Source organism: Klebsiella sp. V115_8 (genome assembly GCF_029967715.1).
GTDB classification, from domain to species: domain Bacteria; phylum Pseudomonadota; class Gammaproteobacteria; order Enterobacterales; family Enterobacteriaceae; genus Klebsiella; species Klebsiella quasipneumoniae.
The window spans coordinates 1-56563 of record NZ_JASCAR010000027.1 but is presented as its reverse complement, the minus strand read 5'-3'; the positions used below and the strand labels follow the sequence as shown (position 1 = coordinate 56563).

Annotated in this window: 57 protein-coding genes (1 of these 57 cut by a window edge); 31 read left to right on the top strand and 26 right to left on the bottom strand. The window is 58.5% G+C overall.

Annotated features, from left to right (window positions below; translation table 11 throughout):
• From QLG03_RS11285 to QLG03_RS11270, 4 genes are all read right to left on the bottom strand, one after another.
• A protein-coding gene (locus QLG03_RS11285) for a GNAT family N-acetyltransferase (protein WP_023290906.1) crosses the window boundary here: on the bottom strand, window positions 1-12 show its beginning. Its footprint begins 468 nt before the window's first position; only the first 12 of its 480 coding nucleotides appear in the window; the start codon lies at window positions 10-12; its stop codon lies off the left edge, out of view.
• The gene (locus QLG03_RS11280) at window positions 9-782 is read right to left on the bottom strand and encodes a GntR family transcriptional regulator (RefSeq protein ID WP_004205433.1); all 774 of its coding nucleotides are present in this window, start codon (window positions 780-782) and stop codon (window positions 9-11) included. Before QLG03_RS11280 ends, QLG03_RS11285 begins: the two co-directional genes overlap by 4 nt.
• A 67-nt stretch (window positions 783-849) precedes the next feature.
• Window positions 850-2277: a glycoside hydrolase family 1 protein gene (locus QLG03_RS11275; protein ID WP_023290907.1), complete on the bottom strand. Its 1428-nt coding sequence runs from the start codon at window positions 2275-2277 to the stop codon at window positions 850-852.
• A gap of 7 nt (window positions 2278-2284) precedes the next feature.
• Complete coding sequence (locus tag QLG03_RS11270; RefSeq protein WP_023290908.1) at window positions 2285-3622, bottom strand: PTS transporter subunit EIIC; 1338 nt, start codon at window positions 3620-3622, stop codon at window positions 2285-2287.
• Window positions 3623-3921: 299 nt separating this feature from the next.
• Between QLG03_RS11270 and QLG03_RS11265 the strand changes: the two genes are divergently transcribed.
• Window positions 3922-4923, top strand: a complete 1002-nt coding sequence (locus QLG03_RS11265) for a LacI family DNA-binding transcriptional regulator (protein ID WP_004229436.1) — start codon at window positions 3922-3924, stop codon at window positions 4921-4923.
• Here the strand turns inward: QLG03_RS11265 and lysA are convergent.
• Window positions 4916-6178 (bottom strand): diaminopimelate decarboxylase, encoded by a 1263-nt coding sequence (gene lysA / locus QLG03_RS11260; protein WP_023290909.1) that lies wholly within the window; start codon window positions 6176-6178, stop codon window positions 4916-4918. The genes QLG03_RS11265 and lysA overlap by 8 nt on opposite strands.
• 136 nt (window positions 6179-6314) lie before the next feature.
• Here lysA and QLG03_RS11255 point away from each other — a divergent pair, with 136 nt between their 5' ends.
• The gene (locus tag QLG03_RS11255) at window positions 6315-7241 is read left to right on the top strand and encodes a LysR family transcriptional regulator (RefSeq protein WP_023290910.1); all 927 of its coding nucleotides are present in this window, start codon (window positions 6315-6317) and stop codon (window positions 7239-7241) included.
• On the opposite strand, the gene QLG03_RS11250 is transcribed toward QLG03_RS11255, so the two are convergent.
• A complete protein-coding gene (locus tag QLG03_RS11250) occupies window positions 7207-7920 on the bottom strand; it encodes an aspartate/glutamate racemase (protein WP_023290911.1) in 714 nt (237 codons plus the stop codon). The two genes, QLG03_RS11255 and QLG03_RS11250, sit on opposite strands and share 35 nt — an antisense overlap.
• A 139-nt stretch (window positions 7921-8059) precedes the next feature.
• Here QLG03_RS11250 and QLG03_RS11245 point away from each other — a divergent pair, with 139 nt between their 5' ends.
• Window positions 8060-8386, top strand: a complete 327-nt coding sequence (locus QLG03_RS11245; protein WP_023290912.1) for a cupin domain-containing protein — start codon at window positions 8060-8062, stop codon at window positions 8384-8386.
• Here the strand turns inward: QLG03_RS11245 and QLG03_RS11240 are convergent.
• Window positions 8383-8580 (bottom strand): hypothetical protein, encoded by a 198-nt coding sequence (locus QLG03_RS11240; RefSeq protein ID WP_064154990.1) that lies wholly within the window; start codon window positions 8578-8580, stop codon window positions 8383-8385. The two genes, QLG03_RS11245 and QLG03_RS11240, sit on opposite strands and share 4 nt — an antisense overlap.
• Window positions 8581-8839: 259 nt before the next feature.
• On the opposite strand from QLG03_RS11240, the gene QLG03_RS11235 reads away from it, so the two are divergent.
• Genes QLG03_RS11235 through QLG03_RS11220 form a run of 4 tightly spaced genes read left to right on the top strand, consistent with a single transcriptional unit; the run spans window position 8840 to window position 13068 of the window.
• A complete protein-coding gene (locus QLG03_RS11235; RefSeq protein ID WP_002915995.1) occupies window positions 8840-9730 on the top strand; it encodes a sugar ABC transporter permease in 891 nt (296 codons plus the stop codon).
• Complete coding sequence (locus QLG03_RS11230; protein WP_023290913.1) at window positions 9723-10625, top strand: carbohydrate ABC transporter permease; 903 nt, start codon at window positions 9723-9725, stop codon at window positions 10623-10625. Before QLG03_RS11235 ends, QLG03_RS11230 begins: the two co-directional genes overlap by 8 nt.
• Before the next feature lie 12 nt (window positions 10626-10637).
• Complete coding sequence (locus QLG03_RS11225; protein WP_017899248.1) at window positions 10638-11765, top strand: ABC transporter ATP-binding protein; 1128 nt, start codon at window positions 10638-10640, stop codon at window positions 11763-11765.
• Window positions 11766-11781: 16 nt separating this feature from the next.
• On the top strand, window positions 11782-13068 hold the full coding sequence (locus QLG03_RS11220) for an ABC transporter substrate-binding protein (protein WP_032453986.1): 1287 nt from the start codon (window positions 11782-11784) through the stop codon (window positions 13066-13068).
• Between the two features lie 59 nt (window positions 13069-13127).
• Here the strand turns inward: QLG03_RS11220 and QLG03_RS11215 are convergent, their stop codons facing one another.
• The 4 genes from QLG03_RS11215 to QLG03_RS11200 all read right to left on the bottom strand — a co-directional run bounded on the left by QLG03_RS11215 (window position 13128) and on the right by QLG03_RS11200 (window position 17434).
• Window positions 13128-14471 carry a carbohydrate porin gene (locus tag QLG03_RS11215; RefSeq protein ID WP_023290915.1) on the bottom strand — a complete coding sequence of 448 codons (1344 nt, stop codon included), beginning with the start codon at window positions 14469-14471 and terminating at the stop codon, window positions 13128-13130.
• A 121-nt stretch (window positions 14472-14592) separates the two neighbouring features.
• The gene (locus tag QLG03_RS11210; RefSeq protein ID WP_032429209.1) at window positions 14593-16026 is read right to left on the bottom strand and encodes a glycoside hydrolase family 32 protein; all 1434 of its coding nucleotides are present in this window, start codon (window positions 16024-16026) and stop codon (window positions 14593-14595) included.
• 19 nt (window positions 16027-16045) lie between these two features.
• On the bottom strand, window positions 16046-17287 hold the full coding sequence (locus QLG03_RS11205; RefSeq protein WP_023290917.1) for an MFS transporter: 1242 nt from the start codon (window positions 17285-17287) through the stop codon (window positions 16046-16048).
• Window positions 17288-17299: 12 nt separating this feature from the next.
• The gene (locus tag QLG03_RS11200; RefSeq protein ID WP_032429210.1) at window positions 17300-17434 is read right to left on the bottom strand and encodes a hypothetical protein; all 135 of its coding nucleotides are present in this window, start codon (window positions 17432-17434) and stop codon (window positions 17300-17302) included.
• 94 nt (window positions 17435-17528) lie between these two features.
• Here QLG03_RS11200 and QLG03_RS11195 point away from each other — a divergent pair, with 94 nt between their 5' ends.
• Entirely contained in the window at window positions 17529-18524 is a 996-nt protein-coding gene (locus tag QLG03_RS11195; protein ID WP_032453988.1) for a LacI family DNA-binding transcriptional regulator, read from the top strand.
• Here the strand turns inward: QLG03_RS11195 and QLG03_RS11190 are convergent.
• Complete coding sequence (locus QLG03_RS11190; protein WP_004205402.1) at window positions 18521-19942, bottom strand: sugar porter family MFS transporter; 1422 nt, start codon at window positions 19940-19942, stop codon at window positions 18521-18523. The two genes, QLG03_RS11195 and QLG03_RS11190, sit on opposite strands and share 4 nt — an antisense overlap.
• Window positions 19943-20238: 296 nt before the next feature.
• Entirely contained in the window at window positions 20239-21000 is a 762-nt protein-coding gene (gene kduD / locus QLG03_RS11185) for a 2-dehydro-3-deoxy-D-gluconate 5-dehydrogenase KduD (protein ID WP_023290920.1), read from the bottom strand.
• Between the two features lie 483 nt (window positions 21001-21483).
• Here kduD and QLG03_RS11180 point away from each other — a divergent pair, with 483 nt between their 5' ends.
• A complete protein-coding gene (locus QLG03_RS11180; protein WP_032453989.1) occupies window positions 21484-22659 on the top strand; it encodes an oligogalacturonate lyase family protein in 1176 nt (391 codons plus the stop codon).
• Between the two features lie 132 nt (window positions 22660-22791).
• Here QLG03_RS11180 and ompK26 read toward each other — a convergent pair whose 3' ends face one another.
• The 3 genes from ompK26 to QLG03_RS11165 form a co-directional block, all read right to left on the bottom strand.
• Window positions 22792-23487: a KdgM family porin OmpK26 gene (gene ompK26 / locus QLG03_RS11175; RefSeq protein WP_004205398.1), complete on the bottom strand. Its 696-nt coding sequence runs from the start codon at window positions 23485-23487 to the stop codon at window positions 22792-22794.
• A 249-nt stretch (window positions 23488-23736) separates the two neighbouring features.
• Window positions 23737-24915 (bottom strand): acetyl-CoA C-acetyltransferase, encoded by a 1179-nt coding sequence (locus tag QLG03_RS11170; RefSeq protein WP_023290922.1) that lies wholly within the window; start codon window positions 24913-24915, stop codon window positions 23737-23739.
• 118 nt (window positions 24916-25033) lie between these two features.
• Window positions 25034-25903: a LysR family transcriptional regulator gene (locus tag QLG03_RS11165; RefSeq protein WP_023290923.1), complete on the bottom strand. Its 870-nt coding sequence runs from the start codon at window positions 25901-25903 to the stop codon at window positions 25034-25036.
• A 102-nt stretch (window positions 25904-26005) separates the two neighbouring features.
• On the opposite strand from QLG03_RS11165, the gene QLG03_RS11160 reads away from it, so the two are divergent.
• From QLG03_RS11160 to mkrJ, 6 genes are all read left to right on the top strand, one after another.
• On the top strand, window positions 26006-26467 hold the full coding sequence (locus QLG03_RS11160; protein WP_017899256.1) for a multidrug/biocide efflux PACE transporter: 462 nt from the start codon (window positions 26006-26008) through the stop codon (window positions 26465-26467).
• Between the two features lie 123 nt (window positions 26468-26590).
• Window positions 26591-27820 carry an amino acid permease gene (locus tag QLG03_RS11155; RefSeq protein WP_023290924.1) on the top strand — a complete coding sequence of 410 codons (1230 nt, stop codon included), beginning with the start codon at window positions 26591-26593 and terminating at the stop codon, window positions 27818-27820.
• Between the two features lie 120 nt (window positions 27821-27940).
• Window positions 27941-28819, top strand: a complete 879-nt coding sequence (locus QLG03_RS11150) for an aldo/keto reductase family oxidoreductase (protein WP_023290925.1) — start codon at window positions 27941-27943, stop codon at window positions 28817-28819.
• A 382-nt stretch (window positions 28820-29201) separates the two neighbouring features.
• The gene (mrkH, locus tag QLG03_RS11145; protein ID WP_023290926.1) at window positions 29202-29906 is read left to right on the top strand and encodes a transcriptional activator MrkH; all 705 of its coding nucleotides are present in this window, start codon (window positions 29202-29204) and stop codon (window positions 29904-29906) included.
• 17 nt (window positions 29907-29923) lie between these two features.
• Window positions 29924-30496: a LuxR C-terminal-related transcriptional regulator gene (locus QLG03_RS11140; RefSeq protein ID WP_072421850.1), complete on the top strand. Its 573-nt coding sequence runs from the start codon at window positions 29924-29926 to the stop codon at window positions 30494-30496.
• 143 nt (window positions 30497-30639) lie between these two features.
• Window positions 30640-31356 carry a phosphodiesterase MrkJ gene (gene mkrJ, locus QLG03_RS11135; protein WP_023290928.1) on the top strand — a complete coding sequence of 239 codons (717 nt, stop codon included), beginning with the start codon at window positions 30640-30642 and terminating at the stop codon, window positions 31354-31356.
• Between the two features lie 33 nt (window positions 31357-31389).
• Here mkrJ and mrkF read toward each other — a convergent pair whose 3' ends face one another.
• The 5 genes from mrkF to mrkA all read right to left on the bottom strand — a co-directional run bounded on the left by mrkF (window position 31390) and on the right by mrkA (window position 36928).
• The gene (mrkF, locus tag QLG03_RS11130) at window positions 31390-32025 is read right to left on the bottom strand and encodes a type 3 fimbria minor subunit MrkF (RefSeq protein WP_065812385.1); all 636 of its coding nucleotides are present in this window, start codon (window positions 32023-32025) and stop codon (window positions 31390-31392) included.
• 13 nt (window positions 32026-32038) lie between these two features.
• Window positions 32039-33034 (bottom strand): type 3 fimbria adhesin subunit MrkD, encoded by a 996-nt coding sequence (gene mrkD, locus QLG03_RS11125; RefSeq protein WP_255988754.1) that lies wholly within the window; start codon window positions 33032-33034, stop codon window positions 32039-32041.
• On the bottom strand, window positions 33025-35511 hold the full coding sequence (mrkC, locus tag QLG03_RS11120; protein WP_044524639.1) for a type 3 fimbria usher protein MrkC: 2487 nt from the start codon (window positions 35509-35511) through the stop codon (window positions 33025-33027). Before mrkC ends, mrkD begins: the two co-directional genes overlap by 10 nt.
• 11 nt (window positions 35512-35522) lie before the next feature.
• On the bottom strand, window positions 35523-36224 hold the full coding sequence (gene mrkB / locus QLG03_RS11115) for a type 3 fimbria chaperone MrkB (RefSeq protein WP_048298224.1): 702 nt from the start codon (window positions 36222-36224) through the stop codon (window positions 35523-35525).
• Between the two features lie 95 nt (window positions 36225-36319).
• On the bottom strand, window positions 36320-36928 hold the full coding sequence (gene mrkA, locus QLG03_RS11110; protein ID WP_000756959.1) for a type 3 fimbria major subunit MrkA: 609 nt from the start codon (window positions 36926-36928) through the stop codon (window positions 36320-36322).
• Between the two features lie 705 nt (window positions 36929-37633).
• On the opposite strand from mrkA, the gene QLG03_RS11105 reads away from it, so the two are divergent.
• A complete protein-coding gene (locus tag QLG03_RS11105; protein WP_002916131.1) occupies window positions 37634-37843 on the top strand; it encodes a DUF1471 domain-containing protein in 210 nt (69 codons plus the stop codon).
• A gap of 95 nt (window positions 37844-37938) precedes the next feature.
• On the opposite strand, the gene QLG03_RS11100 is transcribed toward QLG03_RS11105, so the two are convergent.
• Window positions 37939-38835 carry an EamA family transporter gene (locus QLG03_RS11100; RefSeq protein ID WP_023290933.1) on the bottom strand — a complete coding sequence of 299 codons (897 nt, stop codon included), beginning with the start codon at window positions 38833-38835 and terminating at the stop codon, window positions 37939-37941.
• Between the two features lie 81 nt (window positions 38836-38916).
• Between QLG03_RS11100 and QLG03_RS11095 the strand changes: the two genes are divergently transcribed.
• Window positions 38917-39423, top strand: a complete 507-nt coding sequence (locus tag QLG03_RS11095; protein ID WP_060590266.1) for a MarR family transcriptional regulator — start codon at window positions 38917-38919, stop codon at window positions 39421-39423.
• On the opposite strand, the gene QLG03_RS11090 is transcribed toward QLG03_RS11095, so the two are convergent.
• Window positions 39420-40376, bottom strand: coding sequence for a nickel/cobalt transporter (locus QLG03_RS11090; RefSeq protein ID WP_044524643.1), 957 nt, complete (start codon window positions 40374-40376; stop codon window positions 39420-39422). The two genes, QLG03_RS11095 and QLG03_RS11090, sit on opposite strands and share 4 nt — an antisense overlap.
• A 399-nt stretch (window positions 40377-40775) precedes the next feature.
• Between QLG03_RS11090 and QLG03_RS11085 the strand changes: the two genes are divergently transcribed.
• Complete coding sequence (locus QLG03_RS11085) at window positions 40776-41021, top strand: hypothetical protein (protein WP_023290936.1); 246 nt, start codon at window positions 40776-40778, stop codon at window positions 41019-41021.
• A gap of 348 nt (window positions 41022-41369) precedes the next feature.
• On the opposite strand, the gene QLG03_RS11080 is transcribed toward QLG03_RS11085, so the two are convergent.
• Entirely contained in the window at window positions 41370-41630 is a 261-nt protein-coding gene (locus tag QLG03_RS11080; RefSeq protein WP_032428979.1) for a hypothetical protein, read from the bottom strand.
• A 168-nt stretch (window positions 41631-41798) separates the two neighbouring features.
• Here QLG03_RS11080 and fimB point away from each other — a divergent pair, with 168 nt between their 5' ends.
• The 9 genes from fimB to QLG03_RS11035 all read left to right on the top strand — a co-directional run bounded on the left by fimB (window position 41799) and on the right by QLG03_RS11035 (window position 50523).
• The gene (gene fimB / locus QLG03_RS11075) at window positions 41799-42404 is read left to right on the top strand and encodes a type 1 fimbria switch DNA invertase FimB (RefSeq protein ID WP_023290937.1); all 606 of its coding nucleotides are present in this window, start codon (window positions 41799-41801) and stop codon (window positions 42402-42404) included.
• A gap of 452 nt (window positions 42405-42856) precedes the next feature.
• Complete coding sequence (gene fimE / locus QLG03_RS11070; protein ID WP_032454002.1) at window positions 42857-43465, top strand: type 1 fimbria switch DNA invertase FimE; 609 nt, start codon at window positions 42857-42859, stop codon at window positions 43463-43465.
• Window positions 43466-43944: 479 nt separating this feature from the next.
• Window positions 43945-44493: a type 1 fimbrial major subunit FimA gene (gene fimA, locus QLG03_RS11065; RefSeq protein WP_004205364.1), complete on the top strand. Its 549-nt coding sequence runs from the start codon at window positions 43945-43947 to the stop codon at window positions 44491-44493.
• A 71-nt stretch (window positions 44494-44564) separates the two neighbouring features.
• Window positions 44565-45101, top strand: a complete 537-nt coding sequence (locus QLG03_RS11060; RefSeq protein WP_255988759.1) for a fimbrial protein — start codon at window positions 44565-44567, stop codon at window positions 45099-45101.
• A 79-nt stretch (window positions 45102-45180) separates the two neighbouring features.
• The gene (locus QLG03_RS11055; RefSeq protein ID WP_255988887.1) at window positions 45181-45855 is read left to right on the top strand and encodes a fimbria/pilus periplasmic chaperone; all 675 of its coding nucleotides are present in this window, start codon (window positions 45181-45183) and stop codon (window positions 45853-45855) included.
• Between the two features lie 81 nt (window positions 45856-45936).
• Complete coding sequence (locus tag QLG03_RS11050) at window positions 45937-48549, top strand: fimbrial biogenesis usher protein (RefSeq protein ID WP_255988761.1); 2613 nt, start codon at window positions 45937-45939, stop codon at window positions 48547-48549.
• Window positions 48550-48559: 10 nt separating this feature from the next.
• A complete protein-coding gene (locus QLG03_RS11045) occupies window positions 48560-49087 on the top strand; it encodes a fimbrial protein (protein ID WP_205425749.1) in 528 nt (175 codons plus the stop codon).
• Between the two features lie 27 nt (window positions 49088-49114).
• Window positions 49115-49600, top strand: coding sequence for a fimbrial protein (locus tag QLG03_RS11040; RefSeq protein WP_072199039.1), 486 nt, complete (start codon window positions 49115-49117; stop codon window positions 49598-49600).
• Between the two features lie 17 nt (window positions 49601-49617).
• Window positions 49618-50523 carry a fimbrial protein gene (locus tag QLG03_RS11035; RefSeq protein ID WP_032429212.1) on the top strand — a complete coding sequence of 302 codons (906 nt, stop codon included), beginning with the start codon at window positions 49618-49620 and terminating at the stop codon, window positions 50521-50523.
• Between the two features lie 267 nt (window positions 50524-50790).
• Here QLG03_RS11035 and QLG03_RS11030 read toward each other — a convergent pair whose 3' ends face one another.
• A complete protein-coding gene (locus QLG03_RS11030; RefSeq protein ID WP_002916201.1) occupies window positions 50791-51063 on the bottom strand; it encodes a GNAT family N-acetyltransferase in 273 nt (90 codons plus the stop codon).
• Between the two features lie 11 nt (window positions 51064-51074).
• A complete protein-coding gene (yjdI, locus tag QLG03_RS11025) occupies window positions 51075-51305 on the bottom strand; it encodes a 4Fe-4S mono-cluster protein YjdI (RefSeq protein ID WP_004205354.1) in 231 nt (76 codons plus the stop codon).
• Between the two features lie 224 nt (window positions 51306-51529).
• On the opposite strand from yjdI, the gene QLG03_RS11020 reads away from it, so the two are divergent.
• The 4 genes from QLG03_RS11020 to QLG03_RS11005 are packed head-to-tail and all read left to right on the top strand — an operon-like array spanning window position 51530 to window position 56229.
• A complete protein-coding gene (locus QLG03_RS11020) occupies window positions 51530-51802 on the top strand; it encodes a YtcA family lipoprotein (protein WP_032454006.1) in 273 nt (90 codons plus the stop codon).
• 6 nt (window positions 51803-51808) lie between these two features.
• On the top strand, window positions 51809-52834 hold the full coding sequence (mdtN, locus tag QLG03_RS11015) for a multidrug transporter subunit MdtN (RefSeq protein WP_023290946.1): 1026 nt from the start codon (window positions 51809-51811) through the stop codon (window positions 52832-52834).
• Between the two features lie 12 nt (window positions 52835-52846).
• On the top strand, window positions 52847-54784 hold the full coding sequence (gene mdtO / locus QLG03_RS11010; protein WP_282473639.1) for a multidrug efflux transporter permease subunit MdtO: 1938 nt from the start codon (window positions 52847-52849) through the stop codon (window positions 54782-54784).
• On the top strand, window positions 54781-56229 hold the full coding sequence (locus QLG03_RS11005) for an MdtP family multidrug efflux transporter outer membrane subunit (protein ID WP_044524654.1): 1449 nt from the start codon (window positions 54781-54783) through the stop codon (window positions 56227-56229). The genes mdtO and QLG03_RS11005 overlap by 4 nt, the downstream gene beginning before the upstream one ends.
• Window positions 56230-56563 lie beyond the last annotated feature (334 nt).

Here is a 56563-nt window from a genome sequence, read left to right as displayed (position 1 = left end):
CAGGATCGTCATACCAGCTTCCCCTGAAAAATCGGCACCGAGTCGAACAGATAGCCGTCAAAGTCCGGGGCGTCTTCATCGGACAGCTCCAGCAGACTGTTTTTAACGTTTTCCAGATGCTGCCACATCGCCTGCCAGGCGCCCATCACATCGCGACGCCGCAGCGCGGCAAGCAGGGTCTGCCGGTCGCCGAGCCACTTCAGCCGCCAGGCGCGGCTGGCAATATGCACATTAAACTGCTGCCACAGCGGGCTGCTGTCCATCTGCAGCCAGATCCGCTCCACCGTCGCTAACAGCATCTGGTTCTGCGTCGCCCCGGCCAGCACCAGATGGAACAGACGAGCGTTATCCTGGGCGGTGTCGTTGAGGGCGATTGCCCGCTGCTCCTGCTCGATAATCCGCTTCAGATTATCGATATCGGCGCGGGTGGCCATTTTCGCGGCAAAGGCGGCGATATTGCTCTCCAGCAGCTGGCGCGCCTGGAGAATTTCAAACGGACCAACGTCGCTGCTGAGCAGCTGCTCTTCTTCGCTGTCGTTTTCGTGCGGGATACGCATGACGTACACCCCGGATCCCTGACGGATATCCACCGTCCCCTGCAGCTCCAGCATCAGCAGCGCTTCGCGCACGATGGTCCGGCTGACGCCATAGGTTTCGGCAATATGGCGTTCCGGCGGCAAGCGCGACCCGACCGGGTAGCGCCCCTGCGCGATCTGGGCGCGCAGGTCATCACCAATCTCCTGATAGGGCTTCTTTTCCGGCGGAATTATCGCTTTTTCCACAAAATCACCTGTACGTTACATGCCTGCGAGTCAAACACGGCGCTATCTTAGCAAATATTGCCCCCGGCTAGCGGTATTCATCATCGATATCCAGAACCAGTTCACGCCGTTCGCCGAGCTGACGAAACCAGTGCGCCGAGGCTTTGGGTCGCCGGGCGCGATGGTTTTGCAGATCGATTTCGATAAGCCCGTAGCGGTTTTTAAAGGCGTTCATCGGCGACACGTTGTCGGTAAACGCCCACAGCATATAGCCCTGGCAGTTGGCCCCTGCCTCGCGGGCGCGCAGGGTGTGCCACAGATGTTCGCTGATAAAACGAATGCGGTAGCTGTCGTCAATGGCGCCTTCGCGGTTACGGAACTGGCCTTCGTTTTCCACCCCCATCCCGCTCTCCGCCACGAACCAGGGAATGTTGCGATAGTCATTTTTTATCCGCATCGCCATATCAAAGATGATTTGCGGGTAGATTTCCCAGCCGCGGGAGGCATTCATCCGCCGGCCGGGCAGCTCAAACGGCTCATAATACCAGGCCGGATGGAACGGGGTATGCGGATGCCAGGCCCGCGACGGGGCTTTGACCCGGTGCGGATAGTAAAGGTTAATCCCCAGCTCATCGACGGTGTGCTCGCGGATAATCGCCAGATCCTCCGCGCTGGCCTCCCACGTCACCTGATGCTGCTCAAGCAGCGCGAGAAGCGCCGGCGGCCAGACCCCGTGCACCAGCGGGTCGAGAAACATACGGTTGTAGAACAGATCGTAGATCTCCGCCGCGCGCAGGTCATGCGGGGCGCGGGAGCGCGGGTAGGTCACCTCCGGATTGAGGATGCAGCCGACGGTCCCGGGATAGCCTAGCTCGCGAAATCGCTTCACGACGCAAGCGGTCGCCAGCACCTTATGGTAGTTCCACTGCATCCAGGTGCTGGTGTTCTGCTCATAGGGCCAGCGCAGGGCATCAAGATAGACCCGGGTCTGCACCACGATCGGCTCATTAAAGGTAAACCAGCGGGTCACCTTCGGGTGGTAGCGGGCAAAAACCTGCTCCGCGTAGCGCACAAACAGCTCGACCACCGTTTTCGACCCCCAGCCGCCATACTTTTCCAGCAGATAGCCCGGTAGTTCGTAATGCTCAAGGCAGATCATCGGCGTGATGCCGTTGGCCAGCAGCGCATCGAACAGCTGGTCGTAATAGGCCGCATACTCCTCATCCACCGTGACGTTTTCATAGTCGGTCAGAAAGCGCGACCAGTTGATCGAAGTGCGGTAGTGGGTCAGCCCGGCCAGCTTCATCAGCTGCACATCTTCCTGAAAGCGGTTGATAAAATCGGTAGCCACCGCCGGGCCATAGCCGTTATGCCAGACGTGACGGTCGTTTTTGTACCAGAGATCGGGCCAGGAGTCCTGCCCCGGTTTTTTCCCGCTCCAGCCCTCGGTCTGCCAGGCGGAAGCCGCCGCGCCAAGGATAAAATCATCGGGAATAGTCATCCGTACGGTAGTCATAGGCTCCTCAGACAGGGTTGGCGGTCTGTTGATTGTCTGCCTGACGCTGCGCGGCATCGGCACGGCGGGAGGCGATTTTGACGAAAGGCAGATAGATAAGCACCGCGGCCACGATGCAGATCAGCTGGGTGACCACCGCCCCCATCGAGCCGGCGGTGGAGAGCCAGGCGTTGATCAGCGGCGGCGTGGTCCAGGGCACCATCACCACCGCCTTGCCGGCGAAGCCGGTCAGGGTGGCGAAATAGCCGATGCTGCCGGTCACCAGCGGGGTGATGATAAACGGGATGGCGAGGATCGGGTTGAGCATGATCGGCATCCCGAAGATCACCGGCTCGTTAATATTGAACAGCCCCGGGCCTATCGACAGCTTGGCGATCTCTTTCATCTCTTTGCGCCTGGTGGCGATCATCACCGCAATCAGCAGGCCGATGGTCAGCCCCGAGCCGCCGATGCTCATGTAAACATCCCAGAAGGGCATGGTGATGATGTTCGGTACCTCTTTCCCCTGCTCAAAGGCGCTCATATTGACGGTGATCGCCCCCAGCAGCAGCGGCTCGCGGATCGGCTTGATCATCTGGTTGCCGTGAATACCGATCACCCAGAACAGCTGGGCGACGAACATCAGCAGCAGGATCCCCGGCAGGCTCTGCACCACCCGCTCCAGCGGCTGCTGCACCACCTGGTAGACCGCATCGTAGAGATACATTCCCGTCAGCTGGTGGAAGAGAAAACCAAAGGTGGCGATCGCGGTGGTGGTGATGATCGCCGGGATCAGCGCCGAAAAAGAGGCGGAAACGTTCGGCGGCACGGTATCCGGCATCTTGATCTTCAGTCCCTTGCGCCCCTCCAGCCAGCAGTAAATCTCGACCGACAGAATGGCGATGAACATCCCGAGGAACAGGCTGCGGGTGTCGGAGAACTGACGCAGCAGGACATCTTTCACCACGTGCATCTGGCCATCGACCATCATCTCCACCGTGGTCGGCGTGACGCAGATAAAACAGATCACCGCCAGCAGGCCGGGAAACAGGCTTTTGATGCCGTTGATCCGCCCCAGCTCAATGCCGATCAGAAACACGGCGCCGATATTGAGGAAGTTGAGCGTGGCGTAGTTCAGCGCGCTGGTGATCGGCTTCAGCGCGGCGAGAAAGGAGAGCGAGGAAAAGCTGGCGAGCCCATTCTTTGGATCCAGCACCATATTCGAGATCAGTACCGAAAAGGCCCCGACGATGATCACCGGCATCAGGGTAATAAACGCCGATTTGATCGCCATAATGTAGCGATAGCTGTTGAATGTCGTCGCGAAACGCCCCAGCGCGTCGATCAGTTTGTCCTGTAATGCCATAAAAGAGTACCTCAGAGTAAAGGGCTTATTGCGGCCAGGTGGACAGCCAGAGACTTTTGGCATACCAAAACATAGTTGCCAGGCAAAAACTGTTCTGTGACAGCGCTCGCAACCCGCTGCGTGGTATCCCAAATATCGATAACAAAAGCTATTGGCATACCAGATAGCGCCGGTTGGTCAGTTCCTGCTAAAAGCGTGATCGCGATGGTTTTTCCGCCCCGCCCCGTCGATATGTCCCTTTTCGGTCTGTGATAAACTGCGCCTTACCACGTGAAATCAGGAATCGATGAATGGCTACAATGCTGGATGTCTCAATTCGCGCAGGCGTCTCGAAAGCGACGGTTTCCCGCGTGTTGAACGGCACAGGTCAGGTGAAAGAGAGCACCCGCCAACAGGTATTTAAAGCGATGGAAGAGCTGGGCTATCGGCCGAATTTCCTTGCCCGCTCGCTGGCCAATCAGACCAGCAACAGTATTGGGCTGGTCGTCTCCACCTTTGACGGCTTCTACTTTGGCCGTCTGCTGCAGCAGGCGTCACGCCAGACCGAAGCCTGGGGAAAACAGCTTATCGTCACCGACGGCCATGATACGCCGGAGCGCGAAGAGGAAGCGGTGCAGATGCTCGCCGACCGGCAGTGCGATGCGATCATCCTCTATACCCGGCATATGAGCGAGAAGGCGATCATGTCGCTGATTAACTCGATCGCCATGCCGCTGGTGGTGATTAACCGTGATGTGGCGCAGGCCCGCGAACGCTGCGTGTTCTTCGAACAGCAGGAAGCCGCCTTCCAGGCCGTGGAGTATCTGATTACCCAGGGCCACCGCGATATTGCCTGCATCACCGTCCCGATGCACACCCCCACCGGCCAGGCGCGCCTGCAGGGCTATCGCAACGCGCTGATAAAACATGGTATTGAGTGGGATCCGAGCCGGGTGAAATACGGGGACTCGACGATGACCCGCGGCTACGAGCTGTGCCGGGAACTGCTGGACGAGAAAGCCCGCTTCAGCGCGCTGTTTTCCTGTAACGATGATATGGCGCTGGGAGCGTCTAAGGCGCTGCATCAGGCGGGGCTGCGTATTCCGCAGGATGTGTCGCTGTTTGGCTTCGACGATGCGCCAAGCGCGAAATGGCTGGAGCCGGGGCTGTCGACGGTCTATCTGCCGATCGACAACATGATCACCACGGCTATCGATCAGGCGATCAAGCTTGCTAACCAGCAGCCGATCGAAACGATCCCGCCGTTCACCGGCACGCTGGTGTTGCGTGAGTCGGTGACGACGGGACCTTTTTTTAAATAAGCTCCAAGGCCAGCAGCTCCTGGATGGTCTGGCGACGGCGGATCAGCCGCGCCTTGCCGCCATCAAACAGCACCTCCGGCAGCAGCGGACGGCTGTTATAGTTGGATGACATCGAGGCCCCGTAGGCGCCAGTGTCATGGAGCACCAGATAATCCCCTGGGGCCACCGCCGGCAGCAGACGGGTCTCGACTTTCCCCCCTTCCTGCTGGGTAAAGACGTCCCCGGACTCGCACAGCGGCCCGGCCACCACGGTCTCCACCTGCGGCGCGGCGCTGAGATCGCGGCCATCCGCCGCCAGAGCGGTGATATGATGATAGCTGCCGTACATTGCCGGGCGCATCAGGTCGTTAAAGCCAGCGTCAATCAGCACGAAGTGGCGGCTGCCCATCTCTTTCACGCTGCGCACCTGCGACACCAGCACGCCGGACTCGGCCACCAGGAAGCGTCCGGGTTCAATCTCCAGTTTCACCGGGTGACCCAGATGGGTGGCGATCTGCTCCCGGGCGCGGTTCCACAGGCCATAATAGTGAGCGGTGTCGATGGCCTCTTCGCCCTCGCGGTAAGGAATAGACAGGCCGCCGCCGGCGGAGATGGCCTGCAGATCCTGACCAAAGTCGACAACCTGGCGCACCATCGCGCCGCACACCTGCTCCAGGTGACCATAGTCGACGCCAGAGCCGATATGCATATGGATCCCCACCAGCTGCAGCTGATAGCGACGCATCACTTCCAGCGCCGCCGGCAGGTGGCTGTACCAGATGCCATGCTTGCTGTTCTCACCGCCGGTATTGGTTTTCTGGCTGTGGCCGTGGCCAAAGCCCGGGTTGACGCGCAGCCAGACGCGATGGCCCGGCGACACTTCACCCAGCTGGCTCAGCATGTCGATCGAGCCGGCGTTCACCGGGATCTGTAACGCCTTGACGCGATCGAGGGTCGCCTCGTCGATCAGATCGGCGGTGAAGACAATATCCTCTGGATTCTGCTGCGGATCGTAGCCCGCCGCCAGCGCACGCTCGATCTCCCCCAGCGACACCGAGTCCACCTTCACCCCCTGCTCGCGCATCAGACGCAGAATATGGATGTTAGAGCAGGCTTTTTGCGCAAAACGCACCACATCAAACTGGCTGAGCTGGGCAATCTGGCGGCGAATAATCTGCGCATCATAGACCCAGACTGGGCAGCCAAATTCCGCCGGCAGGCGCAGCAGATTGTCCGCGGTCAGATCGGTATCGGTGGCGTAAAGCGAGTGTGGCATAAGAACTCCGGTGTAGTGCGTGTGTTGGTCGCTGTTTTTTCTGATTACGCCACAGCGCCGGACGAATAAAAAATATCGTTTTATCGCGACTCTATGCAAAAATGATATAGTTCCAGCCGAGCCTCAGGGAGACCGCATGCCAGCCGTCAATTTGCGTCATATCGAAATCTTTCATGCGGTGATGACCGCCGGCAACCTGACCGAAGCCGCGCGGATGCTGCATACCTCCCAGCCCACCGTCAGCCGCGAGCTGGCGCGCTTTGAGAAGGTGCTCGGCCTGCGGCTGTTTGAACGGACCCGCGGTCGCCTGCAGCCAACCGTGCAGGGCCTGCGCCTGTTTGAGGAGGTTCAGCGTTCCTGGTACGGCCTGGACCGCATCGTCAGCGCCGCCGAGAGCCTGCGCGAGTTCCGCCAGGGCGAGCTGTCGATAGCCTGTCTGCCGGTCTTTTCCCAGTCCTTTCTGCCGCTGCTGTTGCCGCCGTTCCTCGCCCGCTACCCGGAGGTCAGCCTGCAGATCGTCCCCCAGGAGTCGCCGCTGCTGGAGGAGTGGCTCTCCGCCCAGCGCCATGACCTTGGCCTGACGGAGACCCTGCATACCCCCGCGGGCACTGAACGCACCCCGCTGCTGACGTTGAATGAAGTCTGCGTGCTGCCCGCCGGCCATCCGCTGGCGGCGCAGACGACGCTGACCCCCGCCGATTTTCAGGGCGAGAACTACATCAGCCTGTCGCGCACCGACAGCTATCGCCAGCTGCTCGACGCCCTGTTCCTTGAGCATCAGGTCAAGCGGCGGATGGTGGTCGAAACCCACAGCGCGGCCTCGATCTGCGCCATGGTGCGCGCCGGCGCCGGGATCTCGGTGGTTAACCCGCTGACCGCCCTGGACTATGCCGATAGCGGCGTGGTGGTGCGCCGCTTCAGCGTCGAAGTGCCGTTTACCGTCAGCCTGATCCGCCCGCTCCATCGCCCGCGATCGGCGCTGGTCGACGCCTTCGTGACGCACCTGCAGCAGAGTCTGCCGCAGATCCTCACGCCGCTGGCGTCGGTTCTGCAGAGAGCATAAAGTTGACCGCGTCCTCAGCGTGGATCGCCGCGGTGTCAAAGACCGGCAGCGGGCTGAGCTCGGCAGGCACCAGCAGGCCAATTTCCGTGCAGCCGAAAATAACCCCTTCCGCCCCCTGCTCCGCCAGGGCGGCAATCACCTGCAGATAATAATCCCGCGACGCCTCGCTGAAGGTGCCGAGACAGAGTTCGTCGAAAATGATCTGATTGATCCGCGCCCGATCGTCGGCCTCGGGGATCAGCGTCTCGATGGCAAACTGCGCCTGCAGACGACCCCGGTAAAAGGTCTGCTCCATGGTATAGCGGGTGCCCAGCAGCGCGACCCGCCGCTGGCCCTTGGCGGCAATCGCCCTTCCGGTGGCGTCGGCGATATGCAGAAAGGGAACCTGGCAGCGGGCGGCGATGGCATCCGCCACCTTGTGCATGGTGTTAGTGCACAGGACAATGCCCTCGGCGCCCGCCTGCTGCAGCCCAACCGCGGCGTCGGCAAGGATCGCGCCGGCGCGATCCCAGTCGCCGGTGGACTGACAGGCTTCAATCTCGTGAAAATCGACGCTATGCAACACCAGTCTGGCGGAGTGCAGCCCGCCCAGTCGCGCCTTCACGCCTTCATTAATCAGGCGATAGTAAGGGATCGTTGACTCCCAGCTCATGCCGCCTAACAGGCCAATGGTTTTCATCTTTTGCTCCTTATGTTGTTTCTGCCAGTGAAACAAACTTGTGATCAACTTTCCACTTCTCTGGCCGCGTATTTCTTTTTCATGAAGAGTGAGATAACTTAAGTGAAACAATGTTTCATTTTAACAACAGGATCGGCAGATGTTTATTTTCCATAAAGACACCACCCTTGAAGACCTTGGCAATGGCGTAACCCGCCGCATTCTGGCCCATGACGGCAAAATGATGGCCGTGGAGGTGAATTTTGCCGCCGGCGCCGTCGGCCCAATGCATAACCACCCTCACGAACAGCTCACCTACGTGCTCTCCGGCGAGTTCGAATTCACCATCGGCGAGGAGACGCGCGTCGTCAGCGCTGGCGATACGCTGTACAAGCAGCCGGGGATCATGCACGGCTGCGTCTGTCTGCAGCCCGGCACGCTGCTCGATACCTTTACCCCCATCCGCGAAGATTTCCTCCAGGGTTAATCCATGTCGAGGGGCGCTTGCCGCCCCCGGTTATCTATCTGTACCTTCGAATAAAATATACCAGCAAAATCATTACCCTGATAATAATATTCCCCGCCTCGCTTACGCTGATATTTCATACTTTTCAGCCCCTCACAAACGCCTAAAATGCTTACCATCTCACCTTTTTGAAACATCGTTTCGACTTTGATCACATTTCCATCCAGATCTGCATGACGCGGAAATAAATCGCAATAAAATGAAATTAAAACGGTGTTTTATAAAAAACAGATCAGCATAAAAAAAGAGCCTGACGGCCCCTCCACGCTGGGCCAGTTAAAACCTAATCCATTCATTAACAAGGATATGTTAACCAGAGGAAGCGTTCAGACTTTTTTGCGTGGTTCGCGGCCAAAGGCCGACAGCGCCGCGTCACCGGATCCGTATTACAACTCGTAAGCCAGGTAGGTATGTATGAATGAAAACAAGCTGCTGGGATTGGCATGGATATCGCCCTATATCATCGGGCTGATTGTCTTTACCGCTTTTCCTTTTGTTTCATCTTTCTTTCTCAGTTTTACTGAGTACGACTTGATGAGTCCGCCGGTATTTAACGGCATTGAAAACTATCGCTATATGTTGACCGAGGATAGCCTGTTCTGGAAATCGATGGGGGTGACCTTTGCCTACGTCTTTTTAACCATCCCCTTAAAACTGGCGTTCGCCCTCGGCATTGCCTTTGTGCTCAATTTCAAACTGCGCGGTATCGGCTTTTTCCGCACCGCCTACTATATCCCGTCGATCCTTGGCAGCTCGGTGGCGATTGCCGTGCTGTGGCGCGCCCTGTTCGCCATTGACGGCCTGCTGAACAGTTTTCTCGCCGTCTTTGGCATCGATGCCATCAACTGGCTGGGGGAACCCTCGCTGGCGCTGATGTCGGTCACCCTGCTGCGCGTCTGGCAGTTTGGTTCCGCGATGGTCATCTTCCTCGCCGCGCTGCAGAACGTCCCGCAGTCGCAGTATGAGGCGGCGATGATCGACGGCGCCTCGAAGTGGCAGATGTTTATGAAGGTCACCGTGCCGCTGATCACCCCGGTGATTTTCTTCAACTTTATTATGCAGACCACCCAGGCGTTCCAGGAGTTTACCGGCCCGTACGTGATAACCGGCGGCGGCCCGACCTATTACACCTACCTGTTCTCGCTCTACATCTACGATACCGCCTTTAAGTACTTCGACATGGGCTATGGCGCCGCGCTGGCGTGGGTGCTGTTCCTCGTCGTGGCGGTCTTTGCGTCGATAGCCTTTAAGTCATCGAAATACTGGGTCTTCTATTCCGCCGATAAGGGAGGCAAAAATGGCTGATATTCAACAGATGGCGCCGGTGATAAGCGACGCCGATCGTGAGGTCGCCCGTACGCTGCGCCGGGAAAAGGTGAGCCGGGTGGTGCGCTACGTCGTGCTGGTGTTCGTCGGCCTGCTGATGCTCTACCCGCTGGCGTGGATGTTCTCCGCCTCGTTCAAGCCGAACCATGAGATCTTCACCACCCTCGGGCTGTGGCCGACTCACGCCACCTGGGACGGGTTCATCAACGGCTGGAAGACCGGCACCGAATACCATTTCGGCCACTATATGCTGAACACCTTTAAGTATGTGATCCCGAAGGTCGTGTTAACGATCATCTCCTCCACCATTGTGGCGTACGGCTTCGCACGCTTTGAGATCCCGTGGAAGAAGTTCTGGTTCGCGACGCTCATCACCACCATGCTGCTGCCGAGCACCGTCCTGCTGATCCCGCAGTACCTGATGTTCCGTGAAATGGGGATGCTGAACAGCTATCTGCCGCTGTATCTGCCGCTGGCCTTCGCCACCCAGGGATTCTTTGTCTTCATGCTGATCCAGTTTCTGCGCGGCGTCCCGCGCGATATGGAAGAGGCGGCGCAGATCGACGGCTGCAACTCCATCCAGGTGCTGTGGTATGTGGTAGTGCCGATCCTCAAGCCGGCCATTATCTCGGTGGCGCTGTTCCAGTTCATGTGGTCGATGAACGACTTTATCGGTCCGCTGATCTACGTCTACAGCGTCGATAAGTATCCCATCGCGCTGGCGCTAAAAATGTCTATCGACGTCACGGAAGGCGCGCCGTGGAACGAAATTCTGGCAATGGCGAGCATCTCCATTCTGCCGTCCATCATCGTCTTCTTCCTGGCTCAACGCTACTTCGTGCAGGGCGTGACCAGCAGCGGAATCAAAGGTTAAGAGGGAAATATCATGGCTGAAGTGATTTTCAACAAACTGGAAAAAGTTTACTCAAACGGGTTTAAAGCGGTGCATGGTATCGACCTGAAGATTGCCGATGGCGAATTTATGGTGATCGTCGGCCCTTCCGGCTGCGCCAAATCGACCACCCTTCGCATGCTGGCGGGTCTGGAGACCATCAGCGGCGGCGAGGTGCGGATCGGCGATAAGATCGTCAACAACCTGGCGCCTAAATCCCGTGGTATCGCGATGGTGTTCCAGAACTACGCCCTCTATCCGCATATGACGGTAAGGGAAAACCTCGCCTTCGGCCTGAAGCTGAGCAAGCTGCCCAAGGCGCAGATTGATCGGCAGGTGGAGGAAGCGGCGAAAATTCTTGAACTGGAGGAGCTGCTGGAACGTCTGCCGCGCCAGCTCTCCGGCGGCCAGGCGCAGCGCGTGGCGGTGGGCCGGGCGATCGTCAAAAAACCGGACGTCTTCCTGTTCGACGAACCGCTCTCCAACCTTGACGCCAAGCTGCGCGCCTCGATGCGCATCCGCATTTCCGATCTGCATAAGCAGTTGAAAAAATCCGGTAAACCGGCGACCACCGTCTACGTTACCCACGATCAGACGGAAGCGATGACCATGGGCGACCGCATCTGCGTGATGAAGCTCGGCCACATTATGCAGGTCGATACCCCGGACAACCTCTACCACCAGCCGAAAAATATGTTTGTCGCCGGCTTCATCGGCGCGCCGGAGATGAATATTCGCCCCAGCCAGCTGGTTGAGCACGACGGCCGCCTGTGCCTTACCCTGGGCGACCAGCGCCTGCCGTTGAACGACCGTCTGGCGGAGAAAGTCGGCGCGTATCAGCATCAGGAGGTGTTCTACGGGGTCCGCCCGGAATTCGTGTCGCTCTCCGACGCGCCGTTCGCCGAAGGCGGCTGCATGGGCGAGATGGTGCGGGTGGAAAACATGGGCCATGAGTTCTTTGTCTATCTGCAGGTCGCGGGCTACGAGCTGACCGCTCGCGTGCCGTCGGACGATGCGAAGCCGATGATAGCTAAGGGACTGAATCGAAAAGTCTATTTCACCTTTGATCTTAACAAGTGTCACATCTTTGACGCCAAAACCGAACAGAACCTCTCTCTGTGAACCCTGGAGCATAACAATGAAAAACGTGCTGATAAGCGCCACCCTCTCCGCCACCCTGGGCCTTAGCGCCTTCTCCTCGCTGGCGCAGGATGTCGACCTGCGTATGTCCTGGTGGGGGGGCAATGGCCGCCATCAGGTGACTCTCAAGGCGCTGGAGGCTTTTCACCAGCAATATCCCGATATCAATGTCAAAGCGGAATATACCGGCTGGGACGGCCATCTTTCGCGCCTGACCACCCAGATAGCCGGCGGCACCGAGCCAGACGTGATGCAGACCAACTGGAACTGGCTGCCGATTTTTTCGAAAAATGGCGAGGGTTTTTACGATCTCAACACTCTGAAAGACGAGATCGATCTCAGCCAGTTCGACGCCAAAGAGCTGCAGTCCACCACGGTCAATGGCAAGCTCAACGGCATCCCGGTGTCGGTCACCGCCCGGGTCTTCTACTTTAACGACGAAGCGTGGAAAAAAGCGGGCATCCCCTTCCCGAAAACCTGGGATGAACTGCTGGCGGCGGGGAAAACTTTCGAAAGCAAACTCGGGAAACAGTACTACCCGGTGGTGCTTGAGCACCAGGACGTGCTGGCCCTGCTCAACTCTTACATGGTGCAAAAATACAACCAGCCGGCCATCGATGAGAAAGGACGCAAATTCTCCTACAGCAAAGCGCAGTGGGCGGACTTCTTCGGCATGTATAAGAAGCTTATCGACAGCCATGTCATGCCGGACACCCGCTACTATGCCTCCTTCGGCAAGAGCAACATGTACGAGATGAAGCCGTGGATCCAGGGTGAATGGGGCGGGACCTACATGTGGAACTCCACCATCAACAAATATTCCGACAACCTGAAGCCGCCGGCGAAGCTGGTGCTGGGGGAATACCCGATGCTCCCCGGAGCCACCGATGCCGGACTGTTCTTCAAGCCTGCGCAAATGCTGTCGATTGGCAAATCGACGAAAAACCCGCAGGCGGCGGCGAAAGTGATTAACTTCCTGCTGAACAGTAAAGAAGGGGTGGATATTCTCGGACTGGAGCGCGGCGTGCCGCTGAGTAAAGCGGCGGTCACCTACCTGACCGAAGACGGGATCATCAAAGCCGACGATCCGGCGGTGTCCGGTCTGAAGCTGGCGCAATCCCTGCCCACCACTCTGCCGGTCTCGCCGTACTTCGACGACCCGCAGATCGTCGCCCAGTTCGGCACTACCCTGCAGTACATCGACTACGGTAAAAAGTCGGTGGAAGAAGCGGCCGAGGACTTCCAGCGCCAGACCGACCGCATTCTGCGCCGCGCGATGCGCTAACCTGCCCGTCGGAAACCTCCCGCGGCGTCCGCCGCGGGAGAGCCTGCCTGAGTATCCTGTCAGAAGAAATATTTAAAGCGCACCCGGGCGCCGTAGCGTTCATCGGGATTCCCACTCTTCGCTGCCGTGGAATCGAGCCACGAGGCATAGGCGCCAAGGTAAATATTGAAGTTCGGCATCGCCATAATATTCGGCAACTGCCAGGAAGTATGCACGGTGTGGATGTCATAGCGCCCCGGCGCGAGGATTGCGCAGTCGTCATCGCACTCGCTGCTCACCCCGGCCATGTTGAACTGGTCGATTTTGTTATGCGCGTAGATATAGCCCAGCTCCACGCGATGCCACAGGGCGTTGATCCCGGCGCTGAAGTCGGTTTCGTCCGCCGCGTCCAGCAGGGCGGTACTCAGATTGACCACCGCCCCGTCCTGCGGATCGCTTTTCAGGGTGTTCCAGCTCATGGTCATCCCGTAGCCGGTACGGTTTGACTGGTCGACCCAGCGCCCGCCCTGGTTCTGATAGCCGTAGGCGTTGTTGACGAGGTTGCTCTCTATCGCCGCCGCCGCCGACCACGCGCCGGACTGCCACACCGCCACCGGCCGCACGTACACCACGTTTTTGCGGTTTTCCAGCGCATTACCGTGATAGTTCTGATCGACAAACAGCGAACTGCCATCCTCCACCAGGGTGTTAACCTCGAAATACCAGTTATCCACCGTTTTGCTGAACAGGAGGTTGCCGCCGCTGCTGCTGCGCCCGCGCCCCTCTTTCATCATGTAAATATAGCCATAGCCGTCGGAATAGAGGTCGTTGGCGGTATTTCCTGAATATTCAATAAAGGTATCCTGATTCAGGGGGAACATATCCCAGGCTTCAAAGCGGCCTATTTTTATTTTCCAGTCATCCTGCTGACCAAAGAAAAATACCGCATCATCGAGATTCATTTTGCCATCCATATCCGCCAGGGGCTGCACGCTGAATCCGGCATATTTCCCGTCGGCGCCATTACGTCTGCCATCGAAACCCAGCAGAATACGGCCATTAATATCCCAACGCTCTTTATCACCGGGCGCCCAGCTTTTATTCGCGCTGGTTTTGACCGACGTCAGGCTGCCGGTGCGGCTGGCGCCATCAAGATTAAATTCGACATCGCCATAAAATTTTAATTCGCCATTGTCGTTTAGCTGCAGGCGCGGCGTAGCCGGCGCCGCGCGGGCGACCGTCGTGGCCTGCTGCTGGCCTTTCAGCGTCTTAATCTCCGCCTCTGCGCTGGCGGCGCGCGCCTCCGTCGCCTTCAGCCGCTGCTCCATTTGCGCCAGCCGATCCTCCAGCGATAACGGCGCCTGCGCCATCGCCTGTGGCAGAGAGAGAGACGTGAGAAAACACCCGACCCAGATTTTATTCATCGGTAAACCCTTTTATTATGAAATGAACTAAATTTGTTATTAATGGGTAATGCACGACGATGCAGGCAATAATAACCCGCCCATCGTCAAAGACGGGTTATTAACGACAACAGCCTTATTATTATTCGAGCTGCCAGGCTCCGGCTTCAGTTAATGCCGCTGAGCCGCTCCAGGCAAATAACGCTAATTCACGGCGGGGAGCCTGCGGGTAGATACGGCTGCTCAGGCAGGCTTCGCCGTCATTGACAAACACCTCCACCGAAGAGCTATCGAAAAATATCCGCAGATTGAGATCCGCCCCCGCGGTCAACGGCACGCTGCGCGTCCCGCACAGGCCATGCTGCGGATAATGCCGCTCCAGCACCAGACGCTGCTGCTGGGCATCCACGTAGAGGCGCAGGCCATCGCCAAAGCGCAGACCATACTGCTCGGCGCTGCTGCGGGCGCAGTTCCAGCGCAGGTTCACCTCCATCGCCTCGCAGTTGTCGACCATCGTGGTCTGCTGATTGTTCAGGGTGCTTACCGGCCACGGGAACCAGGCGCCGCGCAGACTCTCCACTTCTTTCGCCGGGCGCATCTGCAGGCGGTTATCCGCGCTCAGGCTCAGCTCGCGCGGCAGGGAGAGCATGCCCGCCCAGCCGTCCTGCTGCTCCGGCAGCGGTGATTCCCACATATCCAGCCAGCCAATCACGATCCGCCGGCCATCGGGGGTGGCGAAGCTTTGCGGCGCATAGAAATCGTGGCCGTGATCCATCTCTCTGAACTCGCCGTGGCGGACGAATCGCTGCCCCGGCTGCCACTCGCCGATCAGATAGCCGCTCTGGAACAGGTTGCGGTTGCGGAACCCCTCGGCCTGCATCCCCTGCGGGGAAAACATCAGAACGCGTTTGCCGTTGAGGGTGAAGAAGTCCGGGCACTCCCACATATAGCCCATGGCGCTTTCCGCTTCATCCAGCACCCCCACATCCTGCCACTGGCGCAGATCGGCTGAGCGGTACAGCCGCACCTGGCCGGTATCGCCTTCGCGCGCGCCGACGATCATGTACCAGCTGTCTCCTTCCCGCCAGACCTTCGGGTCGCGGAAGTGGTGCATGCCCGGCGGGGTGTCGACCACCATCCCCTGGCGCTCGAAGTGGATCCCGTCCCGGCTGGTGGCCAGACACTGAACCTGATACAGATTGGCTTCGTCGCCCGGATCGCCGTGGAATTTATGCCCGGTGTAAATCAGCGCCAGGGTATCGCCATCGACCACCGCCGAGCCGGAGAAGCAGCCGTCTTTATCCTCCGGCCCCTCCGGCGCCAGGGCCACCGGCAGATGCTCCCAGTGCACCAGATCCTTACTCCGCGCGTGCCCCCAGTGCATCGGCCCCCACTGAGTGGAGTACGGGTGATGTTGATAAAAGGCATGGTACCAGCCGTCGAACCACACCAGACCGTTTGGGTCGTTGATCCACCCGGCGCGTGCCGCCAGGTGATAGTGCGGATACCAGCGCAGATTGAGCGCCTGGCGTTGTGTCTGGAGTACCTGTTCAGCCCTGGAGATTGTGTAAGTCATCATTTTCACTCTTTTTGATTCAGACAGCGGTAGGTTGCGACACCAGCGGATCGGCGGAGGATTTGCCGGAGCGCAACAAGAAGATGGAAATAAAGGTGGTGCAGAACACCAGCAGGCCCATGATCAGATAGGACTGAGCGAAGCCATATTTTTCATAGCTGTAGCCCGCCAGCGGCGACAAAACGCTGGCGATAATCGAGCTGGTGCAGGCGAAGCCCACCAGATAGAGGGTGGAGGAGAGGCGTTTATCGAAGTTGATGCTGTTGTACTTAAAGATAGCCACCAGCAGTATCGGCAGCTCCACCGCGTGCAGCAGTTTAGTGATGGAGATCAGCAGCGGCCCTTCCACCAGGCCGGAGGCCACCATGCGCATCGCCATCACCATGCCGGCGAAAATCAGACCGTTTTTGGCGCCGATGCGGTTCACCAGCCACGGCGCGCAGAACATGCCGGCCGCCTCGAGGAACACCTGGAAGGAGTTGAGGTAGCCATACATCTCATTGCCTTCCTGCAGGGTCGCGAACTGCGATGAGAAATAGACCGGGAACTGCTGGTCATAGACGCCGTAGATGCAGGTGCCGATGACGAAGAAGACCAGCGCCCAGAAGCGCGGCAGCGTCAGCAGGCGCAGCGCATCTTCCAGGGTCACCTTGCCGCCCGAAACCGCCTCCTGCATCGCATGCGGCGCCGAGGAGACGCGCAGCCGCGCCAGCAGGATAAAAAACACCAGTCCGGAACAGCTGGCGACGAGGAAGTTAAGCTGCGGGTTGATGTTAAACAGCAGACCGGCGAAGAAGGTGGCCACCGCCCAGCCCAGCGAGCCCCACATCCGCGCCCTGCCGAATTCAAACTGGCTCTGGCGCGCCACGCGCTCGGTATAGGATTCCAGCACGCCAATGCCGCCGTTAAAGGTCAAGCCGATGTAGATCCCGCCGAAGATGCTGCCCAGCAGGACGTTAATTTTCAGCAGATGGCCGAACAGCAGATACGCCGGACCGGAGAGGATCAGCAGCGCGGTGATATACCAGAGCAGATGTTTGCGCAGCCCCAGCTTATCCTGGATAAAGCCATAGCAAACTTGCGCAAACAGCGCGGAAACCGACAGAACGGCGTAGATGATACCGGTATCGCCGGCCTTCAGCCCGACCTCCTGGTGCAGCCAGATGGAGAGCAAGGAGCCGGATGACGACCAGGTCACGAAAAAGAAAAACAGTAAGGCACTGAGCAACGGGTAGCTGTGTGAGTGATGCGCTTTCATCATGACATTCTCGTGTTAGAGGAATGCAATTATGGTAACGTTAACAAAAAACAAAGCGCAGGGGGATTCGCTGCGATACATGATGTTAATCACAAAAGTTAACGTTAACATAATGAAGATGCGATCGCGATCAAATATTAACCGCGGCAGCGTGGAGGACGAGGCTAGCATAAAATCGTTTCACGCTTTTACATCAGCGACTTAGTTGTATAGCCTGTACTCTGCAGCTATGGCGGAGGAAAAAATGGCGTCCCTGAAAGATGTAGCAAAACTGGCGAATGTATCTCTGATGACCGTCTCTCGGGCGCTGAACACCCCGGAGCGGCTCAAGCCGGAGACGCTGGCCCGCGTGCAGGCCGCCATCGCCGAAACCAACTATGTCCCCGACCTGTCGGCGAAAAAGATCCGCGGGGCGCGGGCCACCCCCAGCACCATCGGCGTGCTGGCGCTGGATACCGTCACCACCCCCTTCTCGGTGGAGATCACCCTCTCGATCGAAGAGACCGCCCGCGCCCACGGCTGGAACAGCTTTGTGGTCAACATGTTTTCCGACGATCGGCCGGAAGCGGTGGTCGACCTGCTCCTCTCCCACCGTCCGGACGGCATTATCTTTACCACCATGGGCCTGCGCCAGGTGCCGCTGCCGGACAAACTGCTGACCCTGCCCTGCGTGCTGGCCAACTGCGAAAGCCTCAGCCAGCCGGTGGCCAGCTATATCCCGGACGATGAGCAGGGTCAGTACGACGCGGTAAAAGCCCTGCTTGCCGCGGGCTATCGTCGTCCGCTGTGCCTGCACTTACCCGCCAGCCAGCTGGCGACAATCCGCCGCCGTCAGGGGCTGGAGCGCGCCTGCCGGGAGGCGGGCATCGAACCGGACAGCCTGACCCACTCGTATATGGCCCAGGGCGATGAGCATTACCACGATATTCCGGGGGTGGTGATGGCGCATATCCGCGAGGGTAAACCCGGCTTTGACTCGGTGATTTGCGGCAACGATCGCATCGCCTTTATGGTCTATCAGACGCTGCTGGGCCAGGGGTTACGCATTCCACAGGACGTGGCGGTGGTGGGATACGACAATATGGTGGGCATTGGCGATCTGTTTCTGCCGCCGCTCTCCACGGTGCAGCTGCCGCACTACGACATCGGGCGCCTGAGCGCCCTGCATATCATTCACGGCGACAACCATCGGGAGACGCGCAAGGTCGCCAGCCCGTGGCTGCCGCGCGCCTCACATTAACGGTTACCGATGTTGCGCAGCTTCTCGCCCGCCATCAGGTTGCGCTCAATGTGCTCGAGGGTGACATTTTTGGTTTCCGGGATCAGCCAGAAGGTGACGCCGATAAAGGCCACGTTGAGCACCGTGTAGAGCCAGAAGGTCCCGGCGGCGCCGATCGCGTCAAGCAGCGTCAGGAAGGTGGCGCCGATGATCATGTTCGACACCCAGTTGGTGGTGGTGGAGCAGGTGATGCCGAAGTCGCGGCATTTCAGCGGCTGGATCTCAGAGCAGAGGATCCACACCACCGGCGCCGCGCTCATCGCATAACCGGCAATACACATCATGGTCATGCCGACGGAAAGCCAGGAGAGGCCGCTGGAGGCGGTGCCATTGTCGAACTGCATCAGGCAGTAGCCGAGCACCAGGGTGCCCAGCGCCATCACGCTGAAACCGATTTTCAGCGCCGGCTTGCGGCCCGCTTTATCCACCGTGAACACCGCGATAAAGGTGGCAAACATAAAGGTCAGGCCCACCACCAGGGTGGCGATCATCTGCTGTTCGGTAGTGGTAAAGCCCGCCATTTTGAAAATACGCGGGGCGTAGTACATGATGATGTTCATGCCGGTGAACTGCTGCATCGCCTGCAGCAGCATGCCAAGGAACACCGCCCGGCGCACGTTACGATTGACCTTGAACAACGCCCAACCGCCCTGCTTCAGCTTCAGGCTTTCGCGGATCTCGTTAAGCTCATCGCGCGCCTTCTCCGAGGTATCGCGCAGCATCCGCAGCACCTCTTCCGCTTCGATATGGCGCCCTTTCTCCGCCAGCCAGCGAGGGCTGTTCGGCAGAAAGACGACCAGAACGATCAGGATCACCGCCGGCAGCGCCAGCACGCCCAGCATGGCACGCCAGTTACCGCTGTAGCTAAAGGCGGTATCGGAAAGAAACGCCAGCACAATGCCGAGGGTCACCATCAGCTGATACATACTGATCATTTTTCCGCGCACGTTCTCGCTGGCCATTTCGGAGAGGTACAGCGGCGCGGTATAAGAGGCGATCCCAACGGCCACCCCCAACACCACGCGGGCCACCAGCAGCACTTCCACGCTGGCGGCAAAAGCGGAGCCGATAGAGCCGGCGACAAAAAGCACGGCCCCCGCCATCAGGCTGTATTTGCGGCCAAGGCGGAACGACAGCCAGCCGTTAAACAGCGCGCCTATCGCCGCCCCCAGCATCATGCTGCTGACCACCCACTCCTGAAGCTGGCTGGATAAGGTGAAGTGGTCGGTTATAAAGGGCAGCGCCCCGGATATCACGCCGATATCCAGGCCAAAGAGCAACCCCGCCACCGCCGCGGCGATAGAAACAAACCAGTTCATCCGCCGAGTGTCACGTTGCGCCCGCGGCGTTAATGCAGAGTCGTTACTGATTGAAGTCATTTTTATTCCTGCCACACAGAGAAAGACATAGGACGAAAGTACGTGACTGGCGGAGGAGTTTGTCAGGCTGGATACGCCAAAGATATGGACTATTTTGCTGGCAAGATGGGTTTTGTGATGGACATTAAACTTTCAAAGTAACAAAAAATTCGTTTCGCATAGTTAATAACCCTGTTCATACAGGGCGGTAACATTCATTCTGCACTCTGGAATATGGACGATCCTCATTTTACGGTATGGACAATAATTGCTCAGACGGCCGGGGCGATGAGTGTCGCGCCGGCCGTCGCCGACGGTTAGCGCGCCAGCCAGCCGCCGTCCACCGCCACCGTGTAGCCATTGATGTAATCGGAGGCTGGGGAAGCGAGGAAGACCACCGGCCCCATCAGGTCGGACGGCAGGCCCCAGCGCCCGGCGGGAATGCGGTCGAGGATTTCGCTACTGCGCTGCTCGTCAGCGCGCAGCTGCTGGGTGTTATTGGTCGCCATATACCCCGGGGCGATGGCGTTGACATTGATATGGTGTTTAGCCCACTCGTTGGCCAGCAGGCGGGTGACGCCCATCACCGCGCTTTTGGACGCGGTATACGACGGCACACGGATCCCGCCCTGGAACGACAGCATCGAGGCGATGTTAATGATCTTCCCGCCGCTGCCCTGGGCGATAAAGTGTTTCGCCGCCGCCTGAGACATGAAAAATACGCTCTTGATGTTGAGGTTCATGACGTCGTCCCAGTCCTTTTCGCTGAACGCCAGCGCGTCCTCGCGGCGGATGAGGCCGGCATTGTTGACCAGAATATCAATATGGCCAAACTCCGCCACCGCCCGCTCCAGCAGCTGAGGGATACCGTCGATCTGGCGCAGGTCGGCGGTCAGGCTGAGAAAGCGGCGTCCCAGCGCCGTCACCCGCTCGATAGTTTCCACCGGCTCGACAATATTGATACCGACAATATCGCAGCCCGCTTCCGCCAGCCCGAGGGCCATCCCCTGACCTAAACCGGTATCGCATCCGCTCACGACGGCCACTTTTCCCTGCAGGGAGAATGCATCAAGAATCATAATGTGTTCCTTAGTCGTTCAGAGCCTGCAGTATGCAGGCAAGGTTCTCTCGGCCCGGCTCGCGCCGGCGGCGCGACTGAGCGTAGGGCGAACTCACGGGCATAGCCCATCATAAAAATAAAACAGAGTTCCGTTTTACTAATGGGTGCCATCTTAGCCCCGCTCCCTGTCATTTTCAATGATATTTAAAACGTCGTTTCATTTTTTATGACGTCGATTACAAAAAAAGAAAAAGCGAACGGATGCGGCAACCCGCGCCGGACAGGAAGCGGTTTTAAAAGAATGATGATTCAACCGGTTGTCTGGAGAGATGGTCGAAGTGAGGCCAGCAGGCCGCGGAAGATGCGGGAATTGCGCTGAACTGCGTGAGACATCACAAATAATGAAACGTTGTTTTGATAAATTAACACCCATCTTTTAAAACACATCACTCAGCGACACGCCTCTGGTCCAGCGGCATCGCAGGAAAGAAAGGAGCACTACATGGCTAAAGGCATGCGGGTCAAACTGAACTATCACGTCAGCCGCGATCCGGATACCGGGGCGGAAGTCACCCGCTTAACCCCCCCGGAGGTCACCTGTCATCGCAACTACTTCTATCAGAAGTGCTTTTTTAACGATGGCAGCCATTTACTGTTCGCCGGCGAGTTTGACGGCCACTGGAACTACTATCTGCTGAATATCGCCAGCGCCGAAGCCGTCCAGCTGACGGAAGGCGCCGGGGATAACACCTTCGGCGGCTTCCTCTCCCCGGACGATAAGTCGCTCTATTACGTGAAAAATGACCGTACCCTGCTGGAGGTGAACCTCACCACCCTCGCCGAGCGTGAAGTTTACCGCGTCAGCGAGGAGTGGGTCGGCTATGGCACCTGGGTGGCGAACAGCGATTGCAGCAAACTGGTAGGCATTGAGATTGCGAAAAGCGACTGGACGCCGCTCAACGACTGGCAGATTTTTCATGACTTCTTCCACAAAGGACCGCACTGCCGCCTGCTGCGCGTCGACCTGCGCAGCGGAGAGAGCCAGGTGATCCATGAGGAAAAAATCTGGCTGGGACATCCGATCTATCGTCCCTTCGACGACCATACCGTCGCCTTCTGCCATGAAGGGCCGCACGATCTGGTTGACGCCCGCATGTGGCTGGTCAATGAAGATGGCAGCAACGTGCGTAAAGTCAAAGCGCATGCCCCGGGCGAAAGCTGCACCCATGAATTCTGGGTACCGGACGGTTCAGCGCTGATCTACGTCTCCTATCTGAAAGGCCAGCAGGGGCGGACGATCTATCGCTTTGATCCGGAAAGCGGCGTCAACGAGGCCCTGATGACGATGCCCGCCTGCTCGCATCTGATGAGCAATTTCGACGGCACGCTGCTGGTGGGCGATGGATCGGGCACGCCGGTCGATGTCAAAGATACCGGCGGCTACTCCATTGATAACGATCCTTATCTCTACGTCTTTAACGTGGCGGAGAAGCGCTACTTCCGCGTCGCGCGCCATGATACCTCGTGGGCGACAGTGGCCAACAGCCGCCAGGTGACTCACCCGCACCCCTCGTTTACGCCGGATGACAGCGCCATTCTGTTCAGCTCCGATAAAGACGGCAAGCCGGCCATCTATATCGCGAAATTACCTGACCATCCGCCGATGCTGAGCGCCTGAGCCCGGCGAACGTTTTTCTGTAACTGGCCTTGCCCTCCTTCGCGGAGGGCTTTTTTTGTTCCCTCGCTTTGGCGCATAAAAAACCCCGGCTGACGGCGCCGGGGAAGAGAGACGATGAGGGTCTGGCGGAAATCAGAACGAGTAGGCCACCCCGACGCGGAAACGGGTCTGGCGATCGCTGCGGTCATTCACGCCGACGTTGCCGATTTCACCATACGGCGACCAGTTGTTATCCAGCTTATAGGCTACCTTCACGTTATATTCCTGTGAGTAGGGTTTGTTGTCGTTGCGGTTCACCCCTTCCGAACTGCGGGCATAGACATAGTTCAGCTCGGTGCGCCAGTCGCCGAGGGCAAACCCGGCCCACGCGTCGCCGCGATTCACCTTGTCATCATCTTTACCGGCATCGTTCGGATAGCGGGTGTACTCATAGCGATAGCGAGCGGCGACATAGAAGCCATTGTCGAAACTGTACTGTACGTGCAGATGCGGCTTGTAAATGGAGCGGCTGTCGTTACTCTCTATGGTAAACCCGGGGGTGAGGAAAAGGTTCGACGTCGCTTTCCAGCGCCAGCTGATGGTGTCTTCATGGCCATTGCCCACCACGTCCGAATAGGGTTGCGAACCGTTGTCGCCGCCTGAACGCCATTTGGCCTCCACGGTAAAGCCTAGCCCGTTGGCGAAGCGGTGGGATACCGAGACGCGGTCGGCATTGCTTTTATCGCTCTTGCCGCCATCAATAAATTCATGACGTAAATCTATCGTGACCGCGGTTGCCGCAAAAGACATACCGCAGAGGGCGGCCAGAACCAGAGATCGTTTTAACATAGGGTACCCCTTATAATAAATAAAATGTCATTTCGTTTTTATGAAACGTTATTTTATTTTTTAAGCACCTCAGTTTTAGTGACCAGGATCGTAGTTATTTGTTTCAAAAAAGGTGGCACAACAAGACGTGACGGAGCTCAATAAATTGACGATGGGGAGAAAGGAAATACGGCAAAAAAGAGGGGGTCGGCAAAGCGCGGCGCATAAAAAAGGCCTCCCGCAGGAGGCCATGGAAATCGACATTCAGCGCTACGCGCGCTCTACCGCCAGCGCCACGCCCTGACCGCCGCCGATGCACAGCGTCGCCAGCCCTTTACGCGCATCGCGCTTGATCATTTCATGCACCAGCGACACCAGAATCCGGCAGCCGGAGGCGCCGATCGGGTGGCCGAGGGCGATCGCGCCGCCGTTGACGTTGACCCGTCGCTCATCCCACTCCAGTACCCGGCCAACGGAGATAGCCTGAGCGGCAAAGGCCTCATTGGCTTCGATCAGATCGACGTCGTCCAGCCGCCAGCCGGCCCGTTCCAGACAACGGCGGGTGGCGTGCACCGGGGCGATGCCCATCAGCGCCGGATCGACGCCGACGCTGGCGAAGGCGCGGATCCGCGCGAGGATCGGCAGCCCCAGCTCCTCGGCTTTCGCCTCACTCATCATCATCACCGCCGCCGCGCCGTCATTGATGCTGGAAGCGTTGCCGGCGGTCACCGATCCGAGACGATCGAAGGCAGGCTGCAGGCTGGCCAACCCTTCCGCGCTGGCATCCACCCGCGGTTGTTCATCGGTATCTACGGTGCGCGGCGCGCCGTTATGCTCGGTAACGACCGGGACAATCTCATCGCGAAAGCGTCCGGAATCAATCGCCTTGCGCGCCTTATGCTGCGAGCTGAGCGCCCAGGCGTCCTGCAGTTCGCGGCTGATGCCGTATTCCCGGGCGAGGTTTTCCGCCGTGACGCCCATATGGTAATCGTTGAAGGCGTCCCACAGGCCGTCATGGACCAGACTGTCAATCAGCTGGCTGTTGCCCAGCTGGGCGCCGGTGCGGCTGTCGGTGAGGACATGCGGAGCGCGGCTCATGTTCTCCTGGCCGCCGGCGATCACCACGTCCGCCTCCCCGCACTGGATGGCCTGGGTGGCGAGGTGCAGGGCTTTCAGGCCGGAACCGCAGACGTCGTTAATGGTGATAGCCGATACAGTGTTGGGCAACCCGCCGCGAATAGCGGACTGACGGGCCGGGTTTTGCCCGGTTCCCGCGGTCAGCACCTGGCCGAGGATCACCTCATCCACGCTCTGCGGATCGATTCCCGTCTTCTCCACCAGCGCCTTCACCACCACGCTACCCAGCTCAACGGCTGAATGGCGCGATAGCGCGCCCTGAAAGCAGCCAATCGGCGTTCGCAGCGCCCCGACGATCACGACATCCTTCATCCTCTACCCCTGCCCGTGCTTTTGCGCAAAGAAACAGCGATATACTAGATAATTGTTATCAAAAAACTTTGTAATTGTTTAAAAAAAGTGAGGCCAATCACAAAGAATTAGCCATTTGTTAACGTTCACGCCGCTGCAGATGCTGACGCAGCCAGCTGCCCGCCGCCCCGGGCGGCGCTTTCTTATTCCACAGCAGATCCACCGAAATCGCCCGCGGCCAGCCGGGGATATCGAGCGCCACCAGCCCGCCCTGCGGCGCAAACTCCGCCACCAGGGCGCAGGGCAGAATGCACCAGCCGAAGCCCTGCACCGCCATGCTGAGCAGCAGCAGGTAGTTTGGCGCCGACCAGACCTGCCCGGCGGCAGGCTCCGTGGCGCTGGCCAGAAAGGTGCTCAAACGCAGCTCGCGCCAGCTGCGCAGCTCATCCCAGACAACCTTGCCCTGCGCCGCCAGCGGATGGTCATGCGCCACGTAAATGCCCATCGCCGTCTGCAGCGGCAGGCGGGTGCTGCCGATATCGGTCGGGTAGCGCTCTCTCGCCTCAATCAATCCCACCTGGGCGCGGGATTTTTGCAGGAGATCGATCACGTCCTCATCTTCCCCAATCAAACACTCAAACTCGGTATGAGGGAAGCGGCGGTCAAACTGCACCAGCAGATCTTCCAGCACGTCCGGGTGCAGGGTGTCCGAGAGCACAAAGGTCAATCGCGGCTCCGTCTCGCCGGACAGCGACACCGCCAGCTCATCCAGCCGCTCGCTGGCGGCGAGGATCGCTTTGACATAGCTCAGCACCTGCTCCCCCTGCGGCGTCAGCGTCGGCTGCCGCGTTGCCCGATCGAAGAGGGTCACCCCGAGGTCAGCCTCCAGGTTGGCGATAGCGGTACTGATCGTCGACTGGCTTTTCCGCAGGCGACGGGCGGCGGCGGAGAACGACCCGCTGTCAACGGCCTCGACAAAGGCGGTTAACGCTTCCGGTGAATAACGCATGATGTATCTACTTTATCGATGGTTTCTATCTTTTGTTTATCATATTTTTCCATAAACTGCCGGGTAATTTCCTGTTCAGGCTAAAACTGGAGGTAGCTCGCCATGCAACAGACCCCACATCAGCGCAAGACGCTCACCGAACGCGTTATCCACGCCATCACCTTCGAAGGACTGGCGACGCTGATCCTCGCCCCCACCGCCGCCTGGCTAATGCAGCGTTCGGTGGTGGAGATGGGCGGGCTGAGCATTCTGCTCGCCACCCTGGCGATGGTATGGAACATCATTTATAACGCGGCTTTCGATCGCCTGTGGCCGGTCTCCCGCGTCCCCCGTCGGCTGAAAGTGCGGGCGCTGCACGCGATCGGCTTCGAGACCGGCTTTGTTATCATCGGCGTCACCATGGTGGCTATCGTGCTGGGGGTATCGCTACTGCAGGCGTTTATGCTGGAGATCGGCTTCATGCTCTTCTTCCTGCCCTACACCATGGCGTTTAACTGGGTCTGGGACACCCTGCGCGAGCGCGTGATCCGTCACCGCCGCCCGCGCCAGGCGGCACGCGGCTAGCCCCGCGGCGGATCCTTCGCGATCCGCCGCGGCTTTATCACCAAAAACTATCGCAACAGATGAACCATAAATATGGTAAATTGCACTCCTTTTTTTTGGTTTGACGGTTGATAAAGTCGCATAATGTCTAAAATTTGGTCTAAAGAAGAAACTCTATGGAGTTTTGCCTTATATGGCACTGCAGTAGGCGCTGGGACGCTATTTCTACCGATCCAGCTGGGTTCGGCTGGCGCCATCGTCCTTTTCATCACCGCGCTGGTCGCCTGGCCGCTCACCTACTGGCCTCACAAAGCGCTGAGCCAGTTTATTCTCTCGGCCAATATCGCGCCGGGAACCGGGATCACCGGCGCAGTCAATCACTACTATGGTAAGAAAATTGGCAACCTGATCACCGGCCTCTATTTCCTCGCCTTCTTTGTGGTCGTGCTGATCTACGCCGTGGCCATCACCAACTCGCTGGCCGAGCAGGTGGCGCATCACACGCCGATGACGCCTGCGCTACGCGCGCTGCTGAGTCTTGGCGTGGTGCTGGTCCTTAACCTGATCTTTCTCATGGGCCGGCAGATCACCATCAAGGTGATGGGTTTTCTGGTCTTCCCGCTCATCGCCTGCTTTCTGTTTCTCTCCCTCTATTTAATTCGCGACTGGCATCCGGAACATCTCACCAGCCAGATGCAGTTCAGCTCGCAGACGCTCCACCAGGTCTGGATCTCCATACCCGTGATGGTTTTCGCTTTTAGCCATACGCCGATCATCTCGACTTTTGCTATCGACCAGCAGGAGAAACACGGCGACCTGGCCATGGGTAAATGCAAAAAAATCATGAAGGTGGCCTACACCATCATCTGCGCCAGCGTGCTGTTTTTCGTCTTCAGCTGCCTGCTGGCTATCCCGGCGACCTATATTGAGACCGCCCGCGATCAGGGGGTGACTATCCTCTCCGCCCTGTCGATGGTGCCGGGCGCACCGGGCTGGCTGGCGGTGACCGGCATTATCGTCGCCGTGGTCGCCATGTCGAAATCCTTTCTCGGCACCTACTTCGGGGTCATTGAAGGCGCCAGCGAAATCGTCAAAAGCTCTCTGGGCCTGATGGGCGTGCGCAAGAGCCGCGCCTTCAACCGCGCGATGTCGATCATGCTGGTCTCCGCCTTCACCTTTGCGGTGTGCTTTATCAACCCGAATGCGATCTCGATGATCTACGCCATCAGCGGACCGCTTATCGCCATGATCCTGTTTATCATGCCCACGCTGTCAACCTGGCTTATCCCGGCGCTGAAGCCGTATCGCTCGGTGGGGAACGCCATCACTCTGGTGGTCGGCCTGCTCTGCGTCTCCGTGATGTTCTTCGGCTAAACCGCCTCCGGCGACAGCGGCTTGCCTGAGCCGCTGTCGCACATTCTGACAACATTCTCGCCCTTCCCTTCCTTGTGAGCGCATTACACTTACGGCTTAGCCACCGTGAGGAGAGTTCCTATGTCCAGTGTCACCTTATCCGGTCGCGGCACGCTCGGCGATCGCCAGGTCTATCGGTTGGGTTACGGGGCCATGCAGCTGGCCGGCCCCGGCGTCTTCGGCCCGCCGAAAGATCCTGAAGAAGCGGTGCGCGTGCTGCAGGCCGCCGTCGAAGCTGGGGTAAACCATATCGATACTTCGGATTTCTATGGCCCCCATGTGACCAATCAGCTGATCCGCAAAGCGCTTCACCCCTACCCCGACGATCTGTGCATTGTCACCAAGGTCAGCGCCCGCCGTGACGAGAAAGGCAACTGGCTGCCGGCCATGTCGCCCGCTGAACTGACCCAGGCCGTCGAGGACAATTTGCGTCACCTGGGGCTCGACGTGCTGGAGGTGGTGAACCTGCGCAGTATGCTGAGCCCCCACGGCCCGGTGGAGGGGTCGCTGGAGGCGCCGCTCGCCACCCTGCTGGAGCTGAAGGCGCGAGGGTTGATCCGCCATATTGGCCTTAGCAACGTGACGGCAAAGCAGGTGGCGGATGCGCAGAAAATGACGCCTATCGTCTGCGTGCAAAACCTCTATAACATTGCCCATCGCGCCGACGACGCGCTGGTGGATGCGCTGGCCGCCCAGCACATCGCCTGGGTCCCCTTCTTCCCGCTGGGCGGTTTTACCCCGCTGCAGGCGCAGGAGCTGAACGAGGTCGCGGCCTCGCTTGAGGCGACGCCGATGCAGGTCGCCCTCGCCTGGCTACTCCAGCGCGCGCCCAATATTCTGCTGATCCCCGGCACCTCATCCCGCACGCACCTGGCGGAAAATATTGCCGCCGCCGGGCTGGTTCTGCCAGCGGATGCGCTACGCATCCTGGATAATATCGCCAATCGCGCGCATTCCTGACCCCTCAGGCTAAATGGAGGGAACGACTTCCCTCCTCAATATTTGCCTGGAAAAACCTCAACACTGCTGGCACTATAGATCCTACAAATGGGGCATGATCGACGATCGTTTTCTCATTATCCCCGTTAATTAAACTTAAGTTTTTTTCCTTCGACCGGTCTCCAGCTTGGAGGCCGTTGTCGTTTTTGTCATGACCAAAATTTGAAACTCTTGATTACAGGAAACACAATATCGAATTCCAAGTTTATACATATCAATCTGGCTGCAAAGATAGTCAATAACATCAAACGCTCATAAAAACATCTGATTAACCCAATCAGAATGTTGCTATTGCTATAAGAAAAATCAAACGCCTCACGACAACTATTTACAAGGGAAGCCTATGACAGAGGGAACGATAAAGACCAGTAAGTATGAAATTATTGCTATTTTCAGAGAGGAGTTGCGCAAACGTACTGAAATTGAAATATTTTTTAACAACACCAGTATCATAACCCAACTGACGCGCGTGGACTTTGCCGAGTTCCATATTCAGACCCATCGCAAAATCCCACCGGGTCATAAAATTCGTTTTCTACTGCATAGCGATTCAGGGAAAATAGAGTTTAATGCAGCCCTGACAAAACATGACAATAGCGGTGTCGATAAAGGTATCCGCTACGCCTTTTCCTTGCCTGAATGCCTGCAGGTCGTGCAGCGTCGCCGCGATCCCCGCTTTCGTTTACGCCACGAGCATGACTTTTATTGCCGCGGGCGCCATAAAAATGGCGAAAACTATCTTTTCGACATCAAAGACATTTCGGACGGCGGTTGCGCGCTGATGACCAAAACGCCGAACCTGAAATTTCTCAGTCATAACGCATTGCTGAAAAATGCCGTACTGATGCTGGCGGAATATGGCGAGATCACCATCGACCTGGTGGTAAAAAATGTCATTATTATCACCCTCGACAATCCCAATGAAGAGAGCGAAAGCTACTATCAGATATCCTGCCAGTTTAAGTTCCGTCATCTCGACGACCAGCGCAGAATAGAGAAGATTCTGCTGGACCTGATCTTAGAAGCCAAGCGCAAAAAGAGAATCTGATACCCTTGGAAAGTATATTGCTGTACACCAATGATAATCTCATTGGTCACTCAATCTATCACTACCTTATTGATAGTCATGAAAATGCCACCCGTTTTGGCTATGACGATGTTATCCAGAGAAAACATCTGCCTGTGGCCCAAACGGTTATTTTCAATTTAATTAATAAGGATATTTCTGCCATCAGAATCCTTGATCTGCTGAATGCGCTCCGCCTTTCCCTGCAGCGCTGCCAGCAGCCGGTGCTGATGGTAAAAAGCGACATTGCCGGGCTATGCCGAGAGTTGATAACCGTCGATAATGCCATGATTATTAGCGAAAAGTCACCGCTATCTATGTTTACTTCTATTATCCAGCGCGCGAAGGGCGCCAGCGAACCGCCGCCGCGACGATTGCGCAAACAGCTGTCGCCGCGGGAGTGCCAGATCCTCGAGTTGCTGATTGCCAACAATAATAATAAGCGTATTGCCGCCCTGCTCGGCATTGCCCATAAAACGGTCCACAGCCATCGTATCCATATCATGCAAAAGCTGGGCATTGATAATTCCCGCACGATGAACCAGCGTATTGCCGCCCTTCATCAATGTTAAATTATACAGCGGTAAATCAATAGCGGATAAAGCGTACTTATTCGCTGTTGATTTACATTTCCTGCCATTCCCATTAACCATCAGGTAGCCTATAATTAGTCTATCCTCTGCTTATTGTCTGACTAACCTCGTGAAGAGGGATAATGAACACTAAAATATTCGAAGACAACATTTTATCTCGTAATGATATCGCTGTACGCTACGTCTTTCAGAAAATGTTTTCCCCACAAGGTACCTTAGTCGCAGTTGAATGCTTAAGCCGCTTCGATAATCTTCCCGTTTCGCCAGAATATTTTTTCCGCCATGCCACCGCGGCGGTTCGTGAACGTATTTTTCTCGAGCAACTGGCGTTGATTGAACAGCATAAAGCATGGTTTTTACGTAACCATATTTCCGCCACCATTAACGTCGATGACCATATCCTGAATCTGCTACGCCAGAAGGAAATAAAAGAGAAAATTGCCGCCCTGACCTGCGTCCATTTTGAAGTGACCGAAAACGCCGAGAAGCTTCTGAATAATTCCCTCGCCGCCTGGCAAAGCCCGCAGGATACCTCGCTGTGGCTCGACGACTTCGGCTCTGGCTACGCGGGGATAAACGCCATCAGCGGTTATCATTTTGACTATGTCAAAATTGATAAAGATTTTTTCTGGCATCTGATGCGCAAAGAGTCCGGCCGTCAGCTGATGGATGCGCTGGTCACCTTTTTATCCCGCAATCATCACAACGTGATTATTGAAGGCGTGGAAAGCGAAGCCCATAAAAAATGGCTGCAGGGTATGGAGTGGTTTGCTATTCAGGGGCATTACTGGCAGGAAGTCAGCATTGAACAGCTGGTTGCCGACGATATTGTCATATAAAAAAGCCGGGCTTGCCCGGCTTTTTCGTCTCGCTTAATTATAAACTAATTCCCACGTTGCCCAGCTGGTAATTGGCCCGCTGGTGGCGCTTTTCGGCGTCGGCGAAACGTAGCCCACATAATAGGTGAACAGACCGCCGCTGACCGCGCTTTCCTGCAAATGCACCTGATTTTGCTGCGGGTCCGCAGGGACAATTTTATTACTCTTATCCAGCGTATTATTATCATTGGTCGACAGCGCCAGATAAATATTCTGCGCTCCGTCTGGCAAGGTATTGGCCAGATAGCCCGCGTTCTCATTGCCGACCGCCGTCAGTAAAAAACCGTCGACCCAGCGAACGCTGACCCGCCGCACCTCGTCCTGCGAGGCGTCGCCGCCGTCATGACGCAGCTGGCAGTTTGACAGCGCCAGGGTAAAAGGCTGCGGCTTCATAAACGCACCGGCCCCGCGATCGTGCACTTCCGCCAGGCTGACCGGCGCCAGCCAGACGTTGCCGCTGCCGGCATGCTGGCCGCCATTGAGCGCGACGCTGCAGGAAATATCCGTCACCCGCCCGGCAAAATCGACCCGTCCGCGATCATAATTGGTCTCGAAACCCCACGCCGAGGGGGCGGCGAGGCTGCCGCAGAGCAGCAGCCACGCGATAGTATGTTTCGGCAATCCCTTCATTCCCCCTCCCGTATTAATCGTACGTCAGGTTAAAGATCATATGCGACTCCACCTCGCCGGTGCTGGTCGTCGGGCCATACTGATAAAAGCGCGCGTGCAGCGGGATGGTGATGTAGCGGGTCTCCTGATTATTCAAGCGGCCAACGGTATATTTCTTATTAAACTGCAGCGGGGATCCATCCTTCAGCACCTGGATGCCGACGCCTTTCGCCATCCCGCTGCCGGCCTTTTCATTCAGCAAGGCGCCCATGGTGGCGGTGGTGCTGGTCGCCAGGGTGCCGGAAAAAGAGGTGCTGATGTTGGCGTATCCCGTTTCACTCAGGCCGCCGCTGCACTGCAGATCGATATTAAAATCCTTCCCGCCCGCGGTGGTGCCCACCCCTTTCAGGTCAGTGCGTCTGATGGCGCCCACATCAACATTCATATTTTTCCCGCTCAGTACCGAACAGGAGGGCGAGACCACGGTGATCGCATTGGCGCTCAGATAGGTTTCGAGGATCGGGTTGCCGCCGCTCTCCCAGTCATAGGAGGTGTATTTTCCCGCCGCGAGGGTGCCGCTGCCGGTGGTTGCCGCGGTTTTGATAATCTCCAGCGTAAAACGTGACCCTTCAAGGGAATAGTTGGTGGTGTTATACACCCGGGACGAATAGACGTCGGGATAGACGATATTCACCGTCGCGCCGCCGCGGCTGAAACGCATACCAATCCCCGGCACGTTGGTGGAATAAATTTTATTCCCAAGATCGGTGGCCCCTGGCGAGACGATCTTCGCCGCGAAGCGGTTGGTGCCGGAGGTACAGCGATAGCTCGCCCCGCCCGGGGCGCTCATCATCCAGTCACGGGTGAGGATCACCGAGCCCACCGGCAGATCCGGGGGCACCACCACCCTGCCCACCACCATGTCCAGCATCACCGTTGGCGAAGAGAGACGCGTACAGACGGCCCAGGACGAGGTGGTGCCCAGCGCCATTAAGACGATAAAAAGCGTCAGTAATTTCCTCAGCGACATACGCTATCCTTTGTTGTTTGCTGTCCCAGATCCACCGAACACTGACCGCCGCTCCACTTCACAATCGCGCGTTTGGCGTTCGCATCGCTGATGAACATCATGCTGCCCTGACCGACGACGCCGATCTCCTTGCCGTCGGGGGAGAAAATACTCGCCGCGAACGGCAGCGGCTCATGGTTCGCCTGGCGCGCCTGCAGGGTGAGGTTGTTCTGCACCGTGGTGCCGAACGCCACCTTAACCACGCTGCCTTCCCACGGCACAACCTGCGCCACGGTGCGATCGAAGGCCACGTCGTCATGGCTGCCTTTCGGGTCGATCTCGACGGCGTTGATCCGGTACGGGCGCAGATACGGCAGGATGGCGTAACCGTTGCTGTCCACGCGGGTGCCCGGCGATCCCGGGAGCATGGCGCCGGCCGCGTCTTTGGCTTCAATCAGCGCCATCGTCGAGCCGCTTTCCGGCGAGAGCACCACGCCGCCGCTGTGGGCGATCATCGTCCCGCTGGCGCCAATGCCGCTCTGACGATACCCTTCGCCCTGGCTGTAGCTGCCGTTGAGGGTGGTCCATGGCGTACGGTAGCTGCCGTTGAGCGCCACATCGTGCTGACCGCCGGTGGCGGTGGTGGTCGACACGCCGTAGTTAAGGTTGTTTTCACTGTCCAGCGAGCCATTGATACCAATCTGCGAGCTGGCAAAGCGCGAGTTGTTGAACGAGGTGTTCGACGTCAGGTTGGCGGTGCGGTTATCGCCAAACCACAGCGGGTAGCTGAAGTTGAGTGAAATGCGATCGTCGCGGCGATGGCCGGAGCTGTCCGGGGTATAGACGCGCTGGGCGCTCGCCGACCAGGAGAGACGACCAAACGAATTGTTGTAGCTGACCTGATACTGCTTCTCGGTCCCGGAGCGGTTCCAGTAATCGGAAATACGACCGCTGAGATAAAACCCGCCCCAGCCTTCCGGCAGGTTCTGGTTCACCGTGAAGGTCATGCCGTTTTTTTGCCGCCACAGCGTATAGTTGCTGCGGCTGTTTTTTTCCTGATCGACGGCGTACAGCGCATCGTTGAGGTTGTAATAACCTTTCGTCGAGTAGCGATACGCCGCCAGCACGATGCTGGTCTGGGTATCGGTGAACATGCGGTTAAAGGTGGCGCGATAGCTCTGCCCCGAGTCATCATGGGTATCGCTCTTCAGCCGCGAATGGGTGACGTCAAAAGAGAGCGCGCCGATCCCGGTGTTCATCCCGGTGCCCACCAGGAAGGCCTGATAGTCGTCAAAGCCGGTGACCCCGGTGTAGCCGGTCAGCAGGTTATTGATCCCGTGCTGCCAGGTCGCCTGATAGAGCATCGGCTTGTTGCGTAGCCCGCTGTCGTCCACTTTACCGGCGGAGAGCGCGTAGCGGGTCATGCCCGGACGCAGCAGCTGAGCAACGGAGGCGTAAGGCACGCTGAACACTTCCACCGAGCCATCCGCCTCTTTTACCGAGACTTCAAGATCGCTGCCATAGCCGGATGGATAGACATCCTGCAGGGTAAACGGCCCCGGCGGAACGGTGGTCTGATAGATAATGTTGCTGCCCTGACGCACGGTGACGAGGGCGTTGCTCTGCGCCACGCCGCGAATTTCCGGGGCATAGGAGCGCATGCCGTCCGGGAACATATTGTCATCAGTGGCGAGGTTGACCCCACGCAGACCGATGGTGTCGAAAAATTCGCCATTGGTAAAAATCTGCCCCCCGCTGACGATGGAGTTGATCTGCGGGATCGGCCGCTGGAGATAGGTCTGGTTGCTATTCCAGTGCGCTTTACCCTGCTGCTGCTGCCAGTTCAGGTTACCGATATGCTTCAGCAGCCAGCCGTCCCACGACAGACCGGCGTTGACGCCAAGGTAGGCGCTGCTGTTATCCGACCCGCCGACCGAAGAGGTGTGGCTGTTCCAGGCGTTGGCCATCCAGCCAAGATTAAGCGCGGTAATGCCTTTGTCCCAGAACTCCGGGCTGACATAGTTTTTCAGGCGTTGATCTTCATAGATCTGCGGCACTGAAATGTTCAACCGCAGGGAGGACTGGACCAGGTTGTCTTTGACGTTGTCTTCGTTGCGCCAGGATTTGAGGCTACCGCAATAGCCTTCCTGTTCGCTCAGCTGCGGATTGAGCTTTTCCGCCGCGATGCCGTACTGGGTCAGCATCGCTTTGGTGTAGCAGACCCCAAGGTTACCGTCTTTGTCGCGCGCGATGCGCAGATCGTAGCGCCCTTTCCATTCGTCGTTGGTGTAGACGTCAAGGGAGTAAGTGCCTTCGGTAATCGCGCTGGTCGAGAAGCGTGACAGGTCGACCTTTTCGCGACTGCCGACAATAAAGCCGTCGTTAAATTGATATACCGTTCCCGGGTTTTCCTGTCCGCTGGAAAATGGCGGAAAGCAGCACAGCGCGATGGCGATCGCGGTGCTTAATCTTCCCGGGCAGAATGACCTCTGCTTCATTAGCTTTTCCCTTATTTAACGGCCACTTTCACTGCGACATCGGCGCCATAGTCATTAATGTTGTTAACGGTCAGGGTTTCGCCGCGGTTGACGGCGGTGGAAAGCGCCACCGTCTGGCTGGACTGCGGCGCCAGCATCACGGTTTTGCTGTTCAGGGCTTTACCGCCGTCGCGGGAAATACGGCTGACGGTAATGTAGAACGGCGTCGGGTTGTTGATGGCGAGACTGCTGCCGCTGGCGGTCAGGGTCAGCTTCTCGGCCGCCGCATCGCGGTTGCCCAGCCCGGCAGGACGATAAATAAATTTAAAGCGGGAACGGATCGCCAGCTGCAGCACGTTCTGGCCTTCATTTTTCTGATCAGCCACCACCGGCGGAATTTCCAGCAGATTCAGCCACCACAGCGTCTCTTTATCTTTCGCCAGACCGGCGCTGCTGCCGAGCTTAATACGCAGCGTCTGGCCGCTCTTGGCGTCAACGCGCGAAATCGGCGGGGTGATAATAAACGGGGTGGTAATGGTATCCGGTGTGGCATCGGCATCGCCGTTATCCAGCCAGGCCTGCGCCAGCGCCGGACGGTCGGCGTTATTTGAAAGCTGTACCGTTATTTCTTTTTCATTTCCTGGATAAATAAAGCGGGTACCGTTAACAATAATATTGTTGGCATGGGCCGCAAAACTAAAAATGAAACAGAAAAAAAGGGCAATACGCTTCATGCTGACCTCAGAATAAAAATACAAGCGGCGGACATTGCCGCTTTATTATTGTTATTAACTGCCCCATCGCGGGGCAGTTTTATTTTCTGACGGAATTACTGGTAAGTAATTTCGTAAGTCGCGTAGCTGTTTACCACACCGGTGGTCACAGTGGTCGGCGCGCTGGTGGCGTAGCCTACGTAGTAGGTGAAACGCGCGCCATCGGCTACAGCGGAAGCATCGCCTTTCGCTTTCGGCTGAGTGCTGTCACCCGGGATGATTTTGTTGGTCAGCGCGGTAGCGTTGTCAGTAGACAGCACCAGCTGGATGTTCTGAGCACCGGAAGCTTCGGTGTTCGCCAGGTAGCCCTGTTGTTTGCTGGTTGCGCCAGCCAGCAGGTTACCGCCGGTCCAGTTTACGCCCAGTTTGCTTACGTCATCCTGTTTGGTGCCGTCAGCCGCCTGGCAGTTAGAGACGTCAATGGTGAAAGATTTCGGTTTCAGGTAAGTATCCGCTGCTGCCGCTTTAACTTCAGTCAGGGTTACCGGAGACAGGTAAACGTTCGCATCGCTGCCCTGGCCGTTAACAGAAACAGTACAGGATACATCGGTAACTTTACCGAAGAAATTAACCTGGCCGCCGCCAACATTGGTATCAGCTGCATGGGCAGCAGTCATGCCAAAAAACGCGGTTGCCATTGCTGCAGAGAGAAGAACCTTTTTCATTGCCATTTCCTTGTCAGAGTGAATTACGAATCAATGAGCACACTGTGAATTCGCATAGAACCAGAAACATCAGGCGATGCTGATTTATGCCACTGCTAATAGAATCTTCGACTGACCGGGAGCCGCAATATTTAAGGCGTCAGGTAACGAACCAAAAAATATAAGTTCGCTGGTGCTATCGGCGTCAAAGAATGCTATTTATTCGCCGACAAATATACATTTGTTCACGTTTCATTAAGTTATATAACATATACCTAATGACTATTAATAAATAATTATTGATAGGTTAAAACGGGGTGGTGGTTGTTTACAGCACGGAAAGCCTGACGCCAGGGCGCGAGAGAAAGGGCCACCTCAGCATGCCGAAATGGCCGCCAGAGGGCTATTGCGAATCGTCCGAATCCGCCATGACGGCGGTTAAAAATCACTCAACCAATTCACACAATGAATGGTAACCGCGTAAATGAGGCGCATTCCACACTCTGAGCACAGGCAGTCCGCGTGATATCTCCTGCAGAAATAAATCTATAATACGTTGTTTTTAAATCAAAAAATAGAGAAAGGTTCATTTCCCCATTATCAAACCGCCATAAAAATGTGATCTAAATCGCACTTTTTGCCACGCGCGTTATAGTTAGCAGACTTATTATAAGTCCATCGAAAGCAAACACGCTTTCCACCATAAAAGTTAAAAGGACAAACACCATGAAAAACGTAAAATTACTCGCCGCTGCCGGTATGCTCTCCCTGGTCTCTTTCGCTAGCTTCGCTCATCCGGTGAGCGTAACAGCAGATACCCTGGACAGCGCAGAAGCGAAAATCGCGACCATTGCGAAAGAACAAGGCGCTTCCTACCACATCACCGAAGCGTACACCGGCAACCAGGTCCATATGACCGCCGAGCTCTCTAAATAAGCGAATGGTTGCAGAGGGAGCTGCCGGACAGGCCGCCTGCGGGCGGCTGGTCTGGCTCCCGCCGCCTACCCCGCACACAGCAATGTCGAGCCCCGTTATGGGGCTTTTTTCGTTTTTGCCCCCGCCGCCTGGCGCGCCAGCGCGCGCTGAATAGACAATACGCTCGCCAGCACCACGATCAGCCCGACCAGCGCCATCCCCTGGATCGTTTGTCCAAGGAAAATCCACCCCAGCACCACGGCGGTCACCGGGCTCAGCAGGCTCATTGCCGATACCGCCACCGGCGAGAGGCGGCCAATCCCCCGGAACCACAGGCCATAGGCCAGCATGGCGCCCGCCACGCACAGCCACAGATAGCCGGCCGCCTGCAGCGCAGTCACCTGATGCAAAGGGGGGTCAACGATCAGCGCCACTGGCGCCAGCACCACCCCGCCGATCGCCAGCTGCCAGCCGGTTAACGCGACGATCGGCAGGGAGAGCGCCCAGCGGCGGGAGAGCCAGGTGCCCAGCGCCATACTGATCGCCCCGAGAAACGCCGCGCCGATGCCCAGCGGGTCGAGGACGGTGCGCGGCGACAGCAGCAGCATGGCCATACCGAGTATGCCGGCGAGGGCTGAGAATACCGCCAGCCAGGGCGAGCGCTGCCGGTCTACGCACCAGGCGAGAAGCATCACCAGCAGCGGCTGGATCGCGCCAATCACTGCCGCCAGCCCGCCGGGTAAGCGATAGGCGGCGATAAACAACAGCGCCTGAAACGCGCCGATATTTAAGATGCCGGTAACGATAAGCTTTAGCCATTCGCCGCGCTGCGGAAAGCGGCGGCTCCAGATCAGCAGGGCGATACCTGCCGGCAACACCCTCAGCAGTGCGGCAATAAACGGCCGGTCAGGGGGAAGAAACTGGGAGGTGACGATGTAGGTCGTCCCCCAGATAGCGGGCGCCAGCGCCGTGAGCAGCAGGTCGAGCATCAGACTACGCGAGAGAAAAGCCATGATTTTATCTTCACTTCAAGTTAAATTGGTGCCTCAAGTATGTACCCGCAATTATCTTGATATCAAGACAAGTGAGCACTCATGGACAAATCACCGCCGATCGACGCCGTTGATCGGATTCTCGCCCAGTGGCAACGGGAGCGGCCGGATCTCGACTGCAGCCCAATGGGGCCGATTGGCCGTCTGAAACGGTGCGCCATGCTGCTGGAGCCGCAGGTGGAAGTCGCTTTTACGCGCCACGAACTGGTGCGCTGGGAGTTTGACATGCTGGCGACGCTGCGCCGCGCCGGGGCGCCGTTCATTCTTTCGCCGACCCAGCTCTTCTCCACGCTGATGATCACTTCCGGCACCATGACCCATCGCCTGAAGGCGCTGGAAAAACGCGGGTTTATTACCCGCCTGCCCAATCCGGAAGACGCCCGCAGTATGCTGGTCGCCCTGACGCCCGCCGGACGTGAGCGCATCGATGAGGCGGTGGAGACCCATGTCGATAATGAACGGCAGCTGCTGGCGGGGCTCAGCGATAGCGAGCGCCAGCAGCTGGATCAGGCGCTGCGGATATTGATGCGCCTGCTGGAAAGCCGTTAACAGCCCGCGGCGATAAAGTCGCCGTTAGCGCTGATCGGCACCACGGTGAAAAACAACCCGGCGGCAAAGAGGATCAGCGCCAGCCCGCCGAGGATCTTCACCAGCGGCACCAGCCAGGGCCGCGGACGGCTGGTCGCCGTCAGCCGGTTGACGGTACGGTGACGGGCATAGTGCACCGCCAGCGACAGACCGAGGATCGAGAGCGCGGTGCCCAGCGCCATGGTCATCACCGCGGCGATGCCCCAGCTGACGATCCCCAGCGCGTTGGCGAACAGCAGGATCATAATCGCTCCGCTGCAGGGCCGGGCGCCGATAGCCAGCACCACGCCCAGACGTGTCTTCCAGTCGGCGCCCTGCAGGTCCTGCCCCACGCCGTGGTGCCCGCAGCCGCACGCGGCATCATGCTGATGCGCCGGCCTCAGGGCACGTATCCTTGTTTTACCCGGCCGCAGGCTTTGCAGCGCGCGACAGATAACGTAAACCCCAAAGGCGGCGATGGTCAGGGCGCTGATCTTCTCGACGTACCAGCGGCTGGCGCTGAGATCGCCGGCGGCCAGATTCAGCCCCACCGCGAGAATATAGACAAACAGGATGGCGCTCACGCCCTGCAGCAGGCTGCCGAGAAAAGGCACCACCCGCGCCGCGGTCAGGCTCTCCTGGTTGGTGCTCAGGTAAGTAGTGACGATAAACTTACCGTGGCCCGGTCCGATAGCGTGCAGCACGCCGTAAAGAAATGCGCCCACCAGCAGCCAGACGCCGCCGCTGTACTGATGGTTGTTCAGCAGCAAAAGGTACATCACCAGATAGCGATGCAGGGTAATTTGCGTGGCGAGGCACCACTGGAGAAAGTCGCTCCAGTGGCTGTGCAAGGTGACGCCGGCGGCCAGCAGAAGAAGGCCGCCGCTCCCGGCGACCAGCAGGCGCCAGTCGCGCTGCGCAATCGGAATCATCATCGTTATGCCATGGTGAAAAGAGATGAACCACCGGACGACAATCTCATGCCCGGCGAACAATAGTGCCTGTTTTCAAGGATGGATGATTTATCGGCGTTTTTCTCGTCAATGCTCGAGGTCACAAGGCTCCGCATTATCAGCATCAGCGGGCTCCTGTACCTACCCTCTGCCCTATCTTTGCACAAAGCACTTTACTCTCTTCAGCATACCACAGACGTTTGTTTTTAATGCTGGCACCCTGAATAACATATAAGAGCAGTCGTTACACGCCTAAAAACAGATAAAAATAAATCAGTTATCGCTATCCCGGCTCTTTATGTACTTTATCATCCTGCGCATCAGGCACGAATATTCATTAACTGCTATTTATTTAATACATGCATTAACAGGACCACTCCGATGAAAAGATGTTTACTCGCCCTGGCGTGCGTCGCGCTGCTGACGCCCTCGCTTTCGGCGCAGGCGACCTGGCGCAGCGACCAGCGCCAGGACGCCCGCGATATCCGCCAGGATAGCCGCGAGCAGGGCCGTGAAACCAAGCAAGAGTGCGTCAGCAACAACAATCAAAGCAACGCCAGCTGCCGTCACGATAAGCGGGAAAACCGCCGGGAAGGTCGTCAGGAAGCCCGCGACGAAAAATGGTAAGTCAGCCTGCTCCGGCGAATGTCAGATCGAGGTCTTCTGCCACCGGAGCCTTTCACTCCGCCTGTGACGCCGGACCGTCGCGTCCAGCCCTGCCTGCTCTTTATTCTTAGTTTGCTGCAGAATATTACCCGCAACCGGTCCGCAGTCCATGGCTACTAATACCCGCAGCCTGATATCACCGCTACCGCCGATTACCGCCCGCTGCTACCCCTGCACTATTAAGATTAAGCTCAACCCTTTAAATAAGACGTAAAGTGCCCTCACAGAGACAATGGCTATTATCCCCAGGCTTTTTGCAGTATGGTTTAATCACTGTTGTAGTTTTGCAGTGAATGCAATCCAGACGGTTCAAGGTTGTATTCTGTCTGAGAAATTACTCATGCCATTCCCGTCGCTGAGATACGGGCGGCCGGCTGGCTGACGCCGTGCCGCCCCGACAGCCGGGAAATAAATCATGACGGCATTGATGGCCGCCTTGCCGTGGCCGGAAGCCAGTGCCTTCATCATCACGTGGGCATCATCAAGAGGATCAGGGATGTACAGGACGTGGAAACCTCCAGGAAAGATTCGCCAGTTCAACCAGCTAACCCTTTCTTTACCCTTCAGCATGCGGCGTCTTATCGCAGGGGATGGCGATAGCCCATGATACTGCGTGCACCCGTAGCAAATAAAAACGTTATCAGCACGCTGTTTAAAAATAAAAAGGCAGTCGCATTTAACAATGACCTGACGCAGGCCTGGAAAGCGTGATATTTGCCTGCCATAAAAGGGAACACCATGACGAATAACGCCGATATTAAAAAAAGGAACTTCCTGACTCAGAATGAAATCGAGTCGCTACTAAAAGCCGCCGATAGCGGTCCCTACGCCGCACGTAATTATTGCCTGACGCTGCTGTGCTTCATCCATGGTCTGCGCGCCAGCGAGATCTGTCGCCTGCGAATATCCGATATCGACCTTGCTTCCCGCTGCGTTTATATCCATCGGCTAAAAAAGGGGTTCTCGACCACCCACCCTTTACTGAATAAAGAGATCCACGCCCTAAAGCGCTGGCTGGCCATTCGCAACACCTGGCCGCAGGCCGCCAGCGAGTGGCTGTTTCTCTCCCGCAAAGGCAATCCCCTTTCCCGCCAGCAGTTCTATCAGATTATCGCCTCTTCTGGCGACCAGGCGGGATTGCCGCTGGAGATCCACCCGCACATGCTGCGTCACTCGTGTGGCTTTGCGTTGGCCAATATGGGTATCGATACCCGCCTGATCCAGGACTATCTCGGACACCGCAATATTCGCCATACCGTCTGGTATACCGCCAGCAACGCGGGACGCTTCTATGGTATCTGGGACAATACGCGCGACAAACAGCGCCTGTCGCTGCTTCAGTAAGCCTGACGCCACGGATGGCGTTGTACCGCGTTGCGGGGAAATTAAATATCAATAAATTAACCCTCGGTTAATTATGATTACTGTTCCCGCAAGTTCTTATTTAATCCTGCGGTCACCTCGTTCAATTAACCCTGCATAAATTCCGGTTTTGCCGTGACTATTTATTGTTGGCTAAAATCCATCCCGCTATTTTTAAAATCTATCGTTTGAAAAAAACCTTTTATTTTATGCACATGCTATGAAACCCGAGCAGATCTATTGTGGCCTTGCTTAAAATCTCTAAAATTAAGAATTATCGCCAGGCGATATTTTGACTGGCTGTAAATATAATATGCTATCTATGCGTGGTTAATCGCCTTCACCTTGTACCGTTCTCGCATTCCGGATCTTTTCCGTCATGGCGTATGGTTTCGCCATGACGACCCCTCACATCTTTTTCAGGAGCAACTATTGTGAACCGACGTCGTTTTCTTACCGCCAAAGAAGTTCAGGCTATGATGCAGGCCGCGCGTCAGGGCGCCACCGGCGAGCGGGACTACTGCCTCATCCTGCTCGCCTTTCGCCACGGGATGCGCATCAGCGAACTGCTGGATCTGCACTATCACGATCTGGATCTACGGGAAGGCCGGGTCAATGTGCGGCGGTTGAAGAACGGTTTTTCGACTATTCACCCGCTGCGCTTTGATGAACGTGAGGCTATTGAGCGCTGGAGTCAGGTCCGCGCCGGCTGGAAAGCGGCGGCCAAAACCGACGCGCTGTTTATCTCCCGTCGCGGTACCCCGCTCTCACGCCAGCAGGCATATCGTATTATTCGCGCCGCCGGGGAAAAGGCAGGTACCGTAACGCAGACCCACCCCCATATGCTGCGTCACGCCTGCGGCTACGAACTGGCGGAAAGAGGGACAGATACCCGTTTGATCCAGGATTATCTCGGTCATCGTAATATTCGACACACGGTGCGCTACACCGCCAGCAATGCGGCGCGTTTTGCCGGAATATGGGAAAGAAATAATCTTATTGGAGAAAACAATGCGGAAGCGGGAATTGATACAACCGATTGAATTTAATTAAAAAAATAAACCGTGAACAGGTCAATTGGGGCCAAACTGTTTATATCATAAAAATGTTATGACATATTTTGCAACTCACCACGCCATATTTCTGCAAAAAAAATCATAATCATCTGATTTTAAATCATTTTTAAAACATCAATTACGCACTTTTCTCACCCTAACCTCCCGGGGCATCGACGCGCCTTCGCCAGCGGCATCGCTCTTCCTTTCGCACTCCGCCAACAACCACAGATGAAATATCCATATAAACAACATTTCTAAGAACTTAACACCATAAAACAAGCGTAATTAAACGGAAGTCAGATCGTTTATCTCAACGAGTCAAAATGGCCCCAATTGTCTCATCGGTTGGGCGAAAACTGTGCAGAGCCGGCAGCCGGACCACTCGGCTGAAATCTGAAATGCCTGGAAGGCACAACGGCTGCCAATCCGGTTCGTTATTTCGACATCGTTCAAAGGAAAACAGTATGAAAATCAAAACACTGGCAATGATTGTTGTGTCAGCCCTGTCTCTGAGCTCCGCGGCGGCCCTGGCCGATACCACCACGGTTAACGGCGGGACCGTCCATTTTAAAGGGGAAGTCGTTAACGCGGCCTGTGCGGTGGATGCCGGCTCTATCGATCAAACCGTTCAGTTGGGCCAGGTGCGTTCCGCGAAGCTGGCCACGGCGGGGAGCACCAGTTCGTCCGTCGGTTTCAACATTCAGCTGGATGATTGCGACACCACGGTAGCAACCAAAGCGTCCGTCGCCTTCGCCGGTACGGCTATCGACAGCAGCAATACCACCGTTCTGGCGCTGCAAAACTCTGCCGCCGGCAGCGCGACCAACGTCGGCGTACAGATCCTCGACAACACCGGCACGCCGCTGGCGCTGGACGGCGCCACCTTCAGCGCAGCCACCACCCTGAATGACGGCACCAACATCATTCCGTTCCAGGCGCGTTACTACGCCACTGGCGCCGCGACCGCCGGTATCGCGAACGCGGACGCCACCTTCAAAGTGCAGTACGAGTAAGGCAACCATCAGGCAAGGAAGCCATCCGGGCCAGGAGGGCCCGCGCTTAATTTTGCAACCGGGGTGAAACGATGCAGGGAATGAAATCGGGTCTGCTACTGCTGCTGCCTCCGCTGGCGCTGGCCGGTAATCAGTGGAACGTCACGCTGCCGGGAGGGAGCATGCGCTTTCAGGGCCTGATCATGGCCAGTTCCTGCCGCGTTGAAGCCGGCGATCGGCAGATGACGGTCCATCTGGGACAGATCAGCAGTAACCGATTTCACGACGTGGGCGAAGACAGCAAACCGATCCCTTTCGCGATTCATTTACAGGATTGCAGTACGGCGGTCAGCCAGCATGTCGGGGTGGCATTTCACGGCGTGGCTGACGGCAAAAACCCCGATGTGCTGTCGGTGGGCGAAGGCCCGGGGATCGCCAGCGGGATCGGCATTGCGCTGTTCGACAGTCAGGGCCAGCAATTGCCCCTCAATCGTCCACCGGATCGCTGGGTGCCGCTCTACCGCGGACCGACGACGCTAAATTTCGTCGCCAAATATCGGGCGACCGGACGCCAGGTCACCGGCGGGGCGGCCAACGCCCAGGCCTGGTTCTCATTAACCTATCAGTAATCAACCCGCAGACCAGCAGGACAACACCGTGAGCAGACAAGGAGATAATGTGAGAAAAACGGCAACGACGATACGCGGCATACTGACGGGATGTGCGCTTTTCTCCGCCGGCGCGTTGAGCGCCAGCGCGCACGCGGGCGTCGCGCTGGGCGCGACCCGGGTCATCTACCCGGCGGGTCAGAAACAGGTCCAGCTGGCGGTCACCAATAACGACGACAACAGCACCTGGCTTATTCAGTCATGGGTGGAAAATGCCGATGGGCAGCGAGACGGCCGGTTTGTTATCACTCCCCCCCTGTTTGCCATGCAGGGCAAAAAAGAGAACACCCTGCGCATTATCGACGCGACCAATAACCAGCTGCCGCAGGATCGGGAAAGCCTGTTCTGGATGAACGTGAAGGCCATTCCTTCAATGGATAAATCGAAGCTCAGCGACAACACCCTCCAGTTGGCGATTATCAGCCGCATCAAGCTCTACTACCGACCGGCAAAACTGGCCCTGCCCCCGGATCAGGCGCCGGACAAGCTGACCTTTAGCCGCAACGGATCGTCGCTAACGCTGACTAATCCCACCCCCTATTACCTGACGGTGACCGAACTGAACGCCGGAACGCGCATTCTGGAAAACGCCCTGGTGCCGCCGATGGGCAAAACCAGCGTCAAGCTGCCCGCGGATGCCGGCAGCACCATCACCTATCGCACCATTAACGATTACGGCGCGCTGACGCCGAAAATGAATGGCGTACTGCGTTAACTCTGGTGTGCCCCGCCGCGCGGGCCACGCTGCGCATGACCAGAAGCACTGACTGCCGGGCAACGTCGGACCGGAGGGATTATGTCACATCGAAAATATGGACTGGACCATGGGGGTCGCCCAAGCGCCCGGCGCCTGATTACGCCGGCGCTGACGCTGTGGCTCTGCTCGCAGCCGTTTGCCGCGCAGGCGGACCTCTATTTTAACCCCCGCTTTTTAGCTGACGATCCGGCGGCGGTGGCAGACCTGTCGGGATTTGAAAAAGGCCAGGAGGTCCCGCCGGGCACCTATCGCGTCGATATTTACCTCAATAACGGCTATATGACTACCCGGGACGTTACTTTCCAGGCCGACGCGCAGGGCCATGGCCTGTCGCCCTGCCTGACCCGCGGCCAGCTGGCGAGCATAGGGGTGGATACCGGACGGGTGACGGGCATGGCGGCCCTGGACAGTAAGGCCTGCGTGCCGCTAACGACGCTCATCAGCGAAGCCACCACCCGCTTCGATGTCGGCCAGCAGCGCCTGTATCTCACCGTACCCCAGGCGTTTATGGGCAGCCACGCCCGCGGCTATATTCCGCCGGAGCTATGGGATAACGGCATCACCGCCGGGCTGATTAACTATAACTTCACCGGCAATAACGTTCATAACGCCACCGGGGGGAACAGCCGTTACGCCTATCTGAATCTGCAGAGCGGGCTGAACCTCGGCGCCTGGCGCCTGCGCGATAACAGCACCTGGAGTTACAGCAGCGGCGGCAGCGCCTCATCCAATGAGAACCGCTGGCAGCACGTCAACAGCTGGCTTGAGCGGGACATCATTCCCCTGCGGTCGCGGCTTACCCTCGGGGATAGCTACACCAACGGCGATGTCTTCGACGGGATCAACTTCCGCGGCGCGCAGCTGGCCTCCGATGACAATATGCTGCCGGACAGCCAGAAAGGCTTCGCGCCGGTGATCCACGGGATCGCCCGCGGCACCGCGCAGGTGTCAGTCAAACAAAACGGCTACGAAATCTACCAGAGCACGGTGCCGCCGGGGCCGTTTACCATCGACGATCTCTACGCCGCGGGCAACGGCGGCGATCTGCAGGTCACCATTAAAGAAGCGGATGGCACCCGCCAGGTCTTCAGCGTGCCCTGGTCAACGGTGCCGGTGCTGCAGCGCGAAGGCCATACCCGCTTCGCCCTCTCCGCCGGGGAGTACCGCAGCGGCAACAGCCAGCAGGAAACACCCGACTTTTTCCAGAGCACGGCCATGCATGGCCTGCCGGCCGGCTGGACCCTGTACGGCGGCGCCCAGCTGGCGGACCGCTATCGCGCCTTTAACCTCGGGGTAGGGAAAAACATGGGCTATTTCGGCGCCTTGTCGCTGGATATCACCCAGGCCAACGCCACCCTGCCTGACGACAGCGAGCATCAGGGACAGTCGGTGCGCTTTCTCTATAACAAGTCACTGGATGAGACCGGCACCAACCTGCAGCTGGTGGGCTACCGCTACTCCACCCGCGGCTACTATAACTTTGCCGATACCACCTACCGCCGGATGAGCGGCTACAGCGTGGAAACTCAGGACGGGGTTATCCAGGTGAAACCCAAATTTACCGACTACTACAATCTGGCTTACAGCAAACGCGGCAAGGTGCAGCTGAGCGTGACCCAACAGCTGGGGCGCACCGCCACCCTCTATCTGAGCGGCAGCCACCAGACTTACTGGGGCACCGACGATGCCGATGAGCAACTGCAGGCCGGCCTCAACGCCGCCGTAGACGATATCAACTGGTCGCTAAGCTACAGCCTGACGAAAAACGCCTGGCAGCAGGGACGCGATCAGATGCTGGCGGTTAACGTCAATATCCCCTTCAGCCACTGGCTGCGTTCCGATAGCCGTTCGGTCTGGCGGCACGCCAGCGCCAGCTACAGCCTGTCGCACGATCTCAATGGCCGCATGACCAATCTGGCGGGCCTGTACGGCACCCTGCTGGATGACAACAACCTCAGCTATAGCGTGCAAACCGGCTATGCCGGCGGCGGCAACGGCGACAACGGGAGCACCGGCTATACCGCGCTCAACTACCGCGGCGGCTACGGCAACGCCAACGTCGGCTACAGCCGCAGCGATGGCTTTAAACAGCTCTACTACGGGGTCAGCGGCGGCGTGCTGGCGCACGCCAACGGCATCACCTTGAGCCAGCCGCTGAACGATACCGTGGTGCTGGTGAAAGCCCCCGGCGCCGGCGGCGTGAAGGTGGAAAACCAGACCGGGGTACGCACCGACTGGCGCGGATATGCCGTCCTGCCGTATGCCACCGAGTATCGCGAAAACCGGGTCGCGCTGGACACCAATACCCTGGCGGACAATGTCGACCTTGATGATGCGGTGGTCAGCGTGGTGCCTACCCATGGGGCGATCGTCCGCGCCAGCTTTAACGCCCAGGTGGGGATGAAGATCCTGATGACGCTGACCCATCGCGGCAAACCGGTGCCGTTTGGCGCCCTCGCCACCAGCGACAGCAACCAGAGCGGCAGCATCGTCGCGGATAACGGTCAGGTCTACCTCAGCGGGATGCCGCTGGCGGGTAAGGTGCGGGTGAAATGGGGCGATGGCCCCGACGCCCAGTGCGTGGCCGATTATCGTCTGCCGCCGGAGAGCCGGCAGCAGGCGCTCAGCCAGCTGTCCGTCGCGTGTCGCTAAGGAGATGATGATGAGAACACCGCAGTATCTGCTGGGCGCCCTGCTCACGCTGGCCGCGCCGCTGGCCTTCGCTGCCGACAGCACGATCGCCATCAGCGGCTATGTGCGCGACAACGCCTGTGCAGTGGCCGGCGAGTCGAAGGACTTCACCGTCGATTTGCAGGACAACGCCGCGAAGCAGTTTTATGCCGTCGGGGCGACGACCCCGCCGGTGCCGTTCCGCATCGTGCTGTCGCCCTGCGGCACTTCCGTCACCGCGGTGAAGGTCGGCTTCACCGGCGTGGCGGACAGCGTCAACACCAGCCTGTTAAAACTCGATGCCGGCGCCTCGGCGGCGGCGGGAATGGGGGTGGAAATTCTCGATCAGCAGCAGTCCCGGCTGCCGGTCAATGCGCCGTCGTCAGCCATGTCCTGGACCACGCTGACGCCGGGCCAGACCAACATCCTGAACTTTTACGCCCGTCTGATGGCCACTCAGGTGCCCGTCACCGCCGGGCATGTCAATGCGACAGCGACATTCACCCTGGAATTTCAGTAAGCGGAGGCTGAAATGAAATGGACCCACGTGGGCTGGCTGCTGGCCGGCCTGTTAACCGCGAGCCCTTCCCTGCGGGCGGCCGATGTCACCCTCACCGTCAACGGGAAGGTGGTGGCCAGACCCTGCACGGTCTCCACCGTCAATGCCACCGTCGAGCTGGGCGATCTTTACACCTTCAGCCTGATCGGCGCGGGCTCGGCATCGGCCTGGCACAGCGTGGCGCTGGATCTCAGCAACTGCCCCGTCGGTACCTCACGGGTGAAGGCCACCTTCAGCGGGACCGCGGACAGCACCGGCTATTACAAAAACCAGGGGACGGCAGGCAATATTCAGCTCGAACTGCAGAGCGAGGACGGCGCCACGCTGAACAACGGCAGCAGCCAGTCGGTACAGGTGGATGAGGCCAGCCAGTCCGCCCGCTTCCCGCTGCAGGTCAGGGCCCTGTCGGTCAACGGCGGCGCCACGCAAGGCACCATTCAGGCGGTGATTAACGTCACCTATACCTACGCCTGAGCCAGGAGAGCATCATGATGAAAAAAATTATCCCCCTGTTCACCACCCTGCTGCTGCTGGGCTGGTCGATAAACGCCTGGTCCTTCGCCTGCAAAACGGCCACCGGCGCGACGATCCCCATCGGCGGCGGCTCAGCCAACGTCTACGTTAACCTGACCCCGGCGGTCAACGTCGGGCAAAACCTGGTGGTCGACCTCTCCACGCAGATTTTTTGCCATAACGACTATCCGGAAACGATCACTGACTACGTGACCCTGCAGCGCGGATCCGCCTATGGCGGCGTGCTGTCGAGTTTCTCTGGCACCGTGAAATATAACGGCACCTCTTACCCCTTCCCGACCACCACGGAAACGGCGCGGGTGATTTACGATTCACGAACCGATAAGCCCTGGCCCGCCGTCCTGTATCTGACGCCGGTCAGCACCGCCGGCGGGGTGGCGATCGCCGCAGGATCGTTAATCGCGGTGCTGATCCTGCATCAGACCAACAACTACAATAGCGACTCCTTCCAGTTCATCTGGAACATCTACGCCAATAACGACGTGGTGGTCCCCACCGGCGGCTGCGATGTCTCTGCCCGCGATGTCACCGTCACTCTCCCCGACTACCCGGGCTCCATGGCCGTGCCGCTCACCGTGCACTGCGCGCAGAGCCAGCAGCTGGGGTATTACCTCTCCGGCGCCACCGCGGACAGCGCCCACGCGATCTTCACGAACACCGCCTCCGCCTCGCCGGCGCAGGGGATAGGCGTCCAGCTTACCCGCAACGGCAGCGCCGTGCCGGCGAACAGCACGGTCTCGCTGGGCACCGTCGGAACCTCGCCGGTCAATCTCGGCCTGACGGCGACCTACGCCAGGACCACAGGCCAGGTCACCGCCGGTAATGTGCAGTCGATCATCGGCATTACCTTTGTCTATCAATGATGACCGATGACATCCTCTCTTCCAGCTCGCTGGCCGCCCGGGGGTTGAACCAGCGAATGCTGAACGCGGCGAAGCGGCTGGCGGGGGTAAAAAGCGGGTGAAATATCACCCGCATATGGCCCCTCGCTTTCCACACAGGCAGCCGCCTCGTTCATCAGCAAACTTACGGTCGGCGTTTGAACAGGCATGGGGGGAAGCGATGAGGGACTAATGGCGCGGATGCGCTGGCGAGTGAAAAGCGCACCGGTTTACACCGGTGCCGGTACGTCAGGCGCGAATATCGTCGTATTCGCGGGTGTTATCGAATTCATGTTTGGCAAACGGGCAGAGTGGAATAATCTTCCGCTGCTCCTGGCGCATTTTTTCCACCACCTTCGCCACCAGCTGTTTCCCCACGCCCTGGCCTTTCAGGCTGGGATCGACATCGGTATGTTCGATAATGCTGAGGTGTTCGCCGGTGGGAACAAAAACAATCTCCGCGACCTGGTTACCCTGCGCGTCGTTAACATAAAATTTGTTGTGCCCTTCCAGTATTTCCATCTTCTCCTCGCTTATTTATGACGATATTGCAGGGCGCCGCTCGGGCAGGTATCGATCACCTTCACCACCGTCGCGACATCCACTTCATCCGGGATGATCCACGGCTTACGCTTGAGATTGAACAGCTTCGCGCTGCCGCGCACGCAGTTCCCGGAATGCTGACAGATCGCCGTATTAAAGTAGACGTCGATTTTCTCTCCGGTGTAGGCCCGGTAGCCGGCTTCCAGTAATTCCTTATCCATGACATTGCCTCGGTCTTGTTTTATGACTTTCAGGCTAAGCATAGTCCTCCCCGTGACGGCTGACTATGCGCAAGTCGGTAATGGGCGTCAGGAGAGGGATTTGGCGCATCCTCCCGCTCTTCCGGCGCGCACGGATCCCGCAGTCAACGAACGGTTGACTTTCATTCCCGCAACGAGGCGATTACACTCATGACACACTGGTAAGAGCACTCAGGGATGTTCCATTGAATCATATTGCCACCATAGCCCGCCCGGCGCGGCTACTGCTCGTCTTGCCGCTCACCGGCTGCTCACTCTCACCAGCGATCCCGGTATTGGGCGCCGCGTTCCCCGGCTGGTTTTTCTGCTTGTTGGGCGGCGCGTTTTTACTCATCCCCTGCCATATCCTGATTACCCGTAACGGCTGGCAGCCGCGCTTTTCTCCCCTGGTCTTCAGCTATGTCGCGCTGATGTTCCTGTTCGCCACGCTGCTGTGGTTTCTGTTTTTTGTTCACTGATCGCTTATGACTACTTCCCGCACTCCCCTGTTACGCAAAAAATGGCCTCTGCTGGCGCTGGTCCTCGCCGCCATCCTGGCGCTGATCCTGGTTATCTGGCAGTTGCAAACGTCGCCGGAGACCAATGACGCCTATGTCTATGCCGATACCATCGATGTGGTGCCCGAGGTCAGCGGACGCATCGTGGAGATGCCCATCCGCGATAACCAGCGGGTGAAAAAAGGCGATCTGCTGTTCCGCATCGACCCCCGTCCCTATCAGGCGATGCTCGATGACGCGAAAGCCCGGCTGACGACCCTCGACGCGCAGATTATGCTGACCCAGCGCACCATCAAAGCGCAGGAGTATAACGCCCAGTCGGTAGCGGCCGCCGTCGAGCGCGCCAGAGCGCTGGTCAAGCAGACCACCTCCACGCGCATCCGCCTTGAACCGCTGGTGCCGCAGGGGTTTGCCTCGCAGGAAGATCTCGATCAGGCGCGCACCGCCGAGAAAGCGGCGCGGGCGGAGCTGGAAGCCACGCTGCTGCAGGCCAGACAGGCCTCGGCGGCCGTGACCGGCGTGGATGCCATGGTGGCGCAACGCGCCGGGATCCTGGCGCAAATCGCCCTCGCCGAACTGCATCTGGAATTTACCGAAGTGCGCGCGCCGTTCAACGGCGTGGTAGTGGCGCTGAAAACCACCGTCGGCCAGTACGCCTCGGCGCTGAAGCCGGTCTTCACCCTGCTGGATGACGACCGCTGGTATGTGATCGCGAACTTCCGCGAGACCGATCTGAACAACGTGCGCCCCGGCGTGGCGGCGCGGATCACCGTGATGACCAACCACAACCGGACCTTTAACGGGGTGGTCGATTCGGTCGGCTCCGGGGTCCTGCCCGAAGGCGGGAGCGTCATCGAAGGCCTGCCGCTGATCCAGAAAAGCATTAACTGGGTCCACGTCTCGCAGCGCTTCCCGGTGAAAATCGCCGTCAGCGATCCCGATCCGGCTCTGTTCCGCATGGGCGCCTCGGCCAGCGCCGTGCTGCAGCCGTAGCCGGGCGACGCGATGTTTCCTCTCGCCCATTTTTTACGCCAGGAACTGCGCGACGCGCCGGGACGCGCCAGCTACACGCTGCGCCTGACGCTGAGCTGTGCGGTGCTCATCACCCTGTTCATGACCCTGCAGATCCCCTTCCTGGCCGTCGCGCTGATCGTCGTGTTCTACGTCAGCCAGCCTAACGTGTTGATGATTAAGTTAGTCAGCGTGGTCTTTTTTGTCACCGTCAGCGTGGCGCTCGGCGGCGTGCTGCTGATCATCAAGTGGACCTATGACTACCCGCTGATCCGCCTGGCGGCCTCCGTGGCGCTCTTTTTCTGCGCCATCTATCTGATGCGGGTGCTGGGCAAGCTGGGACTGGCCTTTTTCGTGGTGGCGCTGGCGGTGATTTACGCCCAAACCTTCCCGTCGATGACCAGCCAGAGCGAGATCCTGGTGCGGCTGCTGCTCTGGCTGTGGGTGGCGATTAACACCGCGATCCTTGTCACCCTGCTGGTCAACGCCTGTTTTCAGCAGGCCTTTCCCGGCAACCAGTTTAAGGCGCGTCTGGCGGAGATGCTGCAGTCGGTCGCCCGCCGGCGGGCGACCCCGGGCGGAGAAACGCCACCGACCTTCGGCGAGACCGCCGCGCAGTTCAACCAGCTGCAGTCGCTGTTCGCCCAGGCCTGCCGGGCGACGCCGGAGATCGCCGCCGATCCGCAGGCCTGGCGCTCGCGGCTGGCCGCCACCCTGCGCTGCTACCAGCTGGCGGCGCTGCTGCAAGCGGACGAGGCCGATAGCGGAGATCGCCTGCTGCTGTCGCAGGCGGTACTGCAGCTGAAGAGCGCCCTTAGCGAGGGGCCGTTTGACGGCGCCATTCCCCCCCTGGCGCTCAGCGACCGCGGCGCCAATCGCGCCGTTCTGCAGGAGATGGCTGCCCTTCTGCAGCAGCTGGCCCAGGGTGAGCCGGTGGCCCTGCCGCAGGGCGAGGTGGAAAAACCGCCTCTGCTGGCGCCGGACGCCTGGCGCAACCCGGCGTATCTCCATTTTGCGCTCAAGACCCTGCTGGCGACGCTAATCTGCTATGTCTTCTATACCGCTGCCGACTGGCAGGGGCTGCACACCATTATGCTGAGCTGCGTGATCGTCGCCCAGCCCGGGCTGGGCGCCACGATGCAGAAGACGTGGCTGCGCATCGGCGGCGCGCTGCTCGCCACTCTGCTGGCGCTGCTGTTAATCGTCTTTGTCCAGCCCTGGACCGACTCGCTGTCGGGGCTGCTGGCGATGTCCCTGCCGGTGCTGGCGCTGGCGGCCTGGATTGCCGCCGGCTCGGAGCGTATCGCCTACGCCGGGATCCAGATTGGTTTCACTTTTGCGCTGGCCTTCCTCAGCTGGTTTGGTCCGCTGACAAACCTCACCGAGCTGCGGGACCGGGTGCTGGGCATTCTGCTCGGGGTGCTGGTCTCCTCCATTGTCCATTTGTATCTCTGGCCGGACAGCGAAGCGCCGCAGCTGAAATCGCGCCTCGCCGGACTCTATCGCCGGCTGGCGGACTGCCTCGCCGCCCCGCACGATGCGGTGCCGCTGGCCCCTCTGTTTGTCGCCTTCACCGACAGCGAAGCGCTGATCCATCGGGTTCGCGCCGAACCGCTGGGTACGTATGCCCACCCCTGGCCCCAGGCGAAAGACTGGCCGATGCGCGCCACCCTCGCCCGGGCCGAGGAGATCGCCCGCCTCAGCGAAGGGTACCGGCTCAACGCCGCGCCGGGAGACCCGACCCTGACCCGCTGCGCCGAACAGCTGCGGCGCTACGCCGAACGTATCGAACAGGAGGCGACAGCGCCTGCCGAGCAGCTGGCCGCCGACCTGACTAACCCCTTTGGCCCGGCGCTGGCCGCCGCGCTGGCCGCCCTGCCCGACTGGGGCCCGACACCGATAGCGACTGAGCAACAGGCTAAAACGTCATGATGATCCTTCCTTTCTCCGCGCGGCTGCGCGGCACTCTCCTTACCCTGACGCTGACGCTGCTCAGCGGCTGCGCGCTGATCCAGGACGAGCCAGCCCAGGTCGCCATCGTCAATCCGCAGCAGGCCCAGCTGGCGCAGGTGATCCACCTGGCGAATAGCGACTGGCCGGCAGCCCGCTGGTGGGAGGCCTATGAGGATCCTCAGCTCAATATGCTGATCAACCGGGCGCTGCAGAACTCGCCGACCATGCAGGCCGCCCGGCTGCGCATCTCTCAGTCGCAGTCCACGGTGGAACTCGCCCAGTCGGCGATGGGCCTGCAGGCCACCGCCGTCGCGGCGCAAAACCGCCTGCGGATCACCGACAAATCCTTTAGCTGGCCCTACTCCTACTCCCTGCCGGTGGATAAGAACGGTCCCTGGTATACGCTGAACACCGTTGGCGTCGGGGCGCAGCTGAATATCGATCTCTGGGGAGCCGATCGCGCCCGGGTTGCCGCCGCCATTGGCGAGAAAAACGCCCGGCTGGCGGAGACCGCCGGCATTGAGCTCGACATCGCCAGCAGCGTGGCGCAGCTCTATTTCGCCATGCAGGCGACGTTCCAGAAAATCGCGCTGCTGCAGGACCTGGAAGGCATTGCCCAGTTCTCGGTGGCGGCCCACGAGCACCGGACCCAACGCGGCGTGGAAGACAGTGTGGATGTGGCCAACGCCCAGGCCGAACAGCTCGCCGCCCGCCAGCAGATCATCAGCGCCGAGGGGACGCTGACCCAGTATCGTGAAACCCTGCGGGCGCTGATCGGCGCCGATGCGCAAAGCATGCCGGCGATCCATCCGGTGGCGCTGCCTGCGCTCCAGGAGACGCTGCCGCCGTCGCTCTCTTTCGAGCTGCTGGCCCGCCGCCCGGACCTGCAGGCGCTGCGCGGGTATGTGACCGCCTCCCTGAGCCAGGTCGATGCGGCGAAAGCGGCGTTTTATCCCCATTTTGATATCAAAGCGTTCTGGGGCTATAACGCCCTGAGCGTCGGGGATCTGTTTAAGTCCTCTTTCCAGCAGATCAACCTGCTGCCTGGGCTCTATCTGCCGATCTTCGACGGCGGTCGTCTGAACGCCAATCTGCAGTCGGTGCGCACCGCCAGCAATATTCTGATCAAACAGTACAACCAGGCGGTGCTGGACGCGGTTCGCGATGTCGCCATCAGCTCCAGCCAGCTTAACGACCTGAATCAGCAGCGCGCGCTGCAGCAGCTGAAGGTCACCGCGGCGCAGACCACCACCGACAGCGCTCGCGCCCATTATCAGCGCGGCCTGCTCAGCCGCTACGCCGCCGAAGAGGCCCGGCGGGCGGTCCTTGCCCAGCAGCTGTTGCTGCTGGATATTGAGGCCCAGCGGTTGAGCACCGACATTACCCTGATCAAAGCCCTGGGCGGCGGCTACCGCGGCCAGTAACAAAAATGCCTTCCCCGGTGGGGAAGGCATTAAACCGTCTTCAGGAATTGCCCGGCGGCGCTGCGCTTGCGCGGGCCTACGGCCAACCGCATAGCGGTTTGATATTGCCGTCTTTCGTAGGCCGGGTAAGGCGAAAGCCGCCACCCGGCAGAAATGCGGGCAGAATAATGAAACAGGTTTGTCATCAGCCAGAATGCCTTTCCCGGTGGGGAAGGCATTAAACCGTCTTCAGGGATTGCCCGGCGGCGCTGCGCTTACGCGGGCCTACGGCCAACCGCATAGCGGTTTGATATGGCCGTCTTTCGTAGGCCGGGTAAGGCGAAAGCCGCCACCC

Coding starts and splice junctions, on each gene's coding strand:
- QLG03_RS11275 (WP_023290907.1), bottom strand. CDS start 2,277: ATGACTACCGTACGGATGACTATTCCCGATGATTTTATCCTTGGCGCG.
- QLG03_RS11270 (WP_023290908.1), bottom strand. CDS start 3,622: ATGGCATTACAGGACAAACTGATCGACGCGCTGGGGCGTTTCGCGACG.
- QLG03_RS11265 (WP_004229436.1), top strand. CDS start 3,922: ATGCTGGATGTCTCAATTCGCGCAGGCGTCTCGAAAGCGACGGTTTCC.
- lysA (WP_023290909.1), bottom strand. CDS start 6,178: ATGCCACACTCGCTTTACGCCACCGATACCGATCTGACCGCGGACAAT.
- QLG03_RS11255 (WP_023290910.1), top strand. CDS start 6,315: ATGCCAGCCGTCAATTTGCGTCATATCGAAATCTTTCATGCGGTGATG.
- QLG03_RS11250 (WP_023290911.1), bottom strand. CDS start 7,920: ATGAAAACCATTGGCCTGTTAGGCGGCATGAGCTGGGAGTCAACGATC.
- QLG03_RS11245 (WP_023290912.1), top strand. CDS start 8,060: ATGTTTATTTTCCATAAAGACACCACCCTTGAAGACCTTGGCAATGGC.
- QLG03_RS11235 (WP_002915995.1), top strand. CDS start 8,840: ATGAATGAAAACAAGCTGCTGGGATTGGCATGGATATCGCCCTATATC.
- QLG03_RS11230 (WP_023290913.1), top strand. CDS start 9,723: ATGGCTGATATTCAACAGATGGCGCCGGTGATAAGCGACGCCGATCGT.
- QLG03_RS11225 (WP_017899248.1), top strand. CDS start 10,638: ATGGCTGAAGTGATTTTCAACAAACTGGAAAAAGTTTACTCAAACGGG.
- QLG03_RS11220 (WP_032453986.1), top strand. CDS start 11,782: ATGAAAAACGTGCTGATAAGCGCCACCCTCTCCGCCACCCTGGGCCTT.
- QLG03_RS11215 (WP_023290915.1), bottom strand. CDS start 14,471: ATGAATAAAATCTGGGTCGGGTGTTTTCTCACGTCTCTCTCTCTGCCA.
- QLG03_RS11210 (WP_032429209.1), bottom strand. CDS start 16,026: ATGACTTACACAATCTCCAGGGCTGAACAGGTACTCCAGACACAACGC.
- QLG03_RS11205 (WP_023290917.1), bottom strand. CDS start 17,287: ATGATGAAAGCGCATCACTCACACAGCTACCCGTTGCTCAGTGCCTTA.
- QLG03_RS11195 (WP_032453988.1), top strand. CDS start 17,529: ATGGCGTCCCTGAAAGATGTAGCAAAACTGGCGAATGTATCTCTGATG.
- QLG03_RS11190 (WP_004205402.1), bottom strand. CDS start 19,942: ATGACTTCAATCAGTAACGACTCTGCATTAACGCCGCGGGCGCAACGT.
- kduD (WP_023290920.1), bottom strand. CDS start 21,000: ATGATTCTTGATGCATTCTCCCTGCAGGGAAAAGTGGCCGTCGTGAGC.
- QLG03_RS11180 (WP_032453989.1), top strand. CDS start 21,484: ATGGCTAAAGGCATGCGGGTCAAACTGAACTATCACGTCAGCCGCGAT.
- ompK26 (WP_004205398.1), bottom strand. CDS start 23,487: ATGTTAAAACGATCTCTGGTTCTGGCCGCCCTCTGCGGTATGTCTTTT.
- QLG03_RS11170 (WP_023290922.1), bottom strand. CDS start 24,915: ATGAAGGATGTCGTGATCGTCGGGGCGCTGCGAACGCCGATTGGCTGC.
- QLG03_RS11165 (WP_023290923.1), bottom strand. CDS start 25,903: ATGCGTTATTCACCGGAAGCGTTAACCGCCTTTGTCGAGGCCGTTGAC.
- QLG03_RS11160 (WP_017899256.1), top strand. CDS start 26,006: ATGCAACAGACCCCACATCAGCGCAAGACGCTCACCGAACGCGTTATC.
- QLG03_RS11155 (WP_023290924.1), top strand. CDS start 26,591: ATGTCTAAAATTTGGTCTAAAGAAGAAACTCTATGGAGTTTTGCCTTA.
- QLG03_RS11150 (WP_023290925.1), top strand. CDS start 27,941: ATGTCCAGTGTCACCTTATCCGGTCGCGGCACGCTCGGCGATCGCCAG.
- mrkH (WP_023290926.1), top strand. CDS start 29,202: ATGACAGAGGGAACGATAAAGACCAGTAAGTATGAAATTATTGCTATT.
- mkrJ (WP_023290928.1), top strand. CDS start 30,640: ATGAACACTAAAATATTCGAAGACAACATTTTATCTCGTAATGATATC.
- mrkF (WP_065812385.1), bottom strand. CDS start 32,025: ATGAAGGGATTGCCGAAACATACTATCGCGTGGCTGCTGCTCTGCGGC.
- mrkD (WP_255988754.1), bottom strand. CDS start 33,034: ATGTCGCTGAGGAAATTACTGACGCTTTTTATCGTCTTAATGGCGCTG.
- mrkC (WP_044524639.1), bottom strand. CDS start 35,511: ATGAAGCAGAGGTCATTCTGCCCGGGAAGATTAAGCACCGCGATCGCC.
- mrkB (WP_048298224.1), bottom strand. CDS start 36,224: ATGAAGCGTATTGCCCTTTTTTTCTGTTTCATTTTTAGTTTTGCGGCC.
- mrkA (WP_000756959.1), bottom strand. CDS start 36,928: ATGAAAAAGGTTCTTCTCTCTGCAGCAATGGCAACCGCGTTTTTTGGC.
- QLG03_RS11105 (WP_002916131.1), top strand. CDS start 37,634: ATGAAAAACGTAAAATTACTCGCCGCTGCCGGTATGCTCTCCCTGGTC.
- QLG03_RS11100 (WP_023290933.1), bottom strand. CDS start 38,835: ATGGCTTTTCTCTCGCGTAGTCTGATGCTCGACCTGCTGCTCACGGCG.
- QLG03_RS11095 (WP_060590266.1), top strand. CDS start 38,917: ATGGACAAATCACCGCCGATCGACGCCGTTGATCGGATTCTCGCCCAG.
- QLG03_RS11090 (WP_044524643.1), bottom strand. CDS start 40,376: ATGATGATTCCGATTGCGCAGCGCGACTGGCGCCTGCTGGTCGCCGGG.
- QLG03_RS11085 (WP_023290936.1), top strand. CDS start 40,776: ATGAAAAGATGTTTACTCGCCCTGGCGTGCGTCGCGCTGCTGACGCCC.
- QLG03_RS11080 (WP_032428979.1), bottom strand. CDS start 41,630: ATGCTGAAGGGTAAAGAAAGGGTTAGCTGGTTGAACTGGCGAATCTTT.
- fimB (WP_023290937.1), top strand. CDS start 41,799: ATGACGAATAACGCCGATATTAAAAAAAGGAACTTCCTGACTCAGAAT.
- fimA (WP_004205364.1), top strand. CDS start 43,945: ATGAAAATCAAAACACTGGCAATGATTGTTGTGTCAGCCCTGTCTCTG.
- QLG03_RS11060 (WP_255988759.1), top strand. CDS start 44,565: ATGCAGGGAATGAAATCGGGTCTGCTACTGCTGCTGCCTCCGCTGGCG.
- QLG03_RS11050 (WP_255988761.1), top strand. CDS start 45,937: ATGTCACATCGAAAATATGGACTGGACCATGGGGGTCGCCCAAGCGCC.
- QLG03_RS11045 (WP_205425749.1), top strand. CDS start 48,560: ATGAGAACACCGCAGTATCTGCTGGGCGCCCTGCTCACGCTGGCCGCG.
- QLG03_RS11035 (WP_032429212.1), top strand. CDS start 49,618: ATGAAAAAAATTATCCCCCTGTTCACCACCCTGCTGCTGCTGGGCTGG.
- QLG03_RS11030 (WP_002916201.1), bottom strand. CDS start 51,063: ATGGAAATACTGGAAGGGCACAACAAATTTTATGTTAACGACGCGCAG.
- yjdI (WP_004205354.1), bottom strand. CDS start 51,305: ATGGATAAGGAATTACTGGAAGCCGGCTACCGGGCCTACACCGGAGAG.
- mdtN (WP_023290946.1), top strand. CDS start 51,809: ATGACTACTTCCCGCACTCCCCTGTTACGCAAAAAATGGCCTCTGCTG.
- mdtO (WP_282473639.1), top strand. CDS start 52,847: ATGTTTCCTCTCGCCCATTTTTTACGCCAGGAACTGCGCGACGCGCCG.
- QLG03_RS11005 (WP_044524654.1), top strand. CDS start 54,781: ATGATGATCCTTCCTTTCTCCGCGCGGCTGCGCGGCACTCTCCTTACC.